We start from the raw sequence: 57671 nt of genomic DNA on the forward strand, positions 1-57671 counted from the left end.
CCGGTGAGGTCTGTCCGGCCCTCTCGAACCCTCGTCGGTGAACCGAGAGCCTCCTCCTCGGTGAACCGGGAGCGTCCCGCCCGTCCCACCCGGTCGGTTCACCCGCCGGGGATGAGCTCACCGCGCCGGCCCGGCGACCGGCCCGGGACCCGGCGGAGGGCACCGTCACCCGCACGAGGTGATGCCGTCCGTCCTGGTGACGCGAGAATGGCGGCCGATGGCCAGGCCGTCGCACGGGAGGTGACGCCATGGGCGGGGCGCAGGCGGACCCGGCCGGGACACCGCCCGGCCGCGCGGACTTCGAGATCCGGGTGCGGGGCAAGTTCGGCGACGCCTTCCGTTCGGCGTTCGGCGAGATGACGATCCAACTGCGCCCGGCGGAGACGGTGTTGCTGGGCTCAGGGCTCGACCAGGCCGCCCTCTACGGGATCCTCGACCGCATCCAGGCGCTGGGACTCGAACTCCTGGAGGTACGGCGGCTTCCGAACTCCTGAGGCGTGGGCGGACGAACTATACGGAAAGGTAAAGCATCCGCCAAAACAGAGCCGAACAGCCTCTTCCGGAGCCCGTCAACCACTCCCCACTGTGGAGGGGTGATGCCCTGCACATGGGGAGGTGAAGGGCATGTCCGCAGCAGTGTGCACGGAGTCGGCCGACTGCCCGTCGGCCGCCGGGCAGGTGCTGGCCCTGCGCAGGCACCTGCGTGCGCTGGGACGCGAGGAGGAAGCCGCCGACACGGCCGTGACGACCTGTCTGATGTGGGTCGCCGGGGTCCTGGTGAGGGTCGCCCTCGACCTCGCTGATCCGCGCAGCGCGGGGGCCCTGATGGACGAGGCGTCGGCCGTCCTGGCCTCGGCGCCGGTCCCGGCCGCCGCCGGGCCGCACCCTGCCCCGTCCCTCGTCGAGCCACTGACGAGCCGTCAACTCGCCGTGCTGCGGCGACTGGAGGAGGAGGTGTCCCTGCGGCAGATCGCGGACGGGATGTACGTCTCGTACAACACCGTCAAGAGCCACACCCGGGCCGTGTACCGCAAGCTCGGCGCGGGTTCGCGCGCCGAAGCCGTCCTTCGTGGACGGGAGTTGGGCCTCATGTAGGGCCCGCGCGCCCGTACTCCGGCGCCCCGCCCCGGTCCCCGGCGAGGGCGGCGCCCAGCTCACCGCGCTCACCTCATCACGGTGTGGCCCCACCCGGTGGTCACAGCAGTTCCAGTTCCCGCGCCCGGCGCACGGCCGCCGAGCGCCGCGTCACGGCCAGCTTGCGGTAGACGCTCTTGAGGTGGGTCTTCACGGTGTTCACCGAGAGGTACAGCTCCTCGGCGATCTCTTCCGTGGTCATCATCTGCGCCAGCCGGCTCAGGACGTCGCGCTCGCGGGCGCTGAGCCGCTCGGCGTGCGCCACCGCGCCCGCCGGGGTCTCCGGTGCGGCGCTCACCGCGACACGCCCCGGCCGGGAGGGATCGACCAGGGCGGCGCACGCGGGCACCACCGTCCGCAGCATCGCGCGCGGCAGCCGGGCCCGTGCCACCACGTCGCCGATCGGCACGCCCGGCCGGGCGCCGCGCTCCACCGTGCCGGTCAGCCCCGCCACCAGGGCGGCGATCCCGGACAGGAACGCGTCGGGCGTCGCCGCCAAGACGGCCTGCCCGTGAGCCAGTTCACGACGGGCCCGCGCGGGGTCGCCGCGTGCCAGCTCGACCCAGGCGCGCGCCAGGTGGAGTGCGGAGCGCGGCGGTTCGGGCGCGGTCCAGGCGGGCAGGGGCGGCTGGGTGGCCTGGGTGGTGAGTTCGTCGGCGGCCCGGCAGCGTCCGCGCAGCACTTCGAGGAGCGCGAGCTCGGCCAGGCAGTCCCTGCGCAGCGCGCCGTTGCCCGCGGCGCCCGCGGCCTTCAGCCCGCCGGTGAGGGCGGCCTCGGCCGCCTTGAGGGCGCCGTCGCGCAGCTCGCCGCCGCCCCGGATCGCGAGGGTGAGCGCGGAGATCTCGGGCCGCTGGACCAGCGCGGCGTGCGGCAGTCGCAGCGAGGCCGACTCCGCGTCGGCCGCGGCCTCCCGTGCCTCCCGCGGCCCGCCGGCGCGCAGCCGGTCCATGCGGATGACGGCGTGGGCCAGCCGGCAGCGGGCGCCGCGGTCGTCCTCCTCGGGGGGCACCTCGGCCAGGAGCCGTCCGGCGTGCTCCATGTACCGCTCGTACGCCGGGTCGTCCGCGTGGACCCGCGCGACGGCCGCGGCGAGCAGCACGAGTTCGGGCTCCTCGGCCGGCAGTTCGGCGGGCAGCTGCCGGAGCAGCTCGGCCGACAGTCTCGCCTTGGTCAGGCCGAGGACCTGGCCGATGGCCAGGCGGTGCACGACCAGACGGCCGATCTGCGCCCAGTCGCCCGCGGCGATCAGGTGGTGCACGGCGTCGGCGAGCAGGCCGTGGGCCCCGAGCCAGTCCGCGGCCCGGCGGTGCAGCGGCGAGACGAGCCCCGGCGCCTCGTGGCGCAGGCACATCCGCAGCACGTCGGCGAACATCTGGTGGCAGCGGAACCAGCCCTGGCCGACGGGCTGCAGGAAGGAGTTGTCCCGTACGAGGTCCGCGAAGTGCCCGCCCGCCTCCTCGCCGGAGAGCTCGGCGGCGAGTTCGGCGTTCATCCGGTCCAGGACGCTCGTCGTGAGCAGCAGCCGGCGCATGCCGGGCGACTGGAGGTCGAGGACCTCCTCGACGAGGTAGCTGGAGATCGTCTCGTCGTCGCCGGCGAACTGGGCGACGAACCGCTCGGGATCGCTCTGCTTCTCCAGGGACATCGCGGCCAGGCGCAGCCCCGCCGCCCAGCCGTCCGTGCGGTGCCGCAGCGCGCTCACCGTCTGGCGGGGCACGTCGATGCCGTGCTGGGCCAGCAGGGCCGCGGTCTCGCGGTCGTCGAACGCGAGGTCGGCGGTGCGCAGTTCGGTGAGGTCGCTGGTGAGCCGGCCGCGGTGCAGGTGCAGGGGCGGGTCGCGGCGCGCGAGCACGACCAGGCGCAGGACGCCCGAGGTGTGCCGCAGCAGGCTGGTGACGCCCTCGGCGATCGGTGAGCCGGGGGCGGGCTGGAAGTCGTCGAGGACCAGGACCACGGGCTCGCCGTACTCGTTCAGTTCGCCGGCGAGCGCGGCCACGTGCCGGGGGCCCTCGCCGGTGGCGACGCGGTCCGACAGGTCCACGCCCGCCTCGCGCAGGGCGCCGACGACGCGCGGCCAGAACACGCAGGGCTGCTCGGCGCGGCCGTCGCAGGTGACCCACGCGAGCGGTCCGGGCAGCCGTCCGGTGTGCGCCCACTCCAGGGCCAGCGCCGTCTTGCCCGCGCCCACGGGTCCGACGACCACGGTCAGCGGGCCCAGGGCGCCCCTGGACAGCCTGGATGTCAGTCGGGGCCTGGGGACCAGCCAGGTCGGCAGTGCGGGGGCGGAGCCGGCGGCCCCGGGGTCCGGACCGGCCTCCCGTGGGCGTGACCACTCGGCCATGGTCGGCACCTCGCTCTCGGAGCAGTGCGGTGCGGCACAGGCAAGTGTGGGGCCGACGGCTCGGGTGGGGTGCGCGGCGGGCGCCATCTCACCCGGGTGAAGTTCCGGCGCACGACGGCGTGGACGGCGCGCACGGAGGGGCACCGTCCACTTCCGGCTCAGGGGCACCCTCAGCACGGCTCAGGGGCGCCCCCGGTGCGGCTCGGGAACGCCCCTCGTCCGGTCGGCGGCGCAGGTTCAGGTCACTTCTCGCGCAGGGCCTCGACCAGTTCGTCCTCGCGGTCCTTGGTGAGGGAGGTGCGGATCACGGTCGGGTTGAAGGGACGCACCGCGTCGCGCACCCGGTCGGGGGTGGAGCGCCGCACGAGCGCGAAGACGGCTGCCCGGCCCGGTTCGAGGGTGGCCGCGATCTCCTTGATGAAGGGGTCGTTGATCCCCACGTCGGTCAGCTTTCCGGCGATGGCACCGGTGGCGGCGCCCACCGCGGCACCGAACACCGGCATCAGGAAGAGGAGCCCGAACAGCGAACCCCACAGCGCGCCGCCGGCCGCGCCGACGCCGGTGGGGCTGTAGGTCTGGCGGACATGGATCTTGCCGTCCATGGTGCGCCAGGCGAGCGCCGCGTCCTCCAGGTCGAGCAGTTCCTGCTTGGAGAGGTCCTTGGCGAGGCGCAGCACCGCGTCCGCCTTGTCCTTGTCCGCGAATCCGAGCACGACGAGATCGGCCATCAGGCCCTCCTGTGGTTGTTGCGTTTCGGCTGGTCCGGGTCCGATCCGTTCGGAACCGGTTCGCCCGACCGCTGTGCCGCCCTGACGAGTTCGGCGGCGATGGGCGTGAGCGCCTCTTCGGTGAGGAAGCCCTCCGCGACCGGCACGCCGCCGGCGTCGCGGACGGCCTTGCGCAGGTGCTTCGCCCAGACGTGTTCCAGCAGGACGAAGGCCGCCGCGGTCCCGGGGTCGAGTTCCTCGGCCATCTCCCTGATCTGGGTGAGGGACAGACCGAAGGCGTTGCCCTCGGCCAGGCTCGGATAGACGTCCTGTGCCCCGCGGAGCCGCTCGGCCGAGATGCCCAGCAGCGCGGCGACCGTCTCGCCCATGCCCTCTGCCTGGAAGTCGAGGGTGAACAGGTCCCCGCCGGTCTCCTTGCCGACGAAGAGCAGGTCGAGGACGTGGATCTGTTCGTTCGACTCCAGGACCGCCAGCTCCTCGATGATCCGCCCCTCGAACTTGGCGTCCGGCCCGAAGCCGATCGTCAGGAGCTGGACCGGTCCGATCTCAGCCATGGTGCCTCCCTTCGGCGGAACTGCCGCCGTCACGCCCGTCATCACAGCGTCGGAACGTGCCGGGACGCGTCACCCGCCACAGGTGAGGGAGGCGTGCGTCGGCGCGGTCACGGTGGGCCGCGGAGGTGGGACACCGATGACGGACGACGAGACGCGGGGCCGGGACGAGACGCCGGACCGGGACGACGGCTCTCCCGCCCGAAGCGGCGCGACCGGGCCCGGGCCGACGGCCGGCCCCGAGACCGCACCCGAGAGCACCGAAAGCACCGAAAGCGAAGTGGCACGCCTGCGCGCGGAAGTGGCGCGCCTGCGCGACCGCTCCGGGACCGAACGGCGGCGCCGGGCCCGCACCCTGGCGATCCGGCGCGTGGCCGCCGCGGTGCTGATCGCGCTGGTCGCCGTGCTGGCCGTCACATCGGTCGTGGGGGTGTGGGGCTCGCGCACCACGCTGAACACGGACCGCTGGATCGCCACCGTGGGCCCGCTGCCCGACGACCCGGAGGTCAACGCGGCCGTCTCGACGTATCTGGCGAACGAGATCTTCGACCAACTGGACGTCGAGCAGCGGCTGTCCGAGGCGCTGCCGCCCCGGGCGTCCTTCCTCGCGGGGCCGGTGACCGGGGCCGTCCACGGCTATCTGCGGGACTCGATCTCCAAGCTCATCGCCACGGACCGGTTCCAGGACCTGTGGCGCGCGACGAACCGGTTCGCGCACGAGCGGATCATCGCGGTCCTGGAGAAGAGCGACGGCAACGTACGGGTCCAGGGCGACACGGTCACCCTCAACCTGCTGCCGATGGTCAACAACCTCCTGCGCTCGCTGGAGGACCAACTGCCCACCCTGTTCGGCAAGAAGCTCGACCTGCCGGCCCTCTCCTCGGGCGAGATCCCGCCCGGTCTGCACCAGCGGATCGAGAAGGCACTGAACGTCGACCTGCCCGAGGACTTCGCGCAGATCCGGCTCTACGACCGGCACGAACTGGGCCAACTCCAGGAGGCCGTCCTCATGTTCAAGCGCGCGGTGGTGGGCCTGCTGATCGCCGTGCCGGTGCTGCTGGGCCTCGCCCTGTGGGTCTCGCCCAACCGGCGGCGCACCCTGCTCCAGCTCGGCCTGTGGCTGATCGTGACGGTCACCGTCCTCTCCAGCGTGCTGCGGGCGGTGCGCGACCAGCTGCTCGACCACGTGCCGCCCGGCGTCTACCGCGACGGCGTGCAGTCCGCGCTGTGGACGATCTTCACGACGCTGCGGGACCGCGGCGACCAGCTGCTGTGGCTCGGCATCGCCATCGCCGTCATCGCGTATCTGGCGGGGCCGGGACGGCTGCCGGTGCTGCTGCGCAGGCTGGTGGCGAAGGGAGCGCGGGCCACGGGCCACTTCCTGGCGCGGACCGGGGACCGGGTGACCACGAAGAAGCTGCCGGTGCGGCCGTGGCTGACCCGCCACGCCGACGTGCTGCGGGTCTCCGGGCTCGTCGTCGCGGCGCTGGTGGCGTTGCTCCTGTCGTCGTGGACCGGACTGCTCGTGGTCGCCGTCCTGCTGGCCGCGTACGAGATCGCGATCACCCTGGCCGCGAGGAGCGGGGGCTCACCCCCAGAAGGTGAGGCGACCCCGGAGGCCCCCGCCAAGACTGGCGCCCCCGGCTGAGTACCGCTGGGGCCGACGCAGGGAGGCTGCGCATGAAGAGGCAGACGCACGCCGGCCGCACCGGGCCGGCCGGCGACGCGAGCGGACGGTCCCGTCTGTGGGGCCCCTACCTCAGCGAACGCCAGTGGGGCACGGTCCGCGAGGACTACAGCCCCGGCGGCGACGCCTGGTCCTACTTCCCGCACGACCACGCGCGTTCGCGCGCCTACCGCTGGGGCGAGGACGGCCTCGGCGGGATCTGCGACGAGAAGCAGCGGCTGTGTCTGGCCCTGTCCCTGTGGAACGGCCGCGACCCGATCCTCAAGGAGCGGGCCTTCGGCCTCACCAACGGCGAGGGCAACCACGGCGAGGACGTCAAGGAGTACTACTTCTACCTCGACAGCACGCCCAGCCACTCCTACCTGCGCTATCTGTACAAGTACCCGCAGGCGGCGTTCCCCTACAACGACCTCGTCGAGGTCAACCGGAACCGTACGCGCCAGGAGTTCGAGTACGAGCTCCTCGACACCGGGGCCTTCGACGACGACCGCTACTTCGACGTGACGGTGGAGTACGCCAAGGCCGACCACGACGACGTCCTGATGCGGATCACCGTCGACAACCGCGGCCCCGACGAGGCGACGCTGCACGTGCTGCCGACGCTGTGGTTCCGCAACACCTGGTCGTGGCACGAGCGCCGCGACGAGGAGCGCATGCCGCAGCTGAAGGCGGTCGAGGGACCGCGCGCGACGGCGACCGTCCGTGCCGACCACCCGGAGCTCGGCAGTTACGACCTGCGGTGCGACGGCGCGGCGGAGCTGCTGTTCACGGAGAACGAGAGCAACAACGAGCGTCTGTTCGGCACGGCCAACGCCTCCCCGTACGTCAAGGACGGCATCGGCCGCTACGTGGTCCACGGTGAGCGGGGCGCCGTCAATCCGGCGCGGCACGGCACGAAGGCGGCCGTGCACCACACGCTCACCGTTCCGGCCGGCGGGTCCGAGACGTTGCGGCTGCGTCTCGGCCCCGCCGGCGCCCAGCTCACGCTGGCCCCCAAGGGGTTCGACTCGGTCTTCAAGAGCCGGATCGCCGAGGCGGACGCCTTCTACCGCGAGCTGACGCCCGACGGGGCGAGCGAGGACGAGGCGCGCGTGCTGCGCCAGGCGCTCGCCGGGATGCTCTGGTCCAAGCAGTACTACGCGTTCGACCTGGAGACCTGGCTCGCCGAGCACGACCTCACCCCGTGGAGCCCGCCCCGGTCCGGCATCCGCAACCGCGAGTGGTTCCACATGGTCAGCGACGACATCGTGTCGATGCCGGACAAGTGGGAGTACCCCTGGTTCGCCGCCTGGGACCTGGCGTTCCACGCGGTCGCCTTCTCCGTCGTCGACGTGGGCTTCGCCAAGGAGCAGCTCGAACTGCTGCTGCGGGACTCCTACTTGCACCCCAACGGCCAGATCCCCGCCTACGAGTGGAACTTCGGCGACGTGAACCCGCCGGTGCACGCCTGGGCCGCGTACTTCGTGTACTCGGTGGAGAAGGCCACGACCGGCCACGCCGACCACGCCTTCCTGGAGCGCACCTTCCAGAAGCTGCTCACGAACTTCACGTGGTGGGTCAACCGCAAGGACCCCAGCGGCCGCAACGTCTTCCAGGGCGGCTTCCTGGGCCTCGACAACATCGGTGTCTTCGACCGCAGCGCGCCGCTGCCCACCGGCGGCACCCTGGAGCAGGCGGACGGCACCGCCTGGATGGCGCTGTACTGCCAGTCGATGCTGCAGATCGCGGTGGAGCTGGTCGAGCACAACGAGGCCTACGAAGAGCTGGTCCTGAAGTTCGTCGAGCACTATCTGTGGATCGCCGCCTCGATGGACCGGCTCGGGAACCTCGGCGACGAACTGTGGGACGAGGAGGACGGGTTCTTCTACGACGTGCTGCGGCTGCCCGACGGGGAGGCCGTCCGGCTGAAGGTCCGCTCCATGGTGGGGCTGCTCCCGCTGTGCGCGTCGACCGTGTTCCAGCCGAGGCAGCTGGAGCGGCTCTCCGGCCTGACCGAGCGCCTGCAGCGGTTCGCCGCGCGCCATCCCTCGCTGTCGGTGACGCTGACGTCGGCGCGGGCCGGCACGGCGGGCGGACCGCGGCTGCTGTCCGTCGTGGACGAGAAGAAGCTGACGCGGGTGCTGGCCCACCTCCTGTCGGAGGACGAGTTCCTGAGCCCGTACGGCATCAGGGCGCTGTCCCGGCACCATGCGGAGCACCCGTACACGTTCTGGGTGCACGGCGAGGAGTACCGGGTCTCCTATCTGCCCGCCGAGTCGGACACCGGCATGTTCGGCGGCAACTCCAACTGGCGCGGCCCGGTGTGGCTGCCGATGAACACGCTGGTCATCCGGGCGCTGCTGAACCTGTACGGCTTCTACGGCGACGATCTGACCGTCGAGTGCCCGACCGGCTCGGGGGTGCGGAAGAACCTCTACGAGGTCGCCGAGGAGCTCTCCGTGCGCCTCGGCCGGATCTTCCTGCGCGACGAGCAGGGCCACCGGCCAGTGTACGGCGGGCAGCAGAAGTTCCGGGACGACCCGCACTGGCGGGACCTGGTCTCCTTCTTCGAGTACTTCCACGGCGACAACGGCGCCGGCATCGGCGCCTCCCACCAGACGGGCTGGACCGGACTGATCGCCGCCCTGATGAAGATCTTCGGGACACTCGGTCCCGACGACTTCCGGCCCGGATCCGCGAGGAGGCGCACCCGATGACCGAGCTGCCCGCACAGCCCGTCGTCCATGAGGTCAACACCCGCGTGTGGCTGCGGGAGACCGGTCTGCGCACCGGCCGTCCGACCGGCCTCGCGGAGGTGCCCAAGGACGTCTGGGACGAGATCACTCCCTCGGGCGTCGACGCCGTGTGGCTGATGGGCGTCTGGGAGCGCAGTCCGCTGGGGCGCAGCATCGCCCTGGACAACCCGGCGCTGCGCACCGCGTTCGACGCGGCCGTCCCGGGCGTCGGCGAGGAGGACATCGCGGGATCGCCGTACTGCATCCGCCGCTACGAGGTCGACGCGGCACTCGGCGGGTCCGAGGGCCTTGCCGCCGCGCGCGCCGAGCTGGACCGCAGGGGCGTCGGGCTGCTGCTCGACTACGTCCCCAACCACGTGGCGCCCGACAGCCCTTGGGTGAGCGAGCACCCCGAGTACTTCGTGCGGGGCGACGCGGCGGACGTGCGGCGCGATCCCGCCGGGTTCCTCGACACCGGGCGGGCCGTGTTCGCCCGGGGCCGCGATCCGTTCTTCCCGCCCTGGCCGGACGTCGTGCAGCTGGACGCCTTCGCCCCGGCGCTGCGGCAGGCCACCGCGACGGTGCTCGACGGCATCGGCCGGGTGTGCGACGGGGTGCGCTGCGACATGGCGATGCTGCTGATCAACGACGTGTTCGCCCGGACGTGGGGCGCGCGGGTGGGCGCGCCTCCCGAGGAGGAGTTCTGGTCGGAGGTCGTGACGGCCGTCCGGCGCGGACACCCCGGGATGATCTTCGCCGCGGAGGCGTACTGGGACCTCGAATGGGCCCTCCAGCAGCAGGGGTTCGACTTCTGCTACGACAAGCGGCTCTACGACCGGGTGCTGAACGAGAGCGCCCCGTCGGTCCGCGCCCATCTGCTGGCCGACGAGCAGTACCAGCGCCGTCTCGTCCGGTTCCTGGAGAACCACGACGAGCCGCGCGCCGCGCAGACGCTGCCGCCGGCGAAGGAGCGGGCGGCGGCCGTGCTGATCGCCACGCTGCCCGGCGCCACGCTGTGGCACGAGGGTCAGTTCACCGGGCGCCGCGTGCACCTGCCGGTCTTCCTCGACCGGCGCCCCGACGAGCCGGCGGATCCGGCGCTGCGGGCGTTCCACGAGCGGCTGCTCTCGCGCGTCCACGGCAGCGGCATGCGTACGGGCGGGTGGCGTCTCCTGGACTGCGCGGGCTGGCCCGACAACGACTCCGCGCGGCATCTGATCGCCTCGTGCTGGTCCGGTCCCGCGGGCCGGTTCCTGACCGTCGTGAACCTCTCCCCGCATCAGGCGCAGGCCCGCGTCCGGCTGCCCTGGAGCGAACTGGGCGAGGAGACCTGGGAGTTGACCGACCTGCTCCACGACGACCGGTACGGGCGCTCGGGCGCGGAGCTGCTGGGGAACGGTCTGTACGTCGATCTGCCGCCGTGGGGCACGCATGTGCTGTCCGCCGCGGCGAACGTGGGGTAGTCCGGGCCCCGTCGTGTGGGGGAAGGGCCCAGCCGGCCGTGGACGGCTGGGCCCCGCTCCGTGGCGGCTACGGTCCCTCTGCCGTCGGCTGCCTGCTCACCGCGGTCCACCGCGCGCCGCTGCGCTCGCGGAACGCCTCGACGGCGCTCTCCACCGTCGGGAAGAACTGCCCCGGATCGAAGGCCCGCGTCAGGCCGTAGCGCTCGACCTTGCGGCGCACCGGGTCCTTCAGCTCGGCGAAGACCAGCTCGGTCCCCCGCTTCTCCAGGGCCTCGTCCAGCTCCTCCAGGAAGTCGGCGGCCGTCGTGTCGACGTCGGTCACCGGCTCGGCGGCGATGAGCACGCAGCGCGGCGGCGGTTCGGTGCGCGCGCACCGCAGGACCTCGTCGCGGAACGCCTTGGCGTTGGCGAAGAACAGCGGCGCGTCGAAGCGCAGGATCACCAGGCCGGGCAGCTCCTCGGCGCTCGGGTACGAGCGCACGTCGTGGTAGCCCGCGAGGCCGGGCACGCGTCCGAGCACCGTGCTGTAGGGCCACCACGCGCGCCGGAAGACGTTGAGGATGGACAGGCCCACGGCGACCGCGATGCCGGGCAGCACGCCGAGCAGCGCCACCCCGAGGAAGGCCGCGATGCACAGCAGGAACTCCGCCTTGCGCTGCCGCCACAGCCGCGCCGTGCCCTGGGCGTCGGCCAGCGAGAGGGAGGCCGTGACGACCACCGCGGCGAGCGTGGGCTGCGGCAGGTCGCGGAAGAGGCCCGGCAGCAGGACGAGCATGAGGAGGATCAGCGCCGCGCCGACCACCCCGGTGAGCTGGGTCCGCGCGCCCGCCCGCTCGGCGACGGCCGTCCGTGAGCCGCTGGTGCTCACGGGGAAGCCCTGGAAGAGCCCGGCGGCCATGTTCGCCGTGCCGATGGCGATCATCTCGTCGTTGCCGCGGACCTCCTGGCCGGTGCGCGTGGCGAACGCCGAGGCGTTGGAGATCGTGTCGGCCAGGGAGACCAGGGCGATGCCGAGCGCGCCGACGCACAGCGGGCCGAGGTCCTCCCACCGGATGTCCGGGACGGTGAAGGGCGGCAGCCCCTCGGGCAGCCTGCCGACCATCCGTACGCCGTGGTCCTCCAGGTCGAGCAGGACGGAGGCGGCGATGGCGAGCACCACCATGACGAGGACGGCGGGGACCTTCGGCAGCAGGCGCTGCAGGAGCAGGATGACCGCGATGCAGCCGAGGCCCACGGCGACGGCGGCCGGCACCGCCTTCCCGTCGCCCAGCGCCCCTGCGAAGGCGTCGATCTCCTCGATCAGCCCGTCGGCGTCGGTGGAGAACCCGAACAGCTTGGGCAGCTGGCCGACGAGGATGGTGAGGGCCAGGCCGTTCATGTAGCCGATCATGGTCGGCTTGGAGATCAGGTCGGCGACGAAGCCGAGGCGCGCCACGCCCGCCAGGAGCGTGATCGCCCCGACCATCAGCGCCAGGGCGGAGGCGAGCGCGACCGCGCGGGCGCTGTCGCCGCCGGAGGCGACCAGCGGCAGGACGGTGGCGGCGATCATCGGGCCGAGCGACGAGTCGGGGCCGAGCACGAGGATGCGGGACGGCCCGGTGACGGCGTACGCGAGCAGGCAGAGCACGGACGTGTACAGGCCGGTGATCGCCGGCAGTCCGGCCAGTTCCGCGTACGCCATGCCCTGCGGCACGAGCAGCGTGCTCAGGACGAGGCCGGCCACGAGGTCCTTGGCCAGCCACTCCCGGCGGTAGCTCCGCAGCGTCTTGACGCCGGGCGGCTGCCAGGGCACCGGTGCCTCACCGCCGTCCGGGGCCGGCGGGCCGCGCGCGGCGGCGGGCCACGAGCTTGCCCAGCTCCCAGAGCGTCAGCAGGACGAGAGGCGGCAGGAACGCCCAGGCGAACTGGCCCGCTTCCAGCGGCGTCGTGTCGAGCAGCCGGTTGAAGACGTCCGTCTGGGTCACCAGGACGGCGAGGACGAACTCCCCGAGCATCGTCCAGTTCAGCTGCTTGCTGTCGAACGTGTCGGCCGTGAGCACCGTGCCGGTCTGGCTGCGGCACTCCAGGGCGGCGACGATCAGGCAGAGCGCGAACGAGGCGAAGGCGATGGAGTTGCCGACGCGGACGCTGTCGTAGCGCGCCTCGCCCAGCTGGATCAGGCCGAGCAGCCCGGCGGCGACGGCCGCCCCGGCGAGTCCGACCGTCAGCATCAGGCCGGGGGTCATGACCGGCTGGCCGCGGGGGCGGGGCCGGCGGGTCATGAGGTCCTGCCTGACCCGGTCGAAGCCGAGGGAGAAGCCGAAGGCCGCGTTGACGACGAAGTGGATCCAGAGCACCTGGGCGGGGGTGAACGGCTCGCCGCCGGCGATGTCGAACAGCGTGGCGCCGAGGAAGCAGAGCACGAACACGACGAGCAGGAGCAGCACGAAGCGGATGTACTTGGTGAGGTTGTCGTAGATCTTGCGGCCCTGCTCGACGGCGTGGACGATCGTGGCGAAGTTGTCGTCGGACAGGATCATCCGGGCGGCGTTCTTGGCGACCTCCGTGCCGGACCCCATGGCGACGCCGATGTCGGCGGACTTGATGGCGGGGGCGTCGTTGACGCCGTCGCCGGTCATGGCGACCACGTCGCCCTTCTTCTTCAGGGTCTCGGCGAGCAGCACCTTGTGCTCGGGGGCGACCCGGCCGACCACGCCGATGCCGTCGATGCGGTCGAGCCGTTCCTGTTCGGAGAGCGCCGCGAAGTCGGCGCCGAGGATCGCCTCGCCGCCGATGCCGATCTGCTCGGCGACCGCGGCACCGGTGATGATGTCGTCACCGGTGACCATCCGGACGCGGATGTGCGCGGCCTGCGCGGCGGCGACGGCGTCCCGGGACTCGTCACGCGGCGGGTCGACCATGCCGACGAGGCTGGTCACCCGCAACGCGGTGATCTGCGCGAGGAGATCGCCGCCCGGCACGAACGCCGCGGGGTCGAGGTCGCGGGTCGCGGCGGCCATCACCCGGCGGCCCGCGCGCTCCATCCGCTCGACCTCGCCCTCGGCGCGGTCCCGCAGCGCCGTGTCGAAGGGGAGGCTCGCGCCGTCCGACAGCGCGGTCGTGACGCGCGCGAGGACGGCGGGTGCCGCTCCCTTGACGAAGCAGCGCACGACGGGGTGGCCCTTGTCGTCGGTGGCCTCGTGGAAGGTGGCCATCAGTTTGTACGCCGGGTCGAAGGGCAGCGTGGCGAGCCGGGGCAGCCGGGCGCGGGTGGCCTCCACGTCCAGGCCCGCCTTGTGGCCGAGGACGAGCAGGGCGCCCTCGGTGGGGTCGCCCACCACGCGTCCGTCCACCAGCGAGGCGTCGCTGGCGACGAGGTAGGGCAGGATCGCGTCGTCGATGCCCGACGAGGTGCCCGCGGCGTGGTGGACCCTGCCGTCGAGGGAGTATCCGCCGCCCGAGACCGTGTACCGGTCGAAGGGGTCGACGACCTCGACGACGGTCATCTGGTTCATCGTCAGCGTGCCGGTCTTGTCGGAGTTGACGGCGGAGGTGAAGCCGAGGGTCTCCACCGACGGCAGGTCCTTGACGATCGCGTGGCGCCGCGCGAGGTCGAGGCCGCCCAGCGAGAGGATCGTCTGGGTCACCGTGGGCAGCGCCTCGGGGACGGCGGCGATGGCCAGCGACACGGCGCTCACGAACAGCGCGTCCCACGGCTCGCCCCGCCCGCGCCCGAGCGCGAACATGACGACCATGGTCACCCCGGCGGCTCCCACGATCCACAGCGTGAGCCGGTTCAGCTCCTTGGTGAGCGGCGACATCTCACGCCGGGTGGTCGACAGCATCCCGGAGATCTTGCCCAGTTCGGTGGAGGCCGCGGTGGCGGTGACCACGAGGACCGCGCTGCCGTGCGTGACCGGGGTGTTCATGAACGCCATGTCCGTCTGGTCCACCGGACCCAGGTCCGTGCCCCGCACCGGCGTGGCGTCCTTGGCGACGGGGACGCTCTCCCCGGTGAGCGCGGACTCGTCGATCTGCAGGGCGCTCGCCGACAACAGCCGTCCGTCGGCGGGCACTTCGTCGCCCGCGGCCAGGAGCACGATGTCGCCGACGACGACCTCCGCCGCGTCGACCTCGACCACCCTGCCCTCGCGCCGCACCCGGGCGGTGGCCTTCGTCATCGCCTTCAGGGCGTTCATGGCGCTCTCGGCCTTGCCCTCCTGCCGCAGCCCGATGACCGCGTTCAGCAGGGTCAGGGCCAGCAGCACCAGCGCGGTGCCCCACTCCTGGATGAGGAGGGAGACCAGGGCGGAGGCGACGAGGATGATCTGCATGTACGTGGTGAACTGGCCGAGGAAGCGGACCAGGCCCGGTGTCGGCTTCTCCTCCGCCAGGGTGTTGGGCCCGTCCTCGGCGAGCCGCGTGGCCACCTGGGCCGCGCTCAGGCCCAGGGCCGGGTCGACGCCCAGTTCCTCGGCCACCGACTCGGCCGGGCGCGCGTACCAGGCGTGGGCCGGTGCCGCGGGGGCGTCGTGTCCGGATGCCGCTGCGGTCATCGCGCCCGCCTTCCCGCGCCGTGGCGGCCGCGGCCGTCCGCGGCGGCGGCCCAGGGGTCCGCCGCCGCGCCGGCCGGTGCCTCGTCCTCCAACTGGCGCTTCTCCAGTTCGAGTTCGTGACGCGCCTTGTCGCCGATGTCCGGATAGCGCGGGCCGATGTCGAGCAGCGCGTGCGAGAGGACGGCGGCCGCGCAGATCCGGGCGTACCACTTGCGGTCCGCGGGCACCACGTACCAGGGGGCCCACGGGGTGCTCGTGGCGGACAGCATCTCGGAGAACGCCGACTGATAGGCGTCCCAGGAGGCGCGTTCGCGCGCGTCCGCCGCCGAGAACTTCCAGTTCCGCTCCGGCACGTCGATGCGTTTCAGGAAGCGGACGCGCTGTTCTTCCTTGGACAGGTTCAGGAACAGTTTGACGACGCTGAAGCCGTTGTCCGTCAGATACCGCTCCCAGTCGTTGATCTCCCGGTACCGCCGCCGCCAGAACGCCTTCCTGCCCTTGGCCCCGCCCGGCAGCCGCTGGCGGGCGAGGAGTTCGGGGTGCACGCGCACCACCAGCACCTCCTCGTAGTGCGACCGGTTGAAGATGCCGATCTCCCCGCGGCGCGGCAACTGGCAGGCGTAGCGCCAGAGGTAGTCGTGGCTGAGCTCCTCGGCCGAGGGCGCCTTGAAGTTGGCCACGCGCACGCCCTGCGGGTTCACTCCGCTCATGACGTGGCGGATGGTGCCGTCCTTGCCCCCGGCGTCCAGCGCCTGCAGGCACAGCAGCACGCCGTGGCTGCCCTCGGCGGCCAGCCTGCGCTGGTAGTCGGCGAGCAGGAGCACGCCGCTGCGGAGCAGCTCCTGCCCCTCGGCCTTGTCCTTGACGCCCGCCTTGTGGGCGGGGTCGAAGTCCTTGGCCAGGTTCACCTTCGCACCGGGCTCGACCCGCAGAGGGGCGATGAACGCGGCGATCCGCTCGGCCCTCTCGTCCCTCGTGCGCACCCGTCCGTCCTTCATGGGGTTCCTCTGCTAGCCCAGGGTGTCCTGATCCACGACGCACAGGCCCCAGATGACGAAGCCGTCGATCGCGATCAGCGTGAGGGACCAGAAGGGGTGGTACGGGATGGACAGGAAGTTGGCGATGATCATCAGGGCGGCGATGATCACGCCGGTGATCCGGGCCCACTTCATGGCCGCGAGCAGGCCGAGGCTGACGATCACCGCGACCACGCCGAGGACGAGGTGGATCCAGCCCCAGCTCGTCAGGTCGAACTCGAAGACGTACTGGGGCGTGCTGAGGAACACCTTGTCCTCGAGGACTGCCATGAGCCCCCGGCAGAAGCCCATGGAGCCGGAGATGAACAGCATCACCGCGGCGAAGATCGTCAGCCCGCCCGCGGCCGCACGCGTGGTGCCTGAACGATTGTGCGAAGTGGTCGTGGTGGTCATGACAGGACCCCCATGGTTGAGCAGGGTGCCGATTGCACCGCTGAGTGGGGGCGAGTCTCGCCCTCGCCGCGGTGCCGGGTCGTCACCCCCCGAGGGTGACGCCCGGAGGCGGGGCACCCAGGAGGCTGTCCGTCGTCCGGCGCGCGAGAGGCTTCCGGCGCCGGAGAGGCCGCCGGGAGGGGCTCCGGCGCGCGAGGGAGGCTCCGTCCCCTGAGGGGAGCTCCGGCCCGAGAGGGAGGCGAGGGATGACCGTGCCGTCCACCCCCGAGGGGGCGAACGCCCCCCAGAACGGCCGCCCGTGGCCGCGTCGCATCCTCGCGCCGCTCGCGCTGGCCCAGTTCATCTGCAGCTTCGCCGGCTCCAACATGACCGTGATGATCAAGGACATCAGCGAGGACCTGGACACCACCGTGCAGGGCGTACAGATCGCGATCACCGCGTTCCTGCTGGTGATGGCGGCTCTGATGATCCCGGGCGGCATCCTCACGGAACGCTACGGCCGCAAGCGGTGCCTCGTCGTCGGGCTCGCCATCTACGGCGTCGGCGCCCTGATCAGCGCGGCCTCGCCCGGCCTCGGCGTGCTCATTCTCGGCAACTCGATCCTGGAGGGCGTCGGCACGGCGCTGCTCATCCCGCCCGTGTACATCCTCACCACCCTCCTGTTCACCGAAGTCGCCGACCGGGCCCGCGCGTTCGGGGCGATCATGGGCATGGGCGGCATCGGCGCAGCCGCGGGACCGCTGCTCGGCGGGCTCATCACCTCGGCGATCAGCTGGCGGGCCGCGTTCGTGTTCCAGGCCGCGGTGGTCGCGCTGATCATCCTGCTCACCCGGAAGATCGACGACCCGCTGCCCCCCGACCCGAGCCGTTCCTTCGACACCGGCGGCGCGGTCCTGTCGGCCGGCGGTCTGGTGCTGGTCGTCATGGGCATCCTCGCGGCGGACGACAACGTCTGGCTGATGGCCGGGCTGCTGCTGGTCGGCGCCCTCGTCCTGGTCGCCTTCTTCCGCTGGGTGCGCGCCAAGGAGCGCAAGCACGCCGTACCGCTGCTGCCGACCGCGCTGTTCCACAACCGCACGTCCAACCTCGGCCTGATCACCCAGCACATCCAGTGGCTGCTGCTCATGGGGGTGTCGTTCGTCGTGGCCACCTATCTCCAGGTCGTCCGCGGCTACGACGCGATCGGCACCGGCGTGATCTTCACCGCGTCGACGCTGGGGCTGCTCGCCAGCTCGCTGGCCGCCGCGCGCTTCGCCCGGCGGCGCGAGCAACGGACCCTGGTCATGGCCGGGTTCGCCGTGACGGTGTGCGGGATCGGCGTCCTGATCGCCCTCGCCCACGGCTCGCCGAAGGCCTGGGTGTTCACTCCCGGGCTGCTCCTGATCGGTCTGGGGCTCGGGGTGATGCTGACACCGTCGGTGAACGTGGTGCAGTCGAGCTTCTCCGAGGACCTCCAGGGCGAGATCTCCGGCCTGTCGCGCAGTGTGTCCAACCTCGGTTCCTCGGTGGGCACCGCGCTCGCGGGCACCATCCTCGTGGCCGACCCGTCCGTGGGGCCGTACGCGGTGGCGCTCGTGGTGCTCGCCGTCATCGGGCTCGGCGGGCTCGGCGCCGCGGCGAAGCTGCCCCGGACGCCGCCGCCCGAACGCCGGGCCTGAGGCCGCGCGGCGGCCCCGGCTCACCGTGTTCGTGGTGCACTTCGGTGGCGACGAGCAGGTCCTGGAGCGACGCGCGGCGGGCACTGAACGGGATCCAGCACATGCCCAGCGGGAACGTCACGCACAGGACCGCCCGCAGCAGGGAACGCGGCAGACCCGGCCGCCGCCCGGCCCGGCCGGTGACGCGGAGCCCCATCAGCCGGCAGCCGACCGTGGCGCCGACCGAGGCCCAGGCGCCGCCGAGGTAGAGCACCGCGACGACCCACGCGACCGATCCGGTGAGCCAGGCGGGCAGGTCCGGAAACCGGAACGGCGGCCCGGTGGCCAGCAGCCGCGCGCACCCCGCGCCGAACTGCACGGTGAACCCGGTCAGGGCCAGGACCAGCGCGTCGAGCACGGAGGCGACACCGCGGGAGACGATGCCGGCGGGTTCGGGGGCGGGGCCGGGTACGCCGTCCGGCCCCGCCGGCCGCGCTCTGTCGTCGCGGGCCGTCATCGCCGGCCTCGTGGCGAGGGGTCCGCGCCGTTGTCCGACGGCGGGTCCGCCCGGCGCAGCAGACGGTCCGCGAGGCGGTTCACGCTGCGGTCGCCGCGCTGCCCGAGGAGGCGGATCGCGTCGACCGTGTCGGTCGTGAGGCCGCCCCCGGTGTCCCGGACGATCTTCCCGAGGTCGATCTCGCGGAGCACGTCACGGGTGATGCCCACCAGGTCGATCCGGTCGATCACCGCGTCCACGTCGACCCGGTCGGCGATGGGGTTCACGTCCACCCGCTCGGCGATCCGGTCCACGTCGATCCGGTCCGCGATCCGGTTCACGTCGACCCGTGCCACCAGGGCGTCCAGGTCGACGCGGTCGAGCACGGCACCGATCACCGCACGGGTCACGGCGTCCGCCGCCCCTCCCACCGTGTCCAGCGCGCACCGGGCCCGCCGGACGACACAGGCCAACAGGCCGCCCGCACTTGCTGAGGTCATCGTCAGACCGCAGCAGTGTCCGGACGGCCTGACATCCTCCGCCGGGGGTGAGTCGCCCGGCGGAGGCGGGCCACTCAGGCGCCCGGCAGGATGACGGCCCGGCCGTTCACACGGCCCGCGTGCAGGTTCTCGTACGCCGTGGGGGCGTCATCCAGTGCGTACGTCTCCACGTGGACGTCGATCACGCCCGACCGCGCCAGCTCCAGGACCTCGATCAGCTCGGACCTGCTGCCCCAGTACGGGGAGCGGACCGCGACGTCGTACGCGGTCGTGCCGAAGCCGACGGACGCGGCGCCGCCGCCGATGCCGACGATGGACACGTCCCCCTCGACCGCCGCGCAGGCGGTCGCCGTGGCGGCGGTGGGCGGGGCGCCGACGAAGTCGAACACGGCCTCGGCGCCGAGCCCGCCGGTCAGTCCACGCACCGTGTCCGCCGCGGACGCGTCCGACAGGACGGCCTCGTGGGCGCCGACCTCGCGGGCGAGCCGCAGCTTCTCCTCGGTGACGTCCAGGGCGATGACCCGCGCCGGGGTCAGCGCCCGCAGCAGCTGGATCGCGACGTGCCCGAGGCCGCCCGTGCCGATGACCACGGCCGTGCTGCCGGGCGTCAGCTTGGGCAGCGAGGTCTTGATCGCGTGGTACGGGGTGAGGCCCGCGTCGGTGAGCGGCACGGCGGTCACCGGGTCGAGGCCGCCGAGCGGGACCAGGTGGCGGGGGTCGTCCACGAGCAGGTACTCGGCGATGGCGCCGGGCGCCCCGAGTCCGGGCGGACGGATGCCGAGCTCCGCGGCGCGCGTGCAGTAGTTCTCCTTGCCCTGCGCGCACATCGGACAGGTGCCGCAGCCCCAGGGCCCGTACACGGCCACGGAGTCGCCGAGCGCGAGACCGGTGACGCCCTCGCCCAGCGCGGCGACGGTCCCGGCGCCCTCGTGGCCCAGGGTCAGCGGCAGCGGGAAGGACAGCGCCTCGGCGGGCATGTCCATCACCGCGATGTCGGAGTGGCACACACCGGCGGCGGTGACCTTCAGGAGCACCTGCCCCGGGCCCGGCCGGGGGCACGGGACGGTGACGACCTCGGGGTCGGCGCCGACGCTGCGGTACTGGACGGCCTTCATCCGGGCGGGCAGGCCCGGGAGTTCTCGACCTGACATGGTGGGGTGCCTCTCTTCCTACGGGTCGGACGCCGGTCAGCGGGCCGCGTATCCGCCGTCGACCAGGTGGTAGCTGCCGTTGACGAACGAGGCGCGCTCGGAGAGTAGGAACAGGGTGAGCTCGGCGACCTCCTCGGCGGTGCCGAGACGGCCCTGCGGGTGGAGCGCGACCAGCTGCGCGCGCTGCGCCTCGTCGCCCTTGAGCAGCGGGGTGTCGATGAAGCCGGGCGCGACGGCGTTCACCCGCACGCCCTGGGAGGCGTACTCCACGGCGGCGGTCTTGGTCAGGCCGACGACGGCGTGCTTGGCGGCGGAGTAGGCGGGGGACCCGGCGAAGCCGTTCGTACCGAGGATCGAGGACATGTTGACGACGGCGCCGCCGCCGGAGGCGAGGAGGTGCGGCAGCTCGTAGCGCAGGGAGTAGAAGACGCCGTTGAGGTTGGTGTCGATCACGCGCCGCCAGTCCTCGACCGCGTACTCCCCGGTCGGGGCGGACGCCCCGGCGATGCCGGCGTTGTTCACGGCCAGGTGGAGACCGCCGTACGTCTCGACCGCGAACTCGACGGCCAGGCGCACCGATTCGGGGTCGGTGACGTCGACGCGCACGGCGGCGGCACGGCCGCCGGCCTCGGTGAGGGTGCGGGCGACGTCCCGCGCGCCCTGTTCGTTGAAGTCGGCGACGACGACGGCTGCGCCGGCCGCCGCGAGACGGCGGGCGACCTCGAGGCCGATGCCGGAGGCCGCGCCGGTGACGAGGGCGGTCTTCCCGGCGAACTCCGCCGGGGCGGCGGGGGCGGCGCTGGTGTTCGTGCTGGTGGTCGTGCTCATGGTGGTGCCTGGTTTCACTCGGTGGTGGTACGGGATTCACTCGATGCCGGAGCGGGGGCCGGCGCGGGCTCGTCGGCCAGGGCCGTGAACGCCGTGTCGATGAGCCGGGGCAGGGGCGCGCTCGCGCCGGGCGCGATCCAGAACCGCACGGCGGTGCCGAACGCCCCGACGGCGAGCGACACCGCGAGCGCGGGCCGCAGATCGCGCTCCGCGTCGAGCCCGAGCCGACGCGCGACGATCGCCACCGACGCGCTCTCGGCCTCGTCCTGCACCCGCAGATAGGCGGGCAGCAGCGCGGGCTCGCCGTGCAGCAGCCGCAGCAGGTCCCGCGAGCGGGGCAGGCGGTGCCAGGCGGTCGGCTCGTCGGCCAGCCAGCTCCGCAGGGCGCGGTGGTAGGCCGTGAGCGGGCTCTCCTCGGCGGGGCGGGCGGCCAGCGCCGCGTTGATCCGCGCGAAGTCGGCGCGCAGGGCGTCGACGACGGCGTCCTCCTTCCCGGCGAAGTACCGGGAGAAGGTGCGCCGGGAGACGTCGGCCCGTTCGCTGATCGTCTCGACGGTGACCTGGTCGAGGCCGTGGGCGAGGACCAGGTCCACGGCGGCGTTCGCCATGGTGTCCCGGCTCTCCCGGACCTTGCGGGTCCGGCGGCCCTGGTTGCTGCTCATGTCGTCGACTGTACTCCTCGAAGTGTCCCAGTGGGACACATGACTCAGCGGGACACTTCGGGAGAGGCGGACCGGCGGCCTCGGGGACGCTTCCGCGGGCCGCCGCGCCACGGCTCGGGGCGGGCGCCTCGCCTCAGCCGACCGTCACCTTCACGACGCGTCCCGAGGCCTCGGCCACGAACAGCTCGCGCCGGGGGTCGTGATCGCCGAAGCCGCGCGGCACCCGGACGCTGCTGGGCATCCGCAGCCCCGACACCAGGACGCAGGAGCGCCCGGTGGCCGGGTCGACCCTGATCAGCTCGCCGTCGCGGAAGCTCGCGACGACCAGGTCGCCGTCGAAGGACGTGAGATCGTCGAGGATCTTGGCGCCGAGGGGGTTCGGGCTGAGCTCGGCGACCGTGGTGCGGGCCGCCGGATCGTCCAGGGGGATGCGGAGGACCGGGGACGACGCGGAAGTGATGACGCTGCTGTAGAGCTGGTCGCCGACGATCTCCAGGCCGTTCGTGCCGAAGACGTCCGCGGCCCGCGTCCACGCCTCGTCCCGCGTGCCGTCGGGACGGATCCTGACGATGCCGGTGGCCAGCTCGCGGCTGAGGTAGAGGTTCCCGTCGGCGTCGATCGCCAGGCCGTTGATCCCGTCGACGCCGTCGACGAACCGCTCGGCCCGGGGCCGCTCTGCCGCCGGGTCGAAACGCATGACCCCGCCCCCGCCCGACAGGCCCCATGTCAGCGGATTCACCCCGTAGTTGACGTACATCATGCCGTCCGGGCCGCGCCGGATCCCGCCCGGACCGACCACCGGCACCGTGGCTCTGAGCGTCCCGTCGGGGGCGTACCCCTCGACCCGGTGCCGCATGATGTGCGCGACCCAGAGCGTGCCCCGCCCGTCGAACTCGAGGTTCTCCCGCCAGTCCAGGAGCGGCACGCCGCCCTCCCTGAACACCTCCACGCGCGCCGGCTCGGCGCATCGCTCCAGGGCCGGCGCGGCCACCGGGGCGCGGCCCGCGCCCGCCTGCGCGGAGGACTGCGCGCCGCCCACCAGGAGCGCCGACACCAGGCCCACGGCGGTGGCGGCGCGGACGGCGCGGGAGGTCCGGACGGCACGGGAGGTCCACGCGGTGCGGCACGTCCTGCCGGTGGCGCGGCACGGGCGTCCGACCGGCAGGGAGTTCGGCTGGGTCACAAGGGGTCCCTTCGCTGCGTCCGACGGGGGCGGTGGGGCTCGGTGCGGAGGCGGTCCTACCCCGGGTGCCGGGCAACCGACCGTTGTTACCGGAGAGTTGGCCGATCTCGACCGCAGCCCGGCGCGGGGATCACGCCACGCTCACCGGGGCCCGTCGCGGATAATCGACGGTCCCGGCCGTCGCCGGGAAGGGCCCCTTGAGGAGGTTGCGTTGAGCGAACGCCGACTGGGCGTGGTGCTGGTGCACGGGATCCGGTCCAGCGCCGCCATGTGGGATCCGCTGCGCGGCCTCATCGCGGCGGACGAGGAGCTGGACTTCGTGGAGACGCTTCCCCACGAGTACGCGACCGGCGTCCTGCGCCTGAATCCCACGCGGACGTTCCCCAGCTTCGACACGGCCGCCGACGGCCTGAAGGAGTTCCTCGACACCCAGGGCGAGGACTTCCCCCGCCTGATGGTGATCGCCCACAGCCAGGGCGGCCTGATCGTGCAGCGCTGTCTGGCCCGGATGCTCGCCGAGGGCCGGGGCCGCGATCTCGCCCGGATCGGCCGCGTCGTGCTGCTGGCCTGCCCGAACAACGGCTCGGAGTTCCTGCTGTCCCTGCGCCGCCGCCTCTTCGGCCGGAGCCATCCGCAGGAGAGCCGGCTGCGGCCGTACGACGAGCAGATCACCGACACCCAGGCCACGGTGCTGCACGACATCGTCAAGGCCCACGAGGTCACCGACCGCACCTGCCCCATCCCCTTCAAGGCGTACGTCGCCGAGAGCGACAACATCGTCAAGGCGGCCTCCGCCAGGAGCGTGTTCCGCGACGTCGGGACCCTGCGCGGCGACCACTCCACCGTCGCCCGGCCCGACTCGGCGGGGCATCCGACGTACCGCACCCTGCGGCGCCTGATCCTGGAGACCGCCGACACCGACCCGCCCGGCAGACCGGGCCGGATACCCGCCGCGCCGATCCGCGACGCCGCCCTGGACGCGACGGCTCTCGGCGTCCACCGCGTCATCGACACGGCCGCGCCGACGGCCGGCCTCGCGCCCCAACCGCCGTACGTCCCACGGGAACACGACACCGCGCTGCGGACCGTCGTCGCAGAAGCGGCGGACGGACGCAGTGGCCTCGCGGTCCTCGTCGGCGGTTCGTCGACGGGCAAGACCCGGGCCTGTTTCGAGGCGCTGGCCCTCCTCGGCTCCGAGTGGCGGCTGTGGCGTCCGCCGAGCGCCGAGGACCTCGTGGCCGGGCTCGCCGGACAGCCACGACTCCCCCGCACGGTGGTGTGGCTCGACGAGGCCCAGCGCTCGCTCACCTCCTCGGCGCGGGACCCGGCGGCCCGCGCCCTGCAGACCCTGCTCGACGATCCGGCGCGCGGCCCCGTGCTGGTCCTCGGCACCCTGTGGCCCGAGCACCACAAGGAACTGACCACCCACGAGGCCCGCCCCGCGACCCGCCTCCTCAAGGACCGCCAGATCCACCTCACCGACACCGGGTTCCGCACCGCGGCCGAGGCCGACGTCATGGCGGCCGTCGCCGGCGACCCGCGGCTCGCCGAGGCCTTCACGGCGGCACGCGACCAGGCCACCCAGTACCTCGCGGGCAGCCGGGAACTCCTCGCCCGCTACGAAAGCGCCCCGGAGACACGGGCGTTGGTCGACGCGGCGGTGGACGCCGCGCGCCTCGGCCGGACCCAGGACGTGACGGAGGCCTTCCTCGCCCCGGCGGCGTGGGCGCTGCTGCCGGAGGCGTACGTGCGCACACGGCCCGCCGACTGGCCCGAGCGGTGGTTCCGGCGCGCGCTGGCCGACGCCGGGGAGCCCTGCCGGGGCGTCCCCGGGCCGCTGACCACGCGCGCGACGGGCCCCGACGAGCCACCACCGGACGTACGCGCCTACCAGCTCGCCGACTACCTGGCCCAACGGGTCGCCGCCGAGCGCAGGCCGCTCTGCCCGCCGGACGCCTGGTGGGAAGCGGCGGCCCGGCACGTCCGTGCGCCGGGGCACCTGCTGGCCCTGGCGGAAGCGGCCCGCGCGCGGGGGCGGTACCGCGTGAGTGCCCTGGTGGGGCAGCGGGCACTGGAGGCCGATCCGTCCGTACGCGCGCACGATCTGCTGGTCGCGCTGCACCAGGGCGCCGGGCACACGGCCGAAGCGGCACGGGCCGCGGAGCGTGCCCTGGAACAAGGGAACGAGCATCCCGCCCTCACGCTGGCCGAGCTGCTGCGCAGGAGAGGTGAGCCGGACCAGGCCGTCGGATGGCTGAGGCGGGCGGCGGCCGAGGCGACGGACAAGGAAGCGGCGTGGGACGCGCTGGCGATGACACTCCTCGAAGCAGGGGACACCGAAGGGGCGATGCGGGCCGGAGAGCACCTGTCCCGCTGGTACCTGGGGGCCTTCACCCGCGCGCTGAGCTCGGCGGGCCACAGCGCGGACGCCCTCGCGTTCGCCCGGCGGCTCGCGTCGGAGGGACGGACCGAGGCGCTCGTCGCCGAGGCCGGGCGGTTCGAGGCCGAGGGGCGGCTCCAGGACGCCATCGACCTGCTCGACGAGCCGGACCGCCTCGACTCGGCACTCGCCTACGAGTACCTCACGGACCTGCGCGAGGAGGCGGGCGACCCGCGCGGCGCCGAGGACGCGGGCCGGCGCGCGGCGAGCGAGCACCGATACGGCAAGGCACTCAAACGCCTGGCGGGGCGCCGCGCGGAAGCGGGGGATCCTCGCGGGGCGGGGCGCGCGATGCTGGCGTTGGCGTCCTGTCCCGACTGGGGCTGGTGGGCGCTGGCCGCGGCCGCGTACTTCGCCGAGGCGGGAGACCACGAGGCGGCCGCCGACGCGGCCGAGCGGGCCGTCGCCGGCGGATGGCCCGAGGGGTGGGTGCAGCTGGCCCACCTGGCCGTGCACCGCGGCGACCTGCCCGGCGTGGAGCGGGCCCTCGCGAAGGCCACGGCCACCGCGGACCGCGACGTGTGGGAGGCACTGGGCGACTTCCACCAGGACCAGGGCCACAGGGAAGAGGCCGATGCCGCCTACCGACGCGCCATCGGGCTCGGCCGGCACTCCGCGTACGACGATCTGGCGGCGCTGTGGCACGACGCCGGCGATCCCGCCCGCAGGGACGACGTCATCAGCGAGGCCCTCGCGGCGGGCCGGGTCGACTCCCTGCGCCCTCTGCCGGACTTCTTCACCGACGCCGAGGACTTCGCGACGGCCCGCTCACAGGCACTGCGCGCCGCCGAGCACGGCGACGAGGGAGCCGGTCTCTTCCTCACCCGCCGCTGGTTCCTGGCGGATCGCACGGCGGACGCGCTCGCTTTGGCCAAGGACCTGGCGCTCCTGGGACAGGATCAGGCCCTCAACGAACTCGTCCAAGCGCGCTGGGAGGCAGCGGACTTCAGCACGGTGATCGACGCAGTCGCGTTCGCCTGGCGCCCCGAGGACGCCCAGGCCCCGCTGACCGTCGGCTACTTGGCGGCGGCGCACGCGGCGACCGGCGCGGCCGCGGCCTTCGAAGGGACCCTGAAAGCCCTGCACTCCGCGCCACCCGCACTCCTCGCGGGCGAGCTGTGCGAGCAGCGCGGGCTGCGCGCCGAGGCCGTCGCCGCGTACGAAAGGGCCCGCGCGCACGGCGAAGGGCGCGCCCTTCTCGCGCTGGCCCGCCTGCACGCCGACGACCCGGCCCGAGCGCGCTCTCTCCTGCACCAGGCCGTCGACGCGGGCGCGCCGGACGCCGTCGAACTCCTCGCGACCCACTACGAGAACACCCGAGAGCCCGCGGCGGCCCGGGGCGTACGCCGCTACGGCGTCACGGCGGACGGCCCCGCCCCGCCCTGGTGAGACCGCCCGGCGACGGCCCCCTCAGGGCCGCCAGTCGAACGGGAAGTGCTTGCTGGAGCCGCCGCGGTACGCGTGGGAGAAGTCGAATCCCTCCGCGTGGTCGCTCTCGACGACGCCCCACGTGGCGATCTGGCCGGGGCCGACCTCGGCTCCGGGCGCGTTGACGAGCTGGACGCGGCGCGAGGGGTCGGCGGTGGGGCCGGTCAGCGCGGTGGCGCCGACGGCGACCTTGTCCGCGACGCGGGCCCGCCAGTACGAGAGGTCCGCGGCGGCGTCGAAGCGCACGGGCGCGTACCGCACTTCGCGCAGTTCGCCGATGAGCGAGCCGAACTGGCCGGGCCAGCCGCCGACATGACCGGCGAAGATCTGTTCCAGGGCGTCGCGCTGGGCCCGGTCGCCCTTGGCGTCGATGTAGAGCATGACCTTCATCGTGGCGTCCGGGTCGCCGACCCACATGTTCCCGGCGAACTCGCCGAGCGCGACGACGCCGAGGCCGTCCAGGCGTACGTCGCCGAAGTGCCCCTCGTGGACCTGCCAGACGAGGGTGAAGAGGCAGTCGCCGTGGGTCGGGGCCTGGGCGAAGGTGCAGGGGCAGGGCAGCGCACAGCTGCACACGTCGAACCACTCGCCGCGCAGGTGCCAGTCGGGCAGGGCGTCTTCGCCGGTGCCCGCGTGGAGGACGGCGGGAGTGAGGGGGGCGGGCCGCGGCCCGCCGGACGTCGTGCACATGGTGGAGCCTCCTGACTCTCGGGACCGGATCTCGGCACCCGCACCTCAATACCCCCTGGGGGTATCGAGGTGTGACAAGCAAGGACACTACGAGCACCCCTCCGCGATCGTCAAGTACCCCCTAGGGGTATATCCGCTTCGGCGCATTCGCGGTCCTGCCCCACCCCCGCCCCTCATGCCATGGTGAAGGGGCTCTGGTCCGGACCATCTCCGCCGATGAGGAGTCAACGCATGCGCGGCACCACGGTCTTGCCCGGCGAGGGGAACAACGGAGAACCGGGCGAGGACGGCATGCCGACCCACCGGCTTCAGGTACCGATGCCCAACGCGCTGCCGTTCGCCATCGGTACCTTCGACACCATCGGCCCCATGTCCCGTGCCACGTTCCCGCACCGGCACACCTTCCACGAGATCGTCCACGTCACCGGCGGCACCGGCGGGCACGTCGTCGACCTGAACCGGTTCGCGCTGAGACCGCCCAACCTGTGCTTCATCTCCCCCGGCCAGGTCCACCACTGGGAGGACGTCACCGGCCTGGAGGGCCATGTCATCCTCTTCACCGACGACTTCCTCCTCGACCACCCCGCCGACCGGTACGTCCTGCGCACCCTCGGCAAGCGCTCCTGGCTGGAACTGTCCGAGGAGGCCGCGGACCGGACCGCGCGCCTGGTCGCCGAGCTGGACGCCGAGTACCGGTCGGGGGCCGACGGGTTCCACAGCGTCCTGCGCGCCCTGCTGCACATCCTGGTGGTGCGCTCGGCGCGGCTGCCCGCGCACCAGCCGCCGACGTGGACGGCGCAGCCGCCCGCCCCCGACCCCACGGCCGCGCCGCACTCCCGTCCGGGCTCGATGGCCACGGAGTTCACGGCGCTGATCGGCACACCGGAGGGCGCCCTGCAGTCGGTGCGGTCGAGCGCCGAGCACCTGGGCGTCTCGGTGAGCTATCTCAGCGAGGCGGTGAAGGCGGCCACCGGCCGCACCCCCGGCGAGCTGATCCGGCAGTCCCGCGTGCACGAGGCCAAACGCCTGTTGCTGCGCACCGACTTGTCGGTCCGTCAGATAGCCGGACGCGTCGGGTTCGGGGACCCGGCGTACTTCTGCCGCTTCTTCCGCCGCGAGACCGGGGCGAGCCCCGGGGACTTCCGGCGCGGCGGTGGAGATATTCACCACGACCACCGGCTTGAGTCCATCGCCCGGACCCCGTCCTCCGCATAGCTTCATGGACGGTCCGGACCCCACCCACCCCCGCAGGCTCAGGAGGAGCGATGGACAACGAGATCGGCACCCCCGGCGGAGACGGCGCCGACGAGACCGCGGCCGGCGGCACCGGCACGGTGAACGGGACGGGCCGCGGCCCCAGCCGCAAGACCGTGCTGCGGGCCGCCGCCGCGGCGGGCATGGCGGTGCCCATGGCCCTCATGGGGGTTCCCGCACTGGCCAGGACCCGGCAGGGCGAGACGCTGGAGGCGACGCCGACCTGTGACGACGGCGACGACCCGACGATCCCGCAGATGGAGGGCCCGTACTTCAAGCCCAACTCCCCGCAGCGCACCTCGCTCGTCCAGCCCGGCACCCCGGGCGTGCGGCTCACCGTGACCGGGTACGTCTTCGGGCTCGGCTGCAAGCCGATATCGCGGGTGCTGCTGGACTTCTGGCAGGCGGACACCTACGGCACGTACGACAACGCGGGCTACCGCTTCCGCGGCCACCAGTTCACCGACGCCAACGGCGCGTACAAGCTCACCACGATCGTGCCGGGCCTCTACCCCGGGCGCACCCGCCACCTGCACGTCAAGGTGCAGGCCCCCGGGCGGCCGATCCTGACGACGCAGCTCTACTTCCCCGGCGAGCCGCGCAACAACACGGACCCGATCTTCGACGCGCGGCTGCTGATGAACGTCCGCAGCGTCGGCAACGCGAAGGAGGCGGACTTCGACTTCGTGCTGAACGTGCCGCAGCGGTAACGCACGGGCAGCGCGCCCACGCGCGGGGCACCCGTGAACACGGCGGAGCACGGGGCCCCGTACAACCTTCGGTGTTCTCGGTACGTCAACTGATGGTCCGAGAACACCGAGGGAACAAGGGAATTCGTATGTCGCTCGCCGGCCGCAGAGTCCGTCGCACTATGCCCCTGATCGCCGCGTCACTGCTGGTCGGCAGCGGCCTCACGGCCTGGACGCTGGGGCAGGGCACCGCCCACGCGGCCCCGGTGGACGGGCCGCGGGCCGGTGCCGCCGACGCGCGGGGCACGGACGACTTCAACGGCGACGGTGTCGCCGACCTGGTCGTCGGCGCCCCGGGCGGCACGGTGTCCGGCAAGGCGAAGGCCGGGTACGTGGTGGTGACGTACGGCTCGAAGGACGGTCTGGACCCGGCTCACAAGAAGGTCGTGAGCCGGTCCACGGCGGGGGTGCCGGGGGCGGCCACCGCCCAGCAGGAGTTCGGCGGCACGGTCACCAAGGGCGACCTGGACCACGACGGGTTCGCGGACCTGGTGATCGGCTCCGGAGGACCGGGGTCCGGCGCGGGCGTGGTGGTTCTGTGGGGGTCCGCGTCGGGCCTCACCGGCGGCACGAGGATCGACGGCTTCGGCTTCGCGCCGCAGGCCGGCGACTTCGACGGCGACGGCCGCACCGATCTGGCCCTGTTCGCCGGGGCGGGCTCGCACGGCGACGACCCGATCGGCCAGGACGCCCGGCTGTGGAAGGGCCCGATCGCGCGCGACGGCAAGCCGGCCGCGACGCTCGACTTCATGGACGCGTCGCAGTGGTGGAGCTACGAGAACGACGAGCGCCCCGACCCGTCCTGCCGTGAGAAGCCCGAGGTCTGTGTCGACGGGCCCCTGTCCGTCAAGGGCCCGGTCGTGCCGAAGGCGGTCGGCGACATCAACGGCGACGGCCGCGCCGACATCGTGATGAACGACTACTACGGCGACGGCGAGTGGGGCAACCGCGTCCTGTACGGCGGCGCCACGGGCTTCAAGCGGGGCGGGGCCCCGGGTTCGCGCGGCGCCCTGGGCGTCGGCGACATCAACGGCGACCGCTACGACGACGTGGTGGTCGGCGGCGGCGACTACGAGGCCAAGGTCATGGTCGCCTACGGCTCGGCGGAGGGCCTCACGGGCGACGTGCAGAAGTTCGACCAGGATCTGCCGGGCGTCCCCGGTGCCGAGGAGAGGGGTGACCTCTTCGGCGCCTCGGTCGCCGTCGGCGACGTGACGGGCGACGGCTACGCGGACGTGGCGCTCGGCGTGCCCGGCGAGGACGTGGGCACCGTCACCGACGCGGGCGCGGTCGTCCTGGTGCGCGGCGGCGCGAACGGCGTGACGGGCACCGGCGCCCAGGCCTTCCACCAGGACACCGCGGGCGTGCCCGGCGTCGCCGAGAAGAACGACCGGTTCGGGGCGGCCGCGGCCCTGGTCGACGTCACCGGTGACGGCCGCGCCGATCTGGCGGCGTCCTCCGTGGAGGAGAACGCGCACGCCGGCGCGCTGTGGTCGCTGCGCGGCACGGCCTCGGGCCTGACCACGACGAAGTCCGTCGCCTTCGGCCCCAAGGACGTCGCCGCCCCGAACACGGCGGCGCTGTTCGGCAGCACGCTGCGCTAGCCGGGGGCCGCGCCCGGCACGCGGCCCCCTGGGCCCGGTCCGAGGCCTCCCCCCGTCGGAGGCCTCAGACCGGACGGATCAACTCCCAGGTGTCCACGGCGTAGTCGAGGGTCATGCCGTGCCGCTCGTAGAGCGCGAGGGCACCGCTGCTGTTGTCGGTGTCCACGCCGAGGCCGATCCGGTCGCGGCCCAGCGCGGCGTAGTGCCCGAAGGCGTGGCGCAACAGATGGCCGCCGAGGCCCCGGCCGCGCAGCTCGGCGCGGACGCCGAGGTTGCCGACCCAGCCCGTCGACGGGCGGTCGTTGTGGGTGCGCAGCACGGCCGCGTCGCCGAAGCCCTCCACGTGCACGAGCCAGATCAGCGACCAGTCCGCGTGCTCCCCGTCGATGTCGCCCAGCCACTGCGCGTAGCTGCGGGGCTGGTAGTCGAAGTGGTCGGTGAAGCACTCCTGGAGCAGGGCGTGGGCGCGCCTGCGGTCCTCCTCGGCCAGACAGGTCCGCAGTGTCACGCCGGCCGGTGGCGCGGGCAACGGGTCGGCGGCCGGGTCGAGGTGACGCTCCATCACGTGGTAACGGCGGACCGTGCGCCAGCCACGGGCGCGGAGCGCCGGCAGGTCCATCGTGGGCGCGGTGTTGAGGTGCAGGTGGACCACCGCGCGCGCCGCGCCGTTGGCCGCGGCGCGCTCCGCCGCGCGGTGCTCCATCAGGTCGAACAGGTGCAGGGCGCCCCCCGGACGGCCCGGCAGGACGTAGTGGTCGACGTCGATGCGCTCGCCGCCGGAGTCGTCCCACAGCAGCGCGTACCCGACGAGCCGGTCGCCGTCGAACAGCAGCCAGGAGTCCCGCTCCAGGTCGACCTCGGGATGCCTCAAGTCGGCCTGGATCCGGCTCAGTTCGGTGTCGGCGCGACCGGTCTCCAGCAGGTCGACCTCATTGAGCAGCGCGCACACCGCCGCCGCGTCGCCGAGCGTGGCGGGCCGCACGGTCAGGCCCGCGGGCGGTACGAGGGAGGTGGTCATGGCACCACTGTCCGGGGCGGGGCACCCGGCTCGCAACGGAGTTTTCGCCGCCCGGGTCACGCCGGGCCCCAGGCCCTAGGGAGCGTCGGGGCGCTCCCCCGGCTCCCGGTCGCGCAGGGCGCAGACGCCGCTGAAGACGCCCGCGAGGTGGTCGGCCAGGGCGGCGAGGGCGTTGGCGGGCGGCAGGCCTTCCGGGTCGGCGAAGAGGTGGGCGGTCAGGCCCTCGGTGTACGCGGCGATGCGCGCCGCCTCGACGTGCTCGTCGGCCTCCGCGGACACCTCGCCGCACTCCTTGGCGTTCACGATCGCCTGCGCGAGGTGGGCGCGGGTGCGCCGCAGGGCCGCGGTCCTGAGCTCGCCGAGCCGCCGGTCGTCGGCCGCGCGCCCGGCGAAGGCGAGCGCGACGCGCCAGTCCTGCCTGCGCGCCGCGTCCAGCGGCATGCTCTCGGCCAGGGCGTCCAGGACCATGTGCTCGATCCGGGTCCCGGCGGCCTCGGCGTTCCCGATCAGGGCGGTCACCCGCTGCTCGAACCGCTCCAGGACATGGCCGTAGGCGAACAGCAGCATCTCGTCCTTGCTGCGGAAGTAGTGCTGGACGAGCCCGACGGAGATCCCGGCCTCCGCGGCCGTCCTGGCGACCGTGACCGCGCCGAGCCCGTCGGCGGCGATGAGCCGGCCCACCGCGGCGGCCACTTGGTGACGGCGTTCTTCGTGATCGGCGACGCGAGGCATGGGTTGACCATACCGCCGTACGGTAACGTCATAACCGTACGCGCATATGGTTATGGGGAGGCGACATGAGCGGAAGCAGTGGTGTCAGAGGAGCGAGGAGAGGCGGCGTCGCGTGGGGGCGGCGGCTCTCGGCGTTGGGCCTGGCGGCGGTCGCCGTCATGGGAATGGCCGTCCCGCCGGCGGGCGCGACCCCACCCGTGGGAGCCGTCCCGTCGGCGCAAGCCGAGCCGTCGGCCGCCGCCCTGGACCGCGTGGACGCCTACGCCGAGGAGCAGCGCGCGCGGACCCGTGTCCCCGGCATGGCACTCGCCGTCGTCAAGGGCGGCGACGTGGTCCACCGGCGCGCCTGGGGCGAGGACGGCAACGGCGATCCGGTCACGCGCCGCACGCCGTTCCTCGTCGGGTCGCTGTCCAAGCCGATCACGGCGACCGCCGTGATGCATCTGGCCGAGGCGGACCGGCTGCGGCTCGACGCGCCCGTGCGCCGCTATCTGCCGTGGTTCGAGCCCTCGGGTCCCGAGGCACGGCGCATGACGGTCCGTCATCTGCTCAACCAGACCAGCGGGATGACCGAGCGGGACGGCCTGACGCGCGCCGACCGGTTCGACAACGCCCCGGGCGGCGTGGAGCGCGTGGCACGGAGCCTCGCCCAGGTGCGCACCGTGACACCGCCCGGGGCACGGCACGCGTACAGCAACGCCAACTACATGCTGCTGGGCGCGGTGGTGGAGCGGGTCACCCGACGGCCCTTCGGTCCGTGGCTGCGGGACGCGGTGCTGCGGCCGCTCGGCATGGACGGCGCGATCGTCAACGCGCGCGACGCGGAACGCCGCGGACTCGCCCCGGGACACCGCTACTTCTTCGGCCGTACGACGCCTTTCGAGGCCCCCTTCGACGCCTCGGGCGTGCCCTACGGATACGTGGGCGCCGACATCGACGACCTCGCCGCGTTCGCCGCCGCGCAGCTCGGCGGCGGCGGTCCGGCCGCGCGCGCCGTGGTCTCGCCGGACGGGCTGCGCGAACTGCACGAGGGCACCGTCAAGGCGGGCACCTCGCACCGCTACGGCCTGGGCTGGCGCGACGACTCCTTCGACGACCTCGGCGAGCGCGTCGTGTGGCACGGCGGCGCCACCCCCGGCTTCCACGGCACCGTCGCCCTCGCGCCCGGCCGCGACCTCGCGGTCGTCGTCCAGCACAACGCGTACAACCCGCTGCGCGACGAACAGCTGAACTCGACGGCGTTCGGCGCCCTGCGCATCCTGCTCGGCGGGCGGCCCGAACCGGCCCCGGCCGACCCGATGCTCGCCACCCTGCTGACCGTCGTCACCGGCACGGCCCTCGCGCTGGCGCTCGCCCTGACCTGGTCGGTGTTCCGGCTGGTGCGGCCCGGCAGCAGGAAGTCCCGCGCACGGCGGAGGGGTTGGGTGATCGCGCGCGGTGTCTGCGCGGCCGCGGGGCTGCTGCTCCTCGCGTTCGCGGCCGTGTACGTGCTGCCCCGGCAGGTCACCGGGGTGGACCTGGCGCAGATCCTGCTGTTCGTGCCCGACGCCGGGCGCACCCTCGTCGCGGTCGCCGTGCTCGCCTGCGCCCTCGCCGTGGCGCGCGGGGCCCACACCGTGCGGGCCCTGCGCCCCCTCACGCGTACGGCCCCGTCTCCCGGCGCCGCTCCAGCCGGTCCACCAGCAGCTCGTACGACCGCCGCACCACCTGACAGGCGCGGCGCGTCGCACCCGAGTGCGCCGGGTCGGCCGTCAGGCCCGCCCAGTGCGTGAGCCGCTCGCGGGCGCGGGCCGTGAGCCGCGGCGCGGTCGCGTCCGCCGGCAGGCCGAGGAGGGCGTGCGGGGCGTGCCCGTACTCCCCGGTGACGCGCAGCAGGTCGGCCGCGTCGGGCGGGTCGAGGGCGACGGCGCCGCTGTAGTGGCCGCGCAGCACGGCGAGTTCGGCGAAGGCGTGCTCCGCGTGCTCCAGGCGGGTGACGGCGGTGGCGGCGCGCTCCAGGGTGGCGCGGGCCCGCGGTGAGCCGCCGGCCAGTTCCGGCAGGGCCCTGGTGTGCTGGACCGCGCGCGCCAGTTTGACCAGTTCGGCGCGGTGGCCGAAGTGGTCGGTGAGCAGGGCGCGGAAGTCCGCCATGCCGCTGCCCCGGTGCAGCTCGGCGCGGAGCGTCTCGCGCGTGTCGGCGCCCTCCCGGATCAGCCGGGCGGCCAGGACGATGCCGTAGCCGCCGAAGCGGGTGTGCAGGGCGAGGCGGCGGGCTGCGGGCACCGGCACGTGCGGCAGGTCGGCGGAGACGAACTCCGCGCCGAAGTACACGCGGTCGGCGAGTTCGGACGGCGTCAGCGCGGACAGGGCGGTGAGGTCGGCGACGTCCTGGTCGGTGCAGCTGCCCGCCGCCGCGCCGACCAGGCTCGCCAGCGGGCACAGGTCGTAGAGCAGCCGCCGGGCGCCCGCGGCGTCCATGAGGCGTCCGGCCACCCGGCGGCCCTCGGCGAGCGGGTCGTCGTGGGCCGGCCAGAACAGCTCGACCTTGGTGAGCGCGCCGACCGTGGTGACCGGCCCGGCGGCGCCGACGCCCGCCCCGGTGAAGTCCCGCAGGAGGTCCTCCTCCGAGGAGGCGAGGCCGCGCGCGAAGACGAGCACGAGCGCGTCGGCCTTGGCGGCCTGGCCCAGTGTCGCGGCGCGTACGTCGCCCTCGTCCAGGGCGAGGAACCGCAGCGTGTTGGCGGAGTCCTCGCCGAAGTGCGAGTCGAGGCCCGGCGTGTCGACCAGGTCGAAGTCGCGCAGGTAGGGGTGCGGGTCGGTGATCTCCAGGTAGTCGATCCGGCGCAGCAGCGCGGCGAGTTCGGGCGCGCCGCGCGCACGCGCGGTGAGCTTCTCCAGCTCGGCGATGTCGCGGCGCTGCGCGGGTGTGCCGTCGGTGTAGTGCACGGTGAGGGTCCTGGCCGGGCCGTGGCGCAGCCAGTTGACGTTGAAGGTGAGCTCCTCGACGCCGGTCGGCACGCGCTCCCCGCCGAGCAGGGCGTTGGCCAGGGTGGACTTGCCCGAGCTGACGCGGCCGACGAGGGCGACCCTGAGGGGCGCCGCGATCCTCGCGCGCTCCTCGGTCAGGGCCGCGCGGGCCTCCTCGAAGTCCGGTGCGGTGCCGAGGACTTCGAGGGCCTCGCCGAAGGCGCCGGCCGCGCGGTCACGGAGCACCGGAGCCCTCCGCGGGGCCGAGGAAGTGGGCGAAGAACTCCGGTCCGATGGCCCGGTAGTACGGTTCCAGGCCAGGTTCGAGGAGCGTGCGCAGCAGAGCGGAGAAGCGCTCGCGGCCCTCGAAACGGGTGCGCGCGGCCAGTCCCGCACACAACGCGTCGTAGAGCGTGAGGAGTTCGTGCCGTGCGGCGCGGTAGTCGCCGAGCGTGCCGCGTACGGCCTCGTGCGGGAAGGTCCCCGCCGGCGTCGGGTCGCCGGGCAGGGGCCAGGGCCGGGTCAGGCGCAGGTCGACGTACTCCATCGGGCGGCCCGTGGCGCGGTCGAGGGTGAGGGTGGCGAACGGCGGGAACAGCTCGGCGCCCCCGTCCCGCAGCGGCCGCATGCCGAACAGTGGGACGCGCAGGCAGACCCGGGGGACGCCGTCGTCCGCCCCGGGGGCCAGGCGCAGCGGCACGGGCCAGCCGATGCCGCTCTCCATGGGGGCGAGCTGCCGGAACAGCGGCATGCGGCGCAGTCCCGCGAGGAGCACCTCGGTGGGCACGGGTCCGCCGTCGGCGGGCTTCGGCGGGCCCGGGTACGGATCAGGCATGGTGGCCTCCTGCCGTGGCGGCCGTGGTGACGGTGAACCGGCCCGAGTCCTGCCAGGCGGCCAGGAAGTCCCGCTCGGGCACGGCGAGGCCCGCGCCGTCGGGGCGTCCCGGGTCGTTGAGGATCACCTGGAGGTTGCCCGGGTCGCTCCGGTCGACGCCGATGACCTGGACCACGTGGTCGGCGCCCTGACCGGGGATGCCCGCGACGTCGGCGAGTTCCTGGGCCTGTGCGTCGGCGGCGAGTATCTCGTCGGAGTCGACGGCGACGAGCACGCCCGCGCCCTCGGCGAGGGAGGACTCCAGGCTCTCCAGGCTCTCGCCCTGGGTGCGCTCGACGGGCACTCCGTAGAACTCCAGGAGGTTGCCGACGTCGTCCATGGGGGTGCCGCCGCCGGGCCGGTACCAGTCGTGGGCCTCGGCGACGGCGACCAGTTCCTCCTCGGTGTGGTCGACGCCGGTGAACCGGTCGATCAGGAACTCCTGGCCGACGACGGCGCAGGTGTCGGCGGACTGCTGCTCGTGCCAGAGGGCGATGTCCTCCTGCCCCTGGTCGACGGTCGCCGCGGAGGCGAACTCCGCGGTGTCCGCGCCGAAGGCGCCGAGGCCGCCGTCCGCCGGTTCCGGTGACGCGAACGACTCGAAGTCCCCGAAGGCGGCGTCGTCCTCGGGCCCCTGGTACGGATCGTCGTGGGCGCTGTCGAAGGTCATGCGTCGGCCCACCCGTCGTCGTCCTCGGGCTGCCGGGCGCCGTCCGGGGCGGCCGTGGATCCGGAGCCCTGCGGGGCCGCGGCGGATCCGGAGCCCTGCGGGGCCGCGGCGGATCCGGAGCCCTGCGGGGCCGCGGCGGATCCGGCGTCCTCCGGCGCCGGTGCCCCCTGTCCCGCGCGCCCCAGCGCTGCGGCCTCCGTGCGCAGCGACTCGACGTTCCTGCGGACGTCGAGGAGGGGGACGCGTCGCTGACGCAGCCGGGTGGTGCGCTCGGCCGCCTGGGCCCTGGTCGCCGCCCGCGCGTCCTTGATCCGCGCCAGGGACGCGGCCACGCTCTCCTGTTCCTGGCGGATCCTGCTGTCGAGCTCCGCCACGACGGCGACGATCAGCTCGTCCCTCATCCCGGCGACGGCGTCCTCGATGTGCCGCTGCTGGGTGGCCCGCAGCGGCGCCAACTGGGTCTGGAGACTGGTCCGTTCCTGCTGCCGTTCGGCGTACCGCTGGACGCGGACGGAGGTGAGCAGGCCGATGCCGGCACCGAGCAGCGCCCCGACGGCGGTGCCGAGGGCACCGCCGACGAAGGGCAGCGCGAAGTTGCCGACCGCGAAGCCCATGGCCGCGCCCGTGCTCGTGGCGAAGGACGTCTCGCGCACGTGCCGCGTCCCGGTGCCCGGGGGAATCTCGCCGCCGAGGCGTCCGGTCACCTCCAGCGGCGGCACCGGCGGGTCGGGCAGCGCGCCGACCTTCTGCTCGGCGAGGTCGAGCCCGTGCGCGGCGCTGAACTCGCGCAGGATGCGGGCCGACCGGCGGCGCGCCAGTTCGTTGACGCCCGCGACGACGGCGGCGGCGTCCGCGGAGAGCTGCCCGACGAGCCGCTCGGGCTCGGCGAGGAACAGATCGCGGAAGAGGTAGTCGGTCTGGAAGGTGTTCCACACCCGTTCGATCCCGGCGTGGCCCTCGCTGCCCAGCCTGCGGCCGAGCGCGGTGAACTGCCGACGCAGCTCGGCCCGCCAGCCCGCCTCGCCCAGGGCGAACCCCGCGAGACGCCGTTTCTCGCCCTCCAACTCCTCGGTCAGACGCGCCAGTTCGTCCTCGGTCCGCTGGGTGAGGATCTCCAGTTCCGTCTCCACGGGCCGCAGCAGCGCGAGGGCCGCGCCGTCGAGGTCGGCGAGGGCCCCGCCGAGGAGCAGCTTGGCGCGCCTGCGCTCCAGTGCCTGCCACAGCAGCGTCTCCAGGGCGGGGAAGTTGCTCAGCCGCAGATGGCGGTCGCTGCCGGATTCGAGGTGCCGCTGTTTGGCGAGGTTGGAGACCGCCACCAGGGGCAGGGCGTCGGGGGCGCACCCGGTGGCCTCGGCGAGCTTGGCGACGGTGTTCTCGCGGATGCCCGTGCTGTCGGTGGGCACGTCGGTCTTGGTGAGGACGAAGACGATGCCGTCGACGTCGTCGGTGACCTCGGCGGCCGCGGTGGCCTGCCGCAGGAAGACCAGTTCGCTCTCGGTCAGCGGCTGGGTGGCGTCGGCGACGAAGAGGAGGGCGTCCGCGCTCGGCAGGAAGGCGGCGGTCACGGCGGTGTGTTCGCGGTACGCCCCGCCGATGCCGGGAGTGTCGACGACGACGATTCCCGAGCCGAGGCGGCGGTTGGGGGTCTCGACCTCCAGCAGCCGGGCCCGGCGCACGTTGTGCGGATTGCCGCCCTCGGTGACGTAGTCCGCGATCTCGGACCGGCCGATGGCGCGCGACTCGGTCGTCCCCGCCCCGCCCTCGTCCCCCGCCGTGTCCTCGCCGTCGCCCTGGAGCGTGACGGTGATCCGCTCCGTGTCGCCGTACCGCACGGTCGTCACCAGCCGGGTGGCGTACGTCGTGTCCACCGGGAACAGGTCCGGGTCTTCGAGCAGCGCGCCCAGGAGGCTGGACTTGCCGCGTTTGAACTCGCCGCAGACGACGACGGTCAGCCGCCCGTCGCGCAGCCGGTCGTGTGCCGCGCGCAGGCGCCGCAGGGTCTCGGCGGCCTGCTGTTCCTCCGCCTGCCGCACCAGCCCCTCGAACAGTCCGAGGACCTCGGCGCGGAGCGTGTCGTACGTACGCATGCTCTCCCCCTTCGGGCGTTCCGCTCCTTCGATCCCTGCCGGGCCCCGAATGTTCCCGGTCAGTTCGCCGGGTCCTCTCGGGTGAGGGCCCAGACCCGTGCGGAGCCGTCCTGGCAGGTGGTGGCGAGGCGGCGGCCGTCGCCGCTGAGGGCCGCCCCGACGAGGACCTCGGGGTGCGCCGCCTCGCACAGCACGCGGCCCGCCCTGTCGACGTCCCTGACCTGCGCCGACCACAGCGTGGGGGCGACGGCGAGGATCCTGCCGTCGGCGCCGAGCGAGACGGTGTTCACGCCCGCGGTGTGGTCGAGCACCAGGAGGCAGTCCCGGCCCGGGACGTCCCACACATGGACGCGCCCGCCCTGCGTGCCGACGGCGAGCCGTCCGCCGTCCGCGCTCAGGGCGACGCCGTTGACGGCCGAGCCGTACGGGATCGACCAGAGTTCGCGCCGCTCCGGCACCGACCAGAGCCGGCAGGTCCCGTCCCGGTCCCCGGAGGCGAGCAGGCGGCCGTCGGCGCTCAGCGCGAGCGCGAGCACCCAGCTCTCGTGCCGCAGGCTCGCGAGGCGACGGCCCTCCCGTACGTCCCAGACGTGCGCGACGCCGTCGTCGGCCCCCGAGGCGAACCACCTGCCGTCCTCGGTCAGCGCCACGGCCCGCACCCAGTCGCTGTGCGCGGACGCCAGGACGACGGTGTCGGCGCCGCGGTCCAGCCGGGCGCCCGGCCCCCGTGAGGAGGAGGCGAGGAGGGTGCCGTCGCCGTTCACCGCCACGGCCAGGGCGGGTTCGGTGTGGCGGACCGTAGTCCGGGCCCCGCCGCCGGCCGGCCCCCACACGCACGCCGTGCCGTCCGAGGCGCCGGTGGCCAGCCACTGTCCGTCTGCCGACAGCGCGGGCGCCACGACCTCGGCGTTCGCCCGGTGCGCGACCGTGCGGACCACCCGGCCCCCGGGCAGCCAGGTGGCCTCGGTACGCGGGGCGGGCTCGCGCGCCCCGACCGTCACCAGCCAGTCCCCCGCCACGACGGTCTGCCCCGCCGCCGCGTGGTGCGCGACGACCCGCCCCGGCCGGTCGTCGGAGCGCAGCTCCCACAGGCTGCCGTCGGCCGGCCGGGCCAGGGCGAGCGCCTGGCCGGGCGCGTAGTCGGCGCCGGGCGGGCGCAGCCACCGCACCAGCTCGGCGGTGCCGCCCGGCAGCGCCCAGCTCAACGGCCGCTGCCCGCGCGGGACGTCGGCGGGCGCGAGGTGGCGTTCCTGGGTGTACGTGGCCCAGTGCGCGGCGCCGTGGGCCACCGCGAGCTCCGGGTCCTCGACGTGGCGCAGCGGACGGTCCAGGGCCCGGCCGAGGAGTTCGGCGACCACCGGCATGCGGGTGGTGCCGCCGACCAGGAGCACGGCGTCGACCTGGTCGGCGGTGAGCCCCGCGGTGGCGAGCAGGGCCCGGCAGCAGTCGACGGTGCGGGCGAGCAGCGGGGTCACGATCGTGACGAAGCGCTTGCGGTCGAGTTCGACGAGGGCGCCGGCGGGGGCGAACACGTCCTCCACGAAACTGTCGGCGCTCAGCTGGTGCTTGAGCCTGCGGGCGAGGTCGCCCAGCTCCAGGACGTTCCTGCGGGCCGCGACGGGCACGGCCGGGCTCAGCGCGGCCGCCAGCTCCGCGCCGCCGCGCTCCCTGATCTCGGCGAGCAGCAGCGCGTCGATGTCGCTGCCCCCGCAGTCGTCGAGGGCGTCGTGCCCGAGGACCTCGTGGCTGCCGCCGTCCCGCAGGCGCACCAGTGCCGCGTCGAAGGTGCCGCCGCCGAAGTCGTAGACGAGGACGGTCCGTCCGGGTCCGAGGGGCGCGCCGGCCACGGGGGCGTACGCGGCGGCCGCGGGTTCGGCGAGCAGTTCGACGGCGGTGAATCCCGCGGCCCGGCCCGCGGCGAGCATGACGCCGCGGCGGGGGTCGGCGGGGCCGTAGGCGGCGGGGACGGTGAGCACGGCCCGCTCGACCGGCGCGCCGAGCAGCCGGGCCGCCTCGTCGCGGAAGGCCGCGAGCACCCGGGCCACGAGGTCGCCCGGTGTGAACGACCGCTCGCCGAGCGGGATCGGCGCGTCCTGCCCGACGTCCCGCTTGAACTCGGCGCGGTACAGCTCGGGGCGCACCTTCTTGCGGTGCTCCGCCGGGGTGCCGATCAGCAGCGTGTCGTCGCGCAGGCAGACGGCGCTCGGCCAGGTCCACGAGCCGGTGGACCGCTCCTTGAGGAGGCGTACGCCCCCGTCGGTCAGCAGCGCCGCGGACGACGCCGACGTCCCGAAGTCGATGGCCAGGACGGCCTGTTCCATGGGTGTCTCCCCCGCTCCGTCACCGCTCGCCGGCGCCCGCGCCGCGCAAGGCGACCGCCACCATCCGCTCCCAGTCGGCCTGCTCGCACGCGTCGTCGGGTACGTCGGCGATGGCGCGGGAGAGCAGGAGGAGCAGGCGCGCGGGGCCCGCCCGGTCCGGGTCGACGTCGGGGTAGGCCGACATCTCGGCCCACTCCTCACCGCTCACGTCCGGCCTCCCCGCCGCTCTCCGGGGTCGGGGCCGAGCAGGGCGAGCAGGGCCTGGCGCGCCCGGGAGATGCGGCTCTTGACCGTGTTCAGCGGGATGCCGAGGATCTCCCCGACCTCCGCGTAGCTGCACCCCAGGCACTCGCGCAGCACGATCGCCGCGCGGAACTCCGGGGGCACCCGGTCCAGGGCCGCCTGCACGGACAGCGTCGTCACGACCCGCTCCGCGACGGCGGGCGCGTCGTACGCCTCGTCGGGCATGTCGAGCCCGGCGGGGCGGGGCCGGGCCGCGCGGCGCTCCACCTCGGCGAGCGCGGCGTTGACGGTGATGCGGTACAGCCAGGTGGAGAAGCGTGCCGTGCCGTGGAAGCCGACCAGACCCCGCCAGGTGCGCGTCAGGGTCTCCTGGGCCGCGTCGGCCGCGTCCTCCGGATTGCCGGTGACCCGCAGACACACGGCGTACACCTTGGCCCGGTGCCGTGCGACGAGTTCCGCGAACGCCTCCCGGTCCCCCGACCTGCAGCGTGTCACCAACTCCGTGTCCGTAACGCGTTCCGCCGTGCCGTGCGCCAGGTCCATGGCGCATCACCCGTCCCCCGAAAGCGGCCGCGCGAGCCACCTGCTGCGGAGCACGGCCGGTTCCACCGTAGGGGCGGCCGACGGGCATGCCCCCGTCACTCGGAGGCGACCGACCCCCAAGTCGTCATGTCGCAGTAGACGGGGCCCGGGGCATCCGCGTAGCCCGCCTACTTCATCCGCGCGCGACGGGAACTTTCCGGCCACGGCGGCGGTCCGAAGTCGGCAGGGTCTTCCCGCGATCCCCACAGGAGGGAGCGCTCGATGGCGTACGCCGATGACGGTCTCGCCAAGCTGTTCGCCCGCCACCGCAACCAGGCGCCACGCCGGGAGCGGCAGTCCGTGCGCGAGGCCGTCCAGCGGATCAGCGCACAGCTCGATCTGCTGTACGACCACTGGCTCGCCCAGGCCGACGCCCCCTCGCAGGAGCGCGGCCAGGCGGTCCACGAGGCGCTCGGCGCCGTACGCACGGCCGTGACCCACACGCTGTACAGCGTGCGGCCCGGCAGCGCGCCGCCGTACGAGGGGCCCTCCACGCACGAGCCGTACCCGTCCGGCCAACGGGCGCGCGGGGAGCGTCCGTCGAACCCCTTCGCCCGGCTCTTCCGCGCCGAGGCGGAACCGCCGCCGCCCGCCTGGCCCCCGCCTCCGGCGCCCCGGCCCGAGGTGTCCGTGGAGCGGCTGCTCGACGCCGTCGGGCACGCCCTGGAAGCGGTCGACCGCTCCTTCCAGTCCCTGGCCGCCGAGCCCGCACCGGCCCCCGCCTGGCACGAGGACGACGATCTCGTCGACGTCCTGCACGGGCTGCTCGCCGCCGAAGAGCGCCGCAGCGCCGAACTCGCGCTGGCCAGGATCTCCTCGCTGCGCGACAAGCTGCGGCTCCAGCGGGGCATCGAGGTGCTCGGCTACGACCCGCACGACTCCCTGCACGACACCGTGCTCTTCGAGTTCAGCGCCCCCGCCGCCCCCGGCCTGCCCGGCCGCTGCCGGGCCCCGGCGCTCGTGCGCGGCACCCGGGTGCTGCGCCGCGGCGTCGTCCTGCCGCTCCCCTCCGCCGAACGCCTCCTGCCGCCGCCCGCCGAGCACCCCTTGCCGCCCCCTGAGGAGGGCTGACCCGTGACCGAACCGGCCAACATCGTCGTCATCGGCTTCGACCTGGGACACGGGGAGACGGCCCTCGCCTACGTCCACGCGGACCGGCCGACACCGCCCGAGGTGATCGACCTGCCCGGCAGCCGGCAGGGCCGGCACGCCTCGGCGGTGCTCGACCACCCCACGCGCGGCGTCCTCGTCGGGGAGAGCGCCATCGCCGCCCGCGACGGCAGCCCGTATCTCGCCTTCAAGGGCCCGCACCTGGACGAGCCCGAGGTCGCCACGCCCGTGCGGCTGTTCGTCTCGCGGATCGTGGCCGACGTCCTCGACACGATGCCGCCGCGCCCGGGACAGGAGCTGCTGTGGGTGTTCGGTACGCCCTCGGGCTGGTCGGCGGAGATCCGCGCGCGGTACGCCGCGTTCCTCGCGGAGCTCTGCCCCGGCCAGGTGGAGGTCGTCCCGGAGTCACGGGCGGCGCTGCTGTACGCCCGCGACTCGGGCGAAGTGGCGGGCTCCGCGCACCGGGTGGCCGGCTCGGCCCTGCTCGTGGACATCGGCTCGTCGACCACCGACTACACGTACGTGGAGGAGCGCCGCGGCCGTCCCGTCGACCACGGCAACATCACGCTCGGCGCGACGCTCATCGACAAAGAGATCTATCGCCGTCTGGTGCTGCGCAACCCGCAGCGGCAGCTCCTGGAGAAGATCCTGGCCGTGTCGCCCGCGAAGTCGCGCTACCTCGAATTCCAGTGCCGCAAGGCCAAGGAGGAGTTCTTCCGCACGGACCAGCAGCGTCTCGCGGTGAACCCGAAGGAGCGCATCGGCGTGATGGACACCGTCGAGGCGGACGACGGCGAGGAGGTCATGGTCGACATCCGCCTGCGGTACGCCGACATGGACGAGGTGCTGGAGACCCCGCGCCAGGAGCTGAACGGCCTGTCGTGGCGGGACGCGTTCCGGCAGGACCTGTCCACGGTGCTCGGCAATCTGCCCGCGCCCGCCGATCTGGTGCTGCTCACGGGCGGTCCGTCACGCATGCCCTTCGTCCGCGAGATCAGCCGGGAACTGGTCGACGACCCGGAGCGGGTGGCCCTGGGCAGCGCGCCGGAGTTCGCCATCGCCCGCGGCCTCGCGCTGGCGGGCCGCACCTCGGTGCGCACCGCGGGGTTCCGCGAGGAGCTGGAGGAGCTGCTCGGCAGCGGCGCGGTCGAGGAGATCGCGCGGGAGCATCTGCCGGAGCTGGCGACCGCCCTCGGCACCGCGGTGGCCGGCGGGGTGACGGAGCGTCATGTGCTGCCCGCGTTCAAGCGGTGGCGTGAAGGCGAGTTCACGACGCTCCAGGACATGGCGGCGCGGGTGGCCGCCGGGGTGAACGCCGAGCTGAGCGATCCCGCCGACCCGCGTCTGAAGCAGGTGATCGCGGACTGGCAGAACGGCATCGCGCCCGAACTGGAGCAGCTGACACGGCCGTTGGCCGAGCGGTGGCGGCTGCCCGCGCACGCCCTGGAACTGCCGGAGGTGACCGTCACGGGCACGGGCGAGTTCGCCGTGCAGGTGGACGTGGGAGCGGCGACCGACATCGTGGAGAACGTGGCGCGGGTGGCGAACGTGGCCATCGCGACGGTCGTGGCCACGGTGCTCTTCGGCACGGGGACCGCGCTCATCGCGACGACGGGACCGTTCGGCGTGCTGGTGGCCTTCGGGTTCGTCCTGTGGGGGCTGTCCGTCGGCAAGGACGAGATGATGAGCCGGATGCGCACCGCCGACATCCCGATGTGGGTGCGCAACGCCCGGTCGGAGGCCGCGCTTTCGGCGAAGCTGCGCGGCAAGGCCTCGGCGAACGAGGCCGAGCTGGCCCGGCGGATGGCGGGCGAGTTCCTGACGGAGACGGGCGAGACGCTGGTGCGGGACGTCTCGACGGCGATCGCGGCCCAGCTCAAGCTCCTGGCGGACGACGCGGCGCTGGAGATCTCCTGATCCGTCGCGCGGACGGCGGGCCGCCCCACACGCGGGCGGCCCGCCGTGCCGCGCGGAGCGGCGGACTCAGGCCAGCACCGCGCGGACCGTCTTGCCGCCCCGCCGTGCCCCCACGACCTCCAGGCGCTGGGTGAGCTGATGGACCATCGCGAGGCCCCGGCCGTGCTCGCGCTCGCCGCTCTGCGCCAGCATCCGGGGGCGTACGGGACTGGCGTCGTAGACCTCGACGGTCACGCGGTCACCGACGACCGCCACCCGCAGCCGGCAGGCGCCGTGCGCGTGCCGGACGGCGTTGGACACGAGTTCGGAGACCACCAGCGTGGCGTCGTCCACGCGCTCGGCGTCCACCTCGACCGCCTGGCTGCCGCGCGAGCGGCGATGGGCCCCGGCGAGGAACGCCGAGGTCAGTTTCCGTGCCCGGCCCGCCGAGGCGGGCTCCTGCGGCAGTGTGTACTCCACCCGTGCGGCGGGCCGATGGGCGCGCTGCTGCGCACGCATGGCTGCTCACTTCCCCTCCCTGGGACAACAACCGGTGTCCACCCGCGACTGCTGTCGCCACCGGGGTCGCGGACTGTCTTGCGCGACCGGTCCTGCCTCCCGGTGATGCCCGCCTCGGATGATCGCCAATCCGCTCCGCCTCGGGATCTCCGTCGCGAGCGGATGAGCAGCCCCGGAGCGCGTCCGGGCCGTTGACGTTGACATCAGCTTCAAACCAGACTGGGCGCCGGCCCGTCGCCGGCGGCGTCGGAGCCGTGTCCGCACCGACCTCCCGACCGGTTCCGGAAAGGCCACCCGATGAACGCGACGCCCCGCCCCTTCAAGGACTACCAGGACGAGATCTACCTCAACGGCCTGGGCGGTGTCGTCCCCGCGTACCCCATGACGTACGCGGAGCTTGAGGCCCGCGCGCACGCCGCGCTGCCGCCCTCCGTCGTCTCGTACGTGGCCGGGGGCGCGGGCGACGAGCGCACCCAGAACGCCAACGTCACCGCGTTCGACGGCTGGGGGCTCGTGCCGCGGATGTTCGTCGGCGCGGACCGGCGCGACCTGTCCGTGGACCTGTTCGGCATGGCGCTGCCCTCCCCGCTGTTCATGGCGCCCATCGGGGTCCTCGGCATCTGCGCGCAGGACGGCCACGGCGATCTGGCGACCGCGCGGGCGGCGGCGCGGACCGGGGTGCCGATGATCGCCTCCACGCTCTCCGCCGACCCGATGGAGTCGGTCGCCGCGGAGCTCGGCGGGACGCCCGGCTTCTTCCAGCTGTACACGCCGACCGACCGCGACCTGGCCGAGAGCCTGGTCCGACGGGCCGAGAAGTCCGGGTTCAAGGCGATCGTCGTCACGCTGGACACCTGGATCACCGGCTGGCGCCCGCGCGACCTCGCCACCTCCAACTTCCCCCAGCTGCGCGGCCACTGCCTGGCCAACTACACCAGCGACCCGGTCTTCCGCGCGCTGTTGCCGACCGCGCCCGAGCAGGACCCGCAGTCCGCGGTACTGAGGTGGGTGCAGATCTTCGGCAACCCGCTGACCTGGGACGACCTGCCGTGGCTGCGCTCCTTGACCTCGCTGCCGCTGATCGTGAAGGGGCTGTGCCACCCCGAGGACGTGCGGCGCGCGAGGGACGGCGGGGTGGACGGCATCTACTGCTCCAACCACGGCGGCCGCCAGGCCAACGGCGGGCTGCCCGCGCTCGACGTGCTCCCCGCGGTCGTGGAGGCCGCCGACGGGCTGCCGGTCCTGTTCGACTCGGGCGTGCGCAGCGGCGCGGACATCGTCAAGGCGGTCGCGCTCGGCGCCACGGCGGTCGGCGTGGGCCGGCCGTACGCGTACGGCCTGGGCATCGGCGGCGCCGACGGCGTGACGCACGTGCTGCGCTCGCTGCTCGCCGAAGCCGATCTGCTCATGGCCGTGGACGGCTACCCGACGCTCGCCGACCTGACGCCGGAGGCGCTGCGACGGGTGCGGTGACCGCGGGCGGCTCCGCCTCCGCCGGGGGCACCGCCTCCTCCAGGGACGGCGGATCCGCCCGCGAAGATCGACAACCTCAGGATCATTGGACACCTCAACGTTTCATGTGAGACATTGTTGTCTCATTCGAAATTGAGGTGTTACAGCCATGACCCCGCAACGTGACCCACGGCGCTGGGCCGTCCTCGCGATCCTCTCCGGCAGCCTCCTGCTGATCGCCATGGACACCACGATCCTGAACGTCGCCTTCCCGTCCCTGGTCGCCGATCTGCGCCCCAGCTCCGTGCAGCAGCTCTGGATCATCGACAGCTACGCGCTCGTGCTCTCCGGACTCCTGGTCACGGCGGGCGCGCTCGGTGACCGGTGGGGCCGCAAGCGGCTGCTCCTGATCGGCTTCGGCGTCTTCGCCCTGGCCTCGCTGCTCGCCGTCTTCGCGGAGTCGGCCTGGCAGGTCATCGCGGCCCGCGCGCTGCTCGGCGCGGGCGGTGCGGCGATCATGCCGGCCACGCTGTCGATCCTGCGGAAGGTCTTCACCGACGCCCGTGAGCGGGCCCTCGCCTACGCGGTGTGGTCGGCCGTCTTCGGTGGCGGCATGGCGTTCGGCCCGGTCGTGGGCGGTCTGCTGGTCGAGAACAACGGCTGGCAGTCCGCGTTCCTGATCAACATCCCGGTCGCGCTGGTGATCATCGCGCTCGGCGCCTGGATCCTGCCCGAGTCCCACCAGCCCCGTGCGGGCCGCTGGGACTGGTGGGGCGTGGGCCAGTCCGTCGTCGGCATGCTCGCCCTCGCGGGCGGCATCAAGCAGCTCGGCAAGGGCGGTCCGGCCGACCCGATGGCCTGGGGCCTGCTCGTGGTCGCCGCGGTGACGCTGACGGTGTTCGTCCGCCGCCAGCTGCGCCTGGAGCACCCGCTGCTGCAGATCCGCCTCTTCGTCTCCCGGCCGTTCGCCATCGCCGCGTCGTCGATCTTCCTCGGCATGATCGCGATGGGCTCGGCGCTGTTCCTGATCACCCAGTGGTTCCAGTACGGACAGGGCTACACCCCGCTGGAGGCGGGCATCCGGCTGCTGCCCGCGCCGCTGGGCCTGGTGCTCACCTCGCTGGTCACCCCGGCCCTGATGCACCGCCTGCCGATCCGGCACGTCATGGGCGGCGGGCTGGTCCTGATGACGGCGGGCCTCGCCCTGCCGTGGCTGCTCCAGCTGTCGGGGCCGCTCGGCTACGGCGAGATCGCCGTGGCGCTCGCGGTGCTCGGCTGCGGCGTCGGCGTCGCCACGACCGCCGCGTCCGTGACGCTGATGGCCGCCACCCCGGCCAAGGACGTCAGCGGCGCCGCGGCGATCGAGGAGACCGCCTACGAACTCGGTGCCGCGATGGGCGTGGCCGTCCTCGGCAGCGTCGCCACCGCGCTGTACCGCGTGAACCTGCCGGACCTCGGCCTCACGGCCGAGACCACGGCCGCCGTGCGCGACTCGATCGGCGAGGCCGCGCGCGTCGCCTCCGAGCTCGCCGGACCGGCCGGCGGCACCCTGCTGACGCGGGCCGCCGACGCGTTCACCTCCGGGATGACGCCGACGTTCCTGATGGCGGCGGCGCTCCCGCTGGCCGCCGCGGCGATCACCTGGGCGAAGATCCCCAAGGGGCTGCGCCCGACGGAGAACGCGCACTGACGGCGGGCGCGGGGCGCGCGCCGACGTCCGCGCACCGCGCCGCACGCCGAGGCCGCGCACCACACGTCGAAGGGGCGAGCGTCACATCACGCTCGCCCCAACTGGCCACAGCAGTCACTCACTTCACCCCTATCATCTGTTCGACCCCGGGCCTCCCCAGCGGCGAGGTCCGGGGTCGACACATGCTCTTCAGTGAGAGGACAACGGGGAATTGAGTTCCATACGGAAGCGCGGCGCGCGCAAGCGCCGCATGGCGATGGCCGCCGTGGGCGCGGCGGCGGCCGTCGTGGCGGGGATACAGCTGTCGCCCGTCGCGTTCGGCACCGGCGAGGGCGACAAGGAGCCGCAGGCCACGCGCCCGGCCGCCGCGCCCGCGAACCCCGGTGCGCTGCCCGCCGAGCGGCAGGACTTCGGCAGCTCCCGCGCGGACGGGACCGCCTTCACGGACGGCGTGATGTCGCTGAAGCCGGCGGACTCGGCGCCCTCGGCCCGGAGCGCGGCCGCCGCCGCCCCGCAGGGCGAGGGCTGGAAGTCGGGCGGCCCCTCCAAGTACCTCACCACCGGCTACACCATCAAGTTCTACGACAAGAAGGCCGCCGACTGGCTGGCCCCCTACGTCAAGAGGTCCGCCGCCGACCTGAAGCGCGTCACCACCCTGCCGGTGACCGTCGACACGAACCCGGTCGGCTGGGACTACGTACGGCCCAAGGGCGAGATCGTCGTCGGCCTGCTGCACCGCCCCTGCGTGCCGCCCGCCGACGGCGGCTCCACCGGCTGGAAGGTCGTCCGTGACGGCTCCGGCAGCAAGAGCCTGAGCTGCGGGTTCTTCTCCTCGTCCGTCGCCGACACGGTCACCAGCGGGCACGCGTACATCGACGACGAGTTCTTCACCGCGGACGGCAAGCCCGCGCCGTCCATGGGCGAGACGTATCTGCGCAACCACATCAGCCACGAGCTCGGCCACACCATGGGGCTCACGCACGCCAACCGCAGCGCGACGCGCGGCGACTGCGTCAAGGGCACCGACTCCGGCCAGTTCCCGGTGATGTGCACGCCCACCAACGCCTATCAGGACAAGCGCGCGGGCACCTACGTCCAGCAGTTCGACATGCAGGGCCTGCGCCACCTGGCACGCGGCGGCGGCGCGGCGCTGCCCCCGCAGGGCAAGGTGACCGGCATCGGCTCCAAGTGCCTGGACGTCAAGGGCGGCAAGGCCGCCAACGGCACCCAGATCCAGATCTACACCTGCAACAAGGGCCCGGGGCAGTCCTGGATCCTGCAGCAGGACGGCGCCTTCCGCTCGCTCGGCAAGTGCCTGGACAACACCGGTAGCGCCGGCACCAACGGCAACAAGATCACCCTCACCGACTGCACCGGCGGCGCGTCCCAGCGCTGGTCGGTGAACGCGAAGGGCCAGATCGTGCACGTGGCGTCCGGCAAGGTCCTCGACGTGACGGGCGGCTCCACCGCCAACAGCACGAAGGTCCAGCTGTACTCCGCGAACACCAACAAGCGCCAGGTGTGGGTCACGCCCAAGTAGCACCCAGGGGGCCGGGCGGGAGTCCTCCCCTCCCCGCCCGGCCCCTCGCCGAATAGGGGCACGCGCGTACGAACGGCGCCGGTTAGGATCACTCGACGTTCGGCGCGGCCGACTCGGTACGACCCAGAGGAACAAGAACAGTGCAGGTCATGGGGAGGGGGCATCGTGGTGGCGGCCGTGGGGGCGGCGCTCACGATGGTGTTGGCGGGATGCGGCTCGGACGGCGGCGACGGCCGCGGCGGCGCGGGCGGCGGCACGGCGGACGCGTCACGGAACGACCGGACCGACGCGCGCGAGGTTCTGCTCGCCGCGGCGAAGAAGACCGGGGGGCAGTCCTCGTACAGGACGATCCAGACCGGCGAGCGCGGCTCGGACCGGTCCGAGATGCTCTACCAGAAGAAGCCGGCCGCCACGGTGGTCAAGGCCCGGGTCGAGAAGTCCGCGTCCAGCCCGACCGGCATCAGCCACATGATCTCCCTGGGCGGCACGGCGTACGTGAAGTCGGACGGGGTGCCCGGCAAGAGCTGGTACAGCATCGACCTCGGCGGAGGCGACGGCGGCGGCGCGCCGCGCGCGGCCGGGTACGTCCAGGAGTTCGCGGGCGCGCTCGCCGCGACGAAGTCCACCGCGTGGGTCGCCGAGGAGAAGGTCGGCGGCCGCGCCGCCGACCACTACCGCGGCAAGGTCGTCTTCGACGAGCTCGCGACGTACTCGGGTCCCGCCCTCTCCAAGGACCTGCGCGACCTGTACGTCGAGATGGCGAAGAAGCAGGGCATGCGCTCGGTCGTCATCGACATGTGGGTCGGCAAGGACGACCTCGTCCTCAAGTCGCGCGAGACCGGCACGGGCAAGAAGGGGCGCGAGGTGATCAACGAGGAGTACTCGGACTTCGGCACCGTCCCCCGGATCACCGCGCCGCCGGCCGGGTCGGTCGCCACATGGGACGAGTTCCTCGCGGGCCGGGCGCAGCCGTAAGCGCGGGCCCAGCGGCTACAGTCACCACCGATCCACCCGCCCACCTGGGAGAACCTCGGACCATGGCCGTCGACGAACTCGACACCCGCATCCTGCGCCTGCTCCTCGAACAGCCCCGCACCAGTCTGCGCGAGTACGCGCGCGTCCTCGGCATCGCCCGCGGCACCCTCCAGGCCCGGCTCGACCGCCTGGAGCGGGACGGCGTGATCACCGGCACGGGCCCCTTCCTCTCCCCCGCGGCGCTCGGCCACCCCGTGCTCGCCTTCGTCCACATCGAGGTCACCCAGGGGCATCTGGACGACGTGGGGGACGCGCTCGCGGCCGTGCCCGAGATCATCGAGGCGTACTCGATCACGGGTGGCGGCGACCTCCTGACCCGTGTCGCGGCGCGTGACAACGGTCACCTGGAGGACGTCATCCAGCGGCTCATCAAGCTGCCGGGCGTGGTGCGCACCCGCACGGAGATGGCGCTCCGCGAGCGCGTGCCGCACCGCCTGCTGCCGCTGGTGGAGTCGGTGGGCAGGGCGAAGGCCGCGCGGCCGTGAGCCGGGGCTGACCGCAGCCACGCCGCCGTGAGCTGGGCCTTTGGCATGCTGGAGGCATGAGCACCTTCGGCACCATCTCGGTCATCTTCGATCTCGACGGCACGCTCGTGGACAGCGAGCCCAACTACTACGAGGCCTCGCGGGCGCTGCTCGCCGAGCACGCGGGCCGGGAGTACACCTGGGCCGACAACGAGCAGTACGTCGGCATCAGCTCCCACGAGACGCTCGCGCTGTGGCGGCAGGAGTACGGGATCGAGGCGACGGTGGACGAGCTGCTCGCCGACCTCGACCGCCGCTATCTGGCGCTGGCCCGCGCCGAGACCCCCGTCTACCCGGAGATGCGCAAGCTCGTCGAGCGGCTGCACGACGCGGGGGTGCCGATGGCCGTGGCGTCCGGCTCCTCGCGCGCGGCCATCGCGGCGATCCTGGCCGGCACGGGCCTGGACGCCCAGCTGACCACGTTCGTCTCGGCCGAGGAGGTCCCGCGGGGCAAGCCGGCGCCGGACGTGTTCCTCGCCGCGGCCGAGCTGCTCGGAGCCGAGCCGAAGGACTGCGTGGTCTTCGAGGACGCGGCGCCGGGAGCGGAGGCCGCGCGGGCGGCGGGCATGCGGTGCGTGGCCATCCCCTACGTTGCCGCCCACGCCGATGACGCCGCGTTCGCCGCGGCGGAACCGCTGTTCCGGGGCGGCCACGGCGAGTTCACGGCACAAGCGGCGCTGGACGCGCTGGCGCCCCGCTAGGGGGCGCCACGTCAGGGGCGCGGGACTGTGTCAGGCCGCCCCTGCCACCCGCTCAGGGGTGAGCAGCTCCGCAAGCCGCTCCGCTGGCAGCAGCCCCTTCTCCAGAACGAGTTCCGCCACGCCCCGCCCGGTGCTCAAGGCTTCCTGCGCGATCTCCGTCGCCGCGGTGTAGCCGATGTGCGGGTTGAGCGCGGTGACGAGACCGATGGACGTCTCCACCGAGGCGCGCAGCACCTCGGTGTTGGCGGTGATGCCCTCGACGCAGCGCTCGGCGAGGGTGACGCAGGCCGCCCGCAGCGAGGTGATGCTCTTGGCGAGCGAGTGCAGGATGATCGGCTCGAAGGCGTTGAGCTGGAGCTGGCCCGCCTCGGCGGCCATGGTGATGGTGACGTCGTTGCCGATCACCTCGAAGGCGACCTGGTTGACGACCTCGGGGATGACCGGGTTGACCTTGCCCGGCATGATGCTCGAACCGGCCTGCACCGGCGGCAGGTTGATCTCGTTGAGCCCGGCGCGCGGCCCCGAGGAGAGCAGCCGCAGGTCGTTGCAGCTCTTGGAGAGCTTGACCGCGATCCGCTTCAGGACGCCCGACAGATGCACGAAGGCGCCGCAGTCCTGGGTGGCCTCGACCAGGTTGGCGGCCGTGACCAGCGGCATGCCGGTGATCTCGGCGAGATGGCGGCGGGCCGTCTCGGCGTATCCGGCGGGCGCGTTGAGGCCCGTGCCGATCGCGGTGGCGCCGAGGTTGATCTCGTGGATCAGCTCGACGGCCTCGGCGAGCCGCATGCGGTCCTCGTCGAGCATCACGGCGTACGCGGAGAACTCCTGGCCGAGCGTCATCGGCACCGCGTCCTGGAGCTGGGTGCGCCCCATCTTCAGGACGTCGCGGAACTCCAGGGCCTTGGCGGCGAACGCGTCCTGCACCACCGACATCGCGCGCAGCAGCCCGTGCACCGCGCTGATCGTCGCGACCTTCACGGCGGTCGGGTAGACGTCGTTGGTGGACTGGCTGAGGTTGACGTCCTCGTTGGGGTGCAGGCGGTCGTACGCGCCCTTGGGGTACCCGAGGAGTTCGAGGGCGCGGTTGGCGACGACCTCGTTGGCGTTCATGTTGGTGGAGGTGCCCGCGCCGCCCTGGACGACGTCGACGACGAACTGGTCGTGCAGACGGCCCTCGCGGATCTCCCGGCAGGCGGCGGCGATGGCGTCGGCCTTGGCCTTCGGGAGCAGCCCGAGCTCCTCGTTGGCGCGGGCGGCGGCCTCCTTGACGGCGGCCAGCGCGTCGATCAGCTGCGGGTAGACGGAGATCGGGATGCCCGTGATCGGGAAGTTCTCGGTGGCCCGCAGGGAGTGGATGCCCCAGTAGGCGTCGGCGGGGACGTCCCGGTCACCGAGCAGGTCGTGCTCGCGACGGAGTGCGGGAGTGGGGGCGGCGGTCATGGCGTTCTCTTCCAGGGTCGTACACGGCGGGGCGCGCCCCGTCAGGGGCGCGGGGAACTGCGCGACCGGCCACGGTCGGCCGGCGGACGAAGGCAGTCGAGTCGAGGCGAAACGTTCAGGCGGCCCGGTCGGCGACGGGCTCCGCGTCCACGACGGCCGCCTCGCCGAGAGCGCGCCGCAGCACGGCGGTCCGCTCGGTCCGGCCGGTGGCCGCGAGCAGCGCCGCGAGCACCGCGCTGCGCGCCTGCCCGGCGCGGAGCGTGCCGGTGAGCACGGCTCCCGCCGCCGCGAGGTCGACGGCACCGCCGTGGGTGTAGATCTCGGTGACGGGTCCGGCCGGGACGCGGGTGGTGAGGGCGACCAGGACGCCCTTCTCGACGGCGGCGGTGACGGCGGCGACGAACTCGGGGGTCGCGTTGCCCGCGCCCGTGGCGACGAGCACGATGCCCTGGGCACCGGCCTCGACGGCCGTCTCGACGAAGAGCGGGTCGGCGTCGACGTGGTGCATGACCATGTCGATGCGCGGCAGGGCGGCCGCGGCGGCGGGCAGCGGCAGCGGCGCGGGGCGCTCCGGGCGGTGCAGTATCGAGACCTTGCCGAAGCCGACCTTGCCCACGCGCGGCCCGGAGGGGTCGGCGAAGGCGTCGACGGCGAGGGTCTGGGTCTTCACGGTGCCGCGGGCGGCGTGCACCTTGCCGTCGAAGACGACGAGGACGCCGAGGTCGCGGACCGTCGCCGCGGTGAGCAGCGCGTCGTACAGATTGCCGGGGCCGTCGCCGCCCTCGGCGCCGAGGGGCTTCTGAGCGCCGGTGAAGACCACCGGGCGGGGGTCGTCGTGGTGCAGGTCGAGGAGGAAGGCGGACTCCTCCAGGGTGTCCGTGCCGTGCGTGACGACGATGCCGTCGACGCCGGGGTCGGCGAGCACCTCGTGCGCGGTGCGCAGCAGGGTGAGCTGCTGGGCGGAGGTCAGGCGCGGGCTGTTCACGTTGAACAGGTCGACGACCTCGACCTTGATGCCGTGGGGCAGCGCGGCCGTGGCGAGCACCTCGCGGCCGGGGGCGTCGGCGGCGAACCCGGTCCCCTGCCAGCGGCTCGCGATCGTCCCACCGGTGCTTATGACGACGATCCGTCGCGTCTGCGCGTCCACGTCCGCGTACCTCCCTGGTTTCTCGAGGACCATCAGCCCCCGGAGTGGTGGGCAGCCTCAACGCAACGATAGATCGAACACCGCGCAATGTGTTTGCCAAGATTCGAACCTCACGCAACATGAAGGGTGGATAATTGCGCCATGGACGACATCGACCGCAATATCTTGCGTGAGCTACAGAGGGACGGACGGCTGACCAATCAGGAGCTGGCCCAGCGCGTCGGCCTGAGCGCCTCCCCGTGCATGCGGCGGGTGCGCCAGCTGGAGCTCGACGGCGTGATCCAGGGGTATCGCGCGGTCGTGGACCCGTCGGCCGTCGGCCGCGGCTTCGAGGTGCTCGTCTCCATCGAGGTGCGGCGCGACCGCGAGACGGTGGAGGCGTTCGAAGAGGCACTCCAGGACATTCCGGATGTCATCGAGGCGCACCGGCTGTTCGGCAGCCCCGGCTGCCTGCTGCGCATCGCGGTCGCGGACCTCGCGGCGTACGAACGCCTCTGGATCGAACGCCTCACCGCGCTCGCGGGCGTCACGGAGGTCAACTCCCAGATCATCATGAAGCGGATCAAGGAGCCGAAAGGCCTCCCGGTGGACGACTGAGGCACCGCGACACGGGCGCTCTCTCCGCCAACTCGCCTTTGGTGCAGACCTATTGACGCCTGGTCTGGACCATCCTAAGTTGACGCATCGCACCCCCGCACGTCTCCAGATCCCCCTCCGCATCCAGGGAGCAACAGCGTGATCGGTCGGACGTTACGCCTGCTGGGATCCGCCCTGGCACTGGTCTGTGTCGCACAACTCCCGGCCGCCGCGGCCGCTCCGGAATCCGCCGCCCCCGCGCCGCGGGCCGACACCTGCGCCCTCAAGCCGAAGCCCGCGGGCAAGGTGCTCCAGGGGTACTGGGAGAACTGGGACGGCGCCTCCAACGGGGTCCACCCGCCCTTCGGCTGGACCCCGATCACCGACTCCCGCATCCGCGAGCACGGCTACAACGTGCTCAACGCGGCCTTCCCCGTGATCCGCTCGGACGGCACCGTGCTGTGGGAGGACGGCATGGACGCGACCGTGAAGGTCGCCACGCCCGCCGAGATGTGCCAGGCCAAGGCGGACGGCGCCACCATCCTGATGTCCATCGGCGGCGCCACGGCCGGCATCGACCTCAGCTCGCCCGCCGTCGCGGACCGCTTCGTCGAGACGATCGTGCCGATCCTGAAGAAGTACAACTTCGACGGGATCGACATCGACATCGAGACCGGCCTCGTGGGCAGCGGCAACATCAACCAGCTCTCGCCCTCGCAGACCAACCTCATCCGCATCATCGACGGCGTGCTCGCCCGCATGCCCGCGGGCTTCGGCCTGACGATGGCCCCGGAGACGGCGTACGTCACGGGCGGCAGCGTCACCTACGGCTCGATCTGGGGCGCGTACCTGCCGGTCATCAAGAAGTACGCGGACAACGGCCGCCTGTGGTGGCTCAATATGCAGTACTACAACGGCAGCATGTACGGCTGCTCCGGCGACTCCTACTCCGCCGGCACCGTCCAGGGCTTCACCGCCCAGACCGACTGCCTCAACAAGGGCCTGGTCATCCAGGGCACCACCATCAAGGTCCCCTACGACAAGCAGGTCCCGGGCCTGCCGGCCCAGCCGGGCGCGGGCGGCGGCTACATGGCCCCGAACCTCGTCTCCCAGGCCTGGAACACCTACAACGGCGCCCTCAAGGGTCTGATGACGTGGTCCCTCAACTGGGACGGGTCGAAGGGCTGGACCTTCGGCGACAACTTCAAGCGGCTGACCCGGCAGGGCTGAGCCCCGTCCCCGCCTCCCGCCGGAGGCCTTCCCCGACCCCCGCCGCGCAGCCGACTGCGCGGCGGGCCGTCACGTGTCCGCCCCGGCCTCCGCCGCGCGCCGCCCGGCTCCGCCGCTGTCCGAGTGCGTCCGC

At 73.4% G+C, this 57671-nt stretch carries 45 protein-coding genes and 2 pseudogenes; 21 read left to right on the top strand and 26 right to left on the bottom strand.

Going from position 1 to position 57671, the window contains the following annotated elements; all coding sequences use genetic code 11:
* The first annotated feature begins 248 nt into the window (after positions 1 to 248).
* Positions 249 to 494, top strand: a complete 246-nt coding sequence (locus tag AOK22_RS03450; protein ID WP_055697038.1) for a hypothetical protein — start codon at positions 249 to 251, stop codon at positions 492 to 494.
* A 130-nt stretch (positions 495 to 624) separates the two neighbouring features.
* Positions 625 to 1095 carry a helix-turn-helix transcriptional regulator gene (locus tag AOK22_RS03455; protein WP_157872168.1) on the top strand — a complete coding sequence of 157 codons (471 nt, stop codon included), beginning with the start codon at positions 625 to 627 and terminating at the stop codon, positions 1093 to 1095.
* A gap of 100 nt (positions 1096 to 1195) precedes the next feature.
* On the opposite strand, the gene AOK22_RS03460 is transcribed toward AOK22_RS03455, so the two are convergent.
* The 3 genes from AOK22_RS03460 to AOK22_RS03470 all read right to left on the bottom strand — a co-directional run bounded on the left by AOK22_RS03460 (position 1196) and on the right by AOK22_RS03470 (position 4757).
* Positions 1196 to 3475 (bottom strand): LuxR family transcriptional regulator, encoded by a 2280-nt coding sequence (locus tag AOK22_RS03460; RefSeq protein WP_055697040.1) that lies wholly within the window; start codon positions 3473 to 3475, stop codon positions 1196 to 1198.
* A gap of 242 nt (positions 3476 to 3717) precedes the next feature.
* Positions 3718 to 4203, bottom strand: a complete 486-nt coding sequence (locus tag AOK22_RS03465; protein WP_055697041.1) for a DUF1269 domain-containing protein — start codon at positions 4201 to 4203, stop codon at positions 3718 to 3720.
* Entirely contained in the window at positions 4203 to 4757 is a 555-nt protein-coding gene (locus AOK22_RS03470) for a hypothetical protein (RefSeq protein ID WP_055697042.1), read from the bottom strand. The genes AOK22_RS03465 and AOK22_RS03470 overlap by 1 nt, the downstream gene beginning before the upstream one ends.
* A gap of 136 nt (positions 4758 to 4893) precedes the next feature.
* Here AOK22_RS03470 and AOK22_RS03475 point away from each other — a divergent pair, with 136 nt between their 5' ends.
* From AOK22_RS03475 to AOK22_RS03485, 3 genes are read left to right on the top strand one after another with little or no spacing between them, the layout of a single operon-like run.
* A complete protein-coding gene (locus AOK22_RS03475; protein ID WP_063795187.1) occupies positions 4894 to 6402 on the top strand; it encodes a hypothetical protein in 1509 nt (502 codons plus the stop codon).
* Between the two features lie 32 nt (positions 6403 to 6434).
* A complete protein-coding gene (locus AOK22_RS03480) occupies positions 6435 to 9137 on the top strand; it encodes an MGH1-like glycoside hydrolase domain-containing protein (RefSeq protein ID WP_055697044.1) in 2703 nt (900 codons plus the stop codon).
* Positions 9134 to 10618, top strand: coding sequence for an alpha-amylase family protein (locus AOK22_RS03485; protein ID WP_055697045.1), 1485 nt, complete (start codon positions 9134 to 9136; stop codon positions 10616 to 10618). The genes AOK22_RS03480 and AOK22_RS03485 overlap by 4 nt, the downstream gene beginning before the upstream one ends.
* Positions 10619 to 10685: 67 nt before the next feature.
* On the opposite strand, the gene AOK22_RS03490 is transcribed toward AOK22_RS03485, so the two are convergent.
* From AOK22_RS03490 to AOK22_RS03505, 4 genes are read right to left on the bottom strand one after another with little or no spacing between them, the layout of a single operon-like run.
* Complete coding sequence (locus tag AOK22_RS03490) at positions 10686 to 12410, bottom strand: SulP family inorganic anion transporter (protein ID WP_055697046.1); 1725 nt, start codon at positions 12408 to 12410, stop codon at positions 10686 to 10688.
* Between the two features lie 7 nt (positions 12411 to 12417).
* Positions 12418 to 15153, bottom strand: coding sequence for a cation-translocating P-type ATPase (locus tag AOK22_RS03495; RefSeq protein ID WP_055697047.1), 2736 nt, complete (start codon positions 15151 to 15153; stop codon positions 12418 to 12420).
* Entirely contained in the window at positions 15150 to 16151 is a 1002-nt protein-coding gene (locus tag AOK22_RS03500) for a polyphosphate kinase 2 family protein (protein WP_055697048.1), read from the bottom strand. The genes AOK22_RS03495 and AOK22_RS03500 overlap by 4 nt, the downstream gene beginning before the upstream one ends.
* A gap of 12 nt (positions 16152 to 16163) precedes the next feature.
* The gene (locus AOK22_RS03505; RefSeq protein ID WP_055697049.1) at positions 16164 to 16583 is read right to left on the bottom strand and encodes a DUF7144 family membrane protein; all 420 of its coding nucleotides are present in this window, start codon (positions 16581 to 16583) and stop codon (positions 16164 to 16166) included.
* Positions 16584 to 16828: 245 nt separating this feature from the next.
* On the opposite strand from AOK22_RS03505, the gene AOK22_RS03510 reads away from it, so the two are divergent.
* On the top strand, positions 16829 to 18241 hold the full coding sequence (locus AOK22_RS03510; protein WP_055697050.1) for an MFS transporter: 1413 nt from the start codon (positions 16829 to 16831) through the stop codon (positions 18239 to 18241).
* On the opposite strand, the gene AOK22_RS03515 is transcribed toward AOK22_RS03510, so the two are convergent.
* From AOK22_RS03515 to AOK22_RS03540, 6 genes are all read right to left on the bottom strand, one after another.
* Positions 18171 to 18737 (bottom strand): RDD family protein, encoded by a 567-nt coding sequence (locus tag AOK22_RS03515; protein WP_063795188.1) that lies wholly within the window; start codon positions 18735 to 18737, stop codon positions 18171 to 18173. The two genes, AOK22_RS03510 and AOK22_RS03515, sit on opposite strands and share 71 nt — an antisense overlap.
* Entirely contained in the window at positions 18734 to 19216 is a 483-nt protein-coding gene (locus AOK22_RS03520; protein ID WP_063795189.1) for a hypothetical protein, read from the bottom strand. Before AOK22_RS03520 ends, AOK22_RS03515 begins: the two co-directional genes overlap by 4 nt.
* 74 nt (positions 19217 to 19290) lie before the next feature.
* Positions 19291 to 20331 (bottom strand): NAD(P)-dependent alcohol dehydrogenase, encoded by a 1041-nt coding sequence (locus AOK22_RS03525; RefSeq protein ID WP_055697052.1) that lies wholly within the window; start codon positions 20329 to 20331, stop codon positions 19291 to 19293.
* Between the two features lie 72 nt (positions 20332 to 20403).
* Complete coding sequence (locus AOK22_RS03530) at positions 20404 to 21195, bottom strand: SDR family NAD(P)-dependent oxidoreductase (RefSeq protein ID WP_055697053.1); 792 nt, start codon at positions 21193 to 21195, stop codon at positions 20404 to 20406.
* A gap of 14 nt (positions 21196 to 21209) precedes the next feature.
* Positions 21210 to 21857, bottom strand: coding sequence for an acyl-CoA-like ligand-binding transcription factor (locus tag AOK22_RS03535; RefSeq protein ID WP_055697054.1), 648 nt, complete (start codon positions 21855 to 21857; stop codon positions 21210 to 21212).
* A gap of 133 nt (positions 21858 to 21990) precedes the next feature.
* Positions 21991 to 23040 carry an SMP-30/gluconolactonase/LRE family protein gene (locus AOK22_RS03540; protein ID WP_055697055.1) on the bottom strand — a complete coding sequence of 350 codons (1050 nt, stop codon included), beginning with the start codon at positions 23038 to 23040 and terminating at the stop codon, positions 21991 to 21993.
* Positions 23041 to 23251: 211 nt separating this feature from the next.
* Here AOK22_RS03540 and AOK22_RS03545 point away from each other — a divergent pair, with 211 nt between their 5' ends.
* Positions 23252 to 26869: a hypothetical protein gene (locus AOK22_RS03545; RefSeq protein WP_157872169.1), complete on the top strand. Its 3618-nt coding sequence runs from the start codon at positions 23252 to 23254 to the stop codon at positions 26867 to 26869.
* Between the two features lie 21 nt (positions 26870 to 26890).
* Here AOK22_RS03545 and AOK22_RS03550 read toward each other — a convergent pair whose 3' ends face one another.
* The gene (locus AOK22_RS03550; protein ID WP_079036311.1) at positions 26891 to 27598 is read right to left on the bottom strand and encodes a DUF1326 domain-containing protein; all 708 of its coding nucleotides are present in this window, start codon (positions 27596 to 27598) and stop codon (positions 26891 to 26893) included.
* Between the two features lie 231 nt (positions 27599 to 27829).
* On the opposite strand from AOK22_RS03550, the gene AOK22_RS03555 reads away from it, so the two are divergent.
* From AOK22_RS03555 to AOK22_RS03565, 3 genes and pseudogenes are all read left to right on the top strand, one after another.
* Positions 27830 to 28813 (top strand): helix-turn-helix transcriptional regulator, encoded by a 984-nt coding sequence (locus tag AOK22_RS03555; protein ID WP_055697057.1) that lies wholly within the window; start codon positions 27830 to 27832, stop codon positions 28811 to 28813.
* Positions 28814 to 28863: 50 nt separating this feature from the next.
* Positions 28864 to 29556 (top strand): annotated as a pseudogene (locus AOK22_RS03560) (dioxygenase family protein); the annotation flags it as partial.
* A gap of 134 nt (positions 29557 to 29690) precedes the next feature.
* Positions 29691 to 31205 carry an FG-GAP-like repeat-containing protein gene (locus AOK22_RS03565; protein WP_079036313.1) on the top strand — a complete coding sequence of 505 codons (1515 nt, stop codon included), beginning with the start codon at positions 29691 to 29693 and terminating at the stop codon, positions 31203 to 31205.
* 64 nt (positions 31206 to 31269) lie between these two features.
* On the opposite strand, the gene AOK22_RS03570 is transcribed toward AOK22_RS03565, so the two are convergent.
* Positions 31270 to 32223 carry a GNAT family N-acetyltransferase gene (locus AOK22_RS03570; protein WP_055697058.1) on the bottom strand — a complete coding sequence of 318 codons (954 nt, stop codon included), beginning with the start codon at positions 32221 to 32223 and terminating at the stop codon, positions 31270 to 31272.
* A 75-nt stretch (positions 32224 to 32298) separates the two neighbouring features.
* Entirely contained in the window at positions 32299 to 32955 is a 657-nt protein-coding gene (locus tag AOK22_RS03575; RefSeq protein ID WP_055697059.1) for a TetR/AcrR family transcriptional regulator, read from the bottom strand.
* A 65-nt stretch (positions 32956 to 33020) separates the two neighbouring features.
* On the opposite strand from AOK22_RS03575, the gene AOK22_RS03580 reads away from it, so the two are divergent.
* Complete coding sequence (locus AOK22_RS03580) at positions 33021 to 34727, top strand: serine hydrolase domain-containing protein (RefSeq protein ID WP_079036314.1); 1707 nt, start codon at positions 33021 to 33023, stop codon at positions 34725 to 34727.
* Between the two features lie 865 nt (positions 34728 to 35592).
* On the opposite strand, the pseudogene AOK22_RS42475 reads toward AOK22_RS03580, so the two are convergent.
* From AOK22_RS42475 to AOK22_RS03610, 7 genes and pseudogenes are all read right to left on the bottom strand, one after another.
* A pseudogene (locus AOK22_RS42475) lies at positions 35593 to 36147 on the bottom strand (dynamin family protein); the annotation flags it as partial.
* Positions 36137 to 36736, bottom strand: a complete 600-nt coding sequence (locus tag AOK22_RS41795; RefSeq protein ID WP_055697061.1) for a hypothetical protein — start codon at positions 36734 to 36736, stop codon at positions 36137 to 36139. The gene AOK22_RS41795 and the pseudogene AOK22_RS42475, both read right to left, overlap by 11 nt.
* Positions 36729 to 37445: a cysteine peptidase family C39 domain-containing protein gene (locus AOK22_RS03590; RefSeq protein WP_157872170.1), complete on the bottom strand. Its 717-nt coding sequence runs from the start codon at positions 37443 to 37445 to the stop codon at positions 36729 to 36731. Before AOK22_RS03590 ends, AOK22_RS41795 begins: the two co-directional genes overlap by 8 nt.
* Complete coding sequence (locus AOK22_RS03595; RefSeq protein ID WP_055697063.1) at positions 37442 to 39532, bottom strand: dynamin family protein; 2091 nt, start codon at positions 39530 to 39532, stop codon at positions 37442 to 37444. Before AOK22_RS03595 ends, AOK22_RS03590 begins: the two co-directional genes overlap by 4 nt.
* A 59-nt stretch (positions 39533 to 39591) precedes the next feature.
* On the bottom strand, positions 39592 to 41853 hold the full coding sequence (locus AOK22_RS03600; RefSeq protein WP_055697064.1) for an Hsp70 family protein: 2262 nt from the start codon (positions 41851 to 41853) through the stop codon (positions 39592 to 39594).
* Between the two features lie 19 nt (positions 41854 to 41872).
* Complete coding sequence (locus AOK22_RS03605; protein ID WP_055697065.1) at positions 41873 to 42061, bottom strand: hypothetical protein; 189 nt, start codon at positions 42059 to 42061, stop codon at positions 41873 to 41875.
* Complete coding sequence (locus tag AOK22_RS03610) at positions 42058 to 42591, bottom strand: RNA polymerase sigma factor (RefSeq protein ID WP_208606363.1); 534 nt, start codon at positions 42589 to 42591, stop codon at positions 42058 to 42060. Before AOK22_RS03610 ends, AOK22_RS03605 begins: the two co-directional genes overlap by 4 nt.
* Positions 42592 to 42900: 309 nt before the next feature.
* Between AOK22_RS03610 and AOK22_RS03615 the strand changes: the two genes are divergently transcribed.
* Together AOK22_RS03615 and AOK22_RS03620 are read left to right on the top strand one after the other, a co-directional pair.
* Positions 42901 to 43749 carry a hypothetical protein gene (locus AOK22_RS03615; protein ID WP_055697067.1) on the top strand — a complete coding sequence of 283 codons (849 nt, stop codon included), beginning with the start codon at positions 42901 to 42903 and terminating at the stop codon, positions 43747 to 43749.
* Positions 43750 to 43752: 3 nt separating this feature from the next.
* Positions 43753 to 45705 carry an Hsp70 family protein gene (locus AOK22_RS03620; protein WP_055697068.1) on the top strand — a complete coding sequence of 651 codons (1953 nt, stop codon included), beginning with the start codon at positions 43753 to 43755 and terminating at the stop codon, positions 45703 to 45705.
* A gap of 66 nt (positions 45706 to 45771) precedes the next feature.
* Here AOK22_RS03620 and AOK22_RS03625 read toward each other — a convergent pair whose 3' ends face one another.
* A complete protein-coding gene (locus AOK22_RS03625) occupies positions 45772 to 46203 on the bottom strand; it encodes an ATP-binding protein (RefSeq protein WP_237773106.1) in 432 nt (143 codons plus the stop codon).
* Between the two features lie 297 nt (positions 46204 to 46500).
* On the opposite strand from AOK22_RS03625, the gene AOK22_RS03630 reads away from it, so the two are divergent.
* The 6 genes from AOK22_RS03630 (at position 46501) to AOK22_RS03655 (ending at position 53145) form a co-directional block, all read left to right on the top strand.
* On the top strand, positions 46501 to 47676 hold the full coding sequence (locus AOK22_RS03630; RefSeq protein ID WP_055697069.1) for an alpha-hydroxy-acid oxidizing protein: 1176 nt from the start codon (positions 46501 to 46503) through the stop codon (positions 47674 to 47676).
* Positions 47677 to 47824: 148 nt separating this feature from the next.
* Positions 47825 to 49345 carry an MFS transporter gene (locus tag AOK22_RS03635; protein ID WP_055697070.1) on the top strand — a complete coding sequence of 507 codons (1521 nt, stop codon included), beginning with the start codon at positions 47825 to 47827 and terminating at the stop codon, positions 49343 to 49345.
* A gap of 211 nt (positions 49346 to 49556) precedes the next feature.
* On the top strand, positions 49557 to 50885 hold the full coding sequence (locus AOK22_RS03640) for a ricin-type beta-trefoil lectin domain protein (protein WP_244164686.1): 1329 nt from the start codon (positions 49557 to 49559) through the stop codon (positions 50883 to 50885).
* 165 nt (positions 50886 to 51050) lie between these two features.
* A complete protein-coding gene (locus AOK22_RS03645) occupies positions 51051 to 51860 on the top strand; it encodes an SCO4651 family lipoprotein (RefSeq protein WP_055697072.1) in 810 nt (269 codons plus the stop codon).
* A gap of 62 nt (positions 51861 to 51922) precedes the next feature.
* Positions 51923 to 52405, top strand: coding sequence for an Lrp/AsnC family transcriptional regulator (locus AOK22_RS03650; RefSeq protein WP_055697073.1), 483 nt, complete (start codon positions 51923 to 51925; stop codon positions 52403 to 52405).
* A 56-nt stretch (positions 52406 to 52461) separates the two neighbouring features.
* A complete protein-coding gene (locus AOK22_RS03655; protein WP_055697074.1) occupies positions 52462 to 53145 on the top strand; it encodes an HAD family hydrolase in 684 nt (227 codons plus the stop codon).
* A 30-nt stretch (positions 53146 to 53175) separates the two neighbouring features.
* Here AOK22_RS03655 and aspA read toward each other — a convergent pair whose 3' ends face one another.
* Together aspA and AOK22_RS03665 are read right to left on the bottom strand one after the other, a co-directional pair.
* Positions 53176 to 54585, bottom strand: coding sequence for an aspartate ammonia-lyase (gene aspA, locus AOK22_RS03660; protein ID WP_055697075.1), 1410 nt, complete (start codon positions 54583 to 54585; stop codon positions 53176 to 53178).
* A gap of 115 nt (positions 54586 to 54700) precedes the next feature.
* Positions 54701 to 55732 carry an asparaginase gene (locus tag AOK22_RS03665; protein ID WP_237773108.1) on the bottom strand — a complete coding sequence of 344 codons (1032 nt, stop codon included), beginning with the start codon at positions 55730 to 55732 and terminating at the stop codon, positions 54701 to 54703.
* Between the two features lie 141 nt (positions 55733 to 55873).
* Here AOK22_RS03665 and AOK22_RS03670 point away from each other — a divergent pair, with 141 nt between their 5' ends.
* On the top strand, positions 55874 to 56329 hold the full coding sequence (locus AOK22_RS03670) for an Lrp/AsnC family transcriptional regulator (RefSeq protein WP_055697077.1): 456 nt from the start codon (positions 55874 to 55876) through the stop codon (positions 56327 to 56329).
* 138 nt (positions 56330 to 56467) lie between these two features.
* Positions 56468 to 57538, top strand: coding sequence for a chitinase (locus AOK22_RS03675; protein WP_055697078.1), 1071 nt, complete (start codon positions 56468 to 56470; stop codon positions 57536 to 57538).
* The last annotated feature ends 133 nt before the right edge of the window (positions 57539 to 57671 follow it).

This window comes from Streptomyces silaceus, assembly GCF_001419745.1.
In the GTDB taxonomy this organism is placed as follows: domain Bacteria; phylum Actinomycetota; class Actinomycetes; order Streptomycetales; family Streptomycetaceae; genus Streptomyces; species Streptomyces silaceus.

Coding starts and splice junctions, on each gene's coding strand:
- AOK22_RS41795 (WP_055697061.1), bottom strand. CDS start 36,736: ATGCCTGATCCGTACCCGGGCCCGCCGAAGCCCGCCGACGGCGGACCC.
- AOK22_RS03630 (WP_055697069.1), top strand. CDS start 46,501: ATGAACGCGACGCCCCGCCCCTTCAAGGACTACCAGGACGAGATCTAC.
- AOK22_RS03495 (WP_055697047.1), bottom strand. CDS start 15,153: ATGACCGCAGCGGCATCCGGACACGACGCCCCCGCGGCACCGGCCCAC.
- AOK22_RS03590 (WP_157872170.1), bottom strand. CDS start 37,445: ATGACCTTCGACAGCGCCCACGACGATCCGTACCAGGGGCCCGAGGAC.
- AOK22_RS03550 (WP_079036311.1), bottom strand. CDS start 27,598: ATGTGCACGACGTCCGGCGGGCCGCGGCCCGCCCCCCTCACTCCCGCC.
- AOK22_RS03480 (WP_055697044.1), top strand. CDS start 6,435: ATGAAGAGGCAGACGCACGCCGGCCGCACCGGGCCGGCCGGCGACGCG.
- AOK22_RS03600 (WP_055697064.1), bottom strand. CDS start 41,853: ATGGAACAGGCCGTCCTGGCCATCGACTTCGGGACGTCGGCGTCGTCC.
- AOK22_RS03615 (WP_055697067.1), top strand. CDS start 42,901: ATGGCGTACGCCGATGACGGTCTCGCCAAGCTGTTCGCCCGCCACCGC.
- aspA (WP_055697075.1), bottom strand. CDS start 54,585: ATGACCGCCGCCCCCACTCCCGCACTCCGTCGCGAGCACGACCTGCTC.
- AOK22_RS03555 (WP_055697057.1), top strand. CDS start 27,830: ATGCGCGGCACCACGGTCTTGCCCGGCGAGGGGAACAACGGAGAACCG.
- AOK22_RS03520 (WP_063795189.1), bottom strand. CDS start 19,216: ATGACCTCAGCAAGTGCGGGCGGCCTGTTGGCCTGTGTCGTCCGGCGG.
- AOK22_RS03515 (WP_063795188.1), bottom strand. CDS start 18,737: ATGACGGCCCGCGACGACAGAGCGCGGCCGGCGGGGCCGGACGGCGTA.
- AOK22_RS03460 (WP_055697040.1), bottom strand. CDS start 3,475: ATGGCCGAGTGGTCACGCCCACGGGAGGCCGGTCCGGACCCCGGGGCC.
- AOK22_RS03505 (WP_055697049.1), bottom strand. CDS start 16,583: ATGACCACCACGACCACTTCGCACAATCGTTCAGGCACCACGCGTGCG.
- AOK22_RS03635 (WP_055697070.1), top strand. CDS start 47,825: ATGACCCCGCAACGTGACCCACGGCGCTGGGCCGTCCTCGCGATCCTC.
- AOK22_RS03650 (WP_055697073.1), top strand. CDS start 51,923: ATGGCCGTCGACGAACTCGACACCCGCATCCTGCGCCTGCTCCTCGAA.
- AOK22_RS03465 (WP_055697041.1), bottom strand. CDS start 4,203: ATGGCCGATCTCGTCGTGCTCGGATTCGCGGACAAGGACAAGGCGGAC.
- AOK22_RS03450 (WP_055697038.1), top strand. CDS start 249: ATGGGCGGGGCGCAGGCGGACCCGGCCGGGACACCGCCCGGCCGCGCG.
- AOK22_RS03625 (WP_237773106.1), bottom strand. CDS start 46,203: ATGCGTGCGCAGCAGCGCGCCCATCGGCCCGCCGCACGGGTGGAGTAC.
- AOK22_RS03575 (WP_055697059.1), bottom strand. CDS start 32,955: ATGCCTCGCGTCGCCGATCACGAAGAACGCCGTCACCAAGTGGCCGCC.
- AOK22_RS03510 (WP_055697050.1), top strand. CDS start 16,829: ATGACCGTGCCGTCCACCCCCGAGGGGGCGAACGCCCCCCAGAACGGC.
- AOK22_RS03655 (WP_055697074.1), top strand. CDS start 52,462: ATGAGCACCTTCGGCACCATCTCGGTCATCTTCGATCTCGACGGCACG.
- AOK22_RS03570 (WP_055697058.1), bottom strand. CDS start 32,223: ATGACCACCTCCCTCGTACCGCCCGCGGGCCTGACCGTGCGGCCCGCC.
- AOK22_RS03565 (WP_079036313.1), top strand. CDS start 29,691: ATGTCGCTCGCCGGCCGCAGAGTCCGTCGCACTATGCCCCTGATCGCC.
- AOK22_RS03535 (WP_055697054.1), bottom strand. CDS start 21,857: ATGAGCAGCAACCAGGGCCGCCGGACCCGCAAGGTCCGGGAGAGCCGG.
- AOK22_RS03595 (WP_055697063.1), bottom strand. CDS start 39,532: ATGCGTACGTACGACACGCTCCGCGCCGAGGTCCTCGGACTGTTCGAG.
- AOK22_RS03500 (WP_055697048.1), bottom strand. CDS start 16,151: ATGAAGGACGGACGGGTGCGCACGAGGGACGAGAGGGCCGAGCGGATC.
- AOK22_RS03525 (WP_055697052.1), bottom strand. CDS start 20,331: ATGAAGGCCGTCCAGTACCGCAGCGTCGGCGCCGACCCCGAGGTCGTC.
- AOK22_RS03470 (WP_055697042.1), bottom strand. CDS start 4,757: ATGGCTGAGATCGGACCGGTCCAGCTCCTGACGATCGGCTTCGGGCCG.
- AOK22_RS03475 (WP_063795187.1), top strand. CDS start 4,894: ATGACGGACGACGAGACGCGGGGCCGGGACGAGACGCCGGACCGGGAC.
- AOK22_RS03455 (WP_157872168.1), top strand. CDS start 625: ATGTCCGCAGCAGTGTGCACGGAGTCGGCCGACTGCCCGTCGGCCGCC.
- AOK22_RS03580 (WP_079036314.1), top strand. CDS start 33,021: ATGAGCGGAAGCAGTGGTGTCAGAGGAGCGAGGAGAGGCGGCGTCGCG.
- AOK22_RS03485 (WP_055697045.1), top strand. CDS start 9,134: ATGACCGAGCTGCCCGCACAGCCCGTCGTCCATGAGGTCAACACCCGC.
- AOK22_RS03670 (WP_055697077.1), top strand. CDS start 55,874: ATGGACGACATCGACCGCAATATCTTGCGTGAGCTACAGAGGGACGGA.
- AOK22_RS03530 (WP_055697053.1), bottom strand. CDS start 21,195: ATGAGCACGACCACCAGCACGAACACCAGCGCCGCCCCCGCCGCCCCG.